The 55155-nt window shown below is 62.1% G+C and carries 55 protein-coding genes and 2 pseudogenes (1 of these 57 only partly in view); 30 read left to right on the forward strand and 27 right to left on the reverse strand.

The features are described 5' to 3' along the window. Positions 1 to 137: 137 nt before the first annotated feature. The 6 genes from Q8O29_RS12880 (at position 138) to Q8O29_RS12905 (ending at position 4476) form a co-directional block, all read left to right on the forward strand. Entirely contained in the window at positions 138 to 1172 is a 1035-nt protein-coding gene (locus Q8O29_RS12880) for a methionine synthase (RefSeq protein ID WP_305563395.1), read from the forward strand. Between the two features lies 1 nt (position 1173). Continuing rightward, the gene (locus Q8O29_RS12885) at positions 1174 to 2364 is read left to right on the forward strand and encodes a serine hydrolase (RefSeq protein WP_305563397.1); all 1191 of its coding nucleotides are present in this window, start codon (positions 1174 to 1176) and stop codon (positions 2362 to 2364) included. Between the two features lie 175 nt (positions 2365 to 2539). Next, entirely contained in the window at positions 2540 to 2746 is a 207-nt protein-coding gene (locus Q8O29_RS12890; protein WP_371134234.1) for a hypothetical protein, read from the forward strand. Between the two features lie 145 nt (positions 2747 to 2891). Then, positions 2892 to 3548, forward strand: a complete 657-nt coding sequence (locus tag Q8O29_RS12895; protein WP_305563399.1) for a glycine zipper 2TM domain-containing protein — start codon at positions 2892 to 2894, stop codon at positions 3546 to 3548. 186 nt (positions 3549 to 3734) lie between these two features. Further along, positions 3735 to 4016, forward strand: a complete 282-nt coding sequence (locus tag Q8O29_RS12900; protein WP_305563401.1) for a DUF427 domain-containing protein — start codon at positions 3735 to 3737, stop codon at positions 4014 to 4016. A 22-nt stretch (positions 4017 to 4038) separates the two neighbouring features. Further along, positions 4039 to 4476, forward strand: a complete 438-nt coding sequence (locus Q8O29_RS12905; protein WP_305563403.1) for a universal stress protein — start codon at positions 4039 to 4041, stop codon at positions 4474 to 4476. A 269-nt stretch (positions 4477 to 4745) separates the two neighbouring features. Here Q8O29_RS12905 and Q8O29_RS12910 read toward each other — a convergent pair whose 3' ends face one another. The 3 genes from Q8O29_RS12910 to Q8O29_RS12920 all read right to left on the reverse strand — a co-directional run bounded on the left by Q8O29_RS12910 (position 4746) and on the right by Q8O29_RS12920 (position 6914). Beyond that, positions 4746 to 5501 (reverse strand): SDR family NAD(P)-dependent oxidoreductase, encoded by a 756-nt coding sequence (locus Q8O29_RS12910; RefSeq protein WP_305563405.1) that lies wholly within the window; start codon positions 5499 to 5501, stop codon positions 4746 to 4748. A 50-nt stretch (positions 5502 to 5551) separates the two neighbouring features. After that, positions 5552 to 6196, reverse strand: coding sequence for a protocatechuate 3,4-dioxygenase (locus Q8O29_RS12915; RefSeq protein ID WP_305563406.1), 645 nt, complete (start codon positions 6194 to 6196; stop codon positions 5552 to 5554). Between the two features lie 67 nt (positions 6197 to 6263). Further along, positions 6264 to 6914: an RluA family pseudouridine synthase gene (locus tag Q8O29_RS12920; protein ID WP_305563408.1), complete on the reverse strand. Its 651-nt coding sequence runs from the start codon at positions 6912 to 6914 to the stop codon at positions 6264 to 6266. A gap of 135 nt (positions 6915 to 7049) precedes the next feature. Here Q8O29_RS12920 and atpE point away from each other — a divergent pair. Beyond that, positions 7050 to 7243, forward strand: a pseudogene (gene atpE / locus Q8O29_RS12925) (F0F1 ATP synthase subunit C); the annotation flags it as partial. On the opposite strand, the gene Q8O29_RS12930 reads toward atpE, so the two are convergent. From Q8O29_RS12930 to Q8O29_RS12945, 4 genes are all read right to left on the reverse strand, one after another. Further along, on the reverse strand, positions 7240 to 7494 hold the full coding sequence (locus tag Q8O29_RS12930) for a VF530 family protein (protein WP_305563410.1): 255 nt from the start codon (positions 7492 to 7494) through the stop codon (positions 7240 to 7242). The pseudogene atpE and the gene Q8O29_RS12930 overlap by 4 nt on opposite strands. 191 nt (positions 7495 to 7685) lie before the next feature. After that, entirely contained in the window at positions 7686 to 7829 is a 144-nt protein-coding gene (locus Q8O29_RS12935; RefSeq protein WP_300561999.1) for a hypothetical protein, read from the reverse strand. Positions 7830 to 7867: 38 nt separating this feature from the next. Continuing rightward, complete coding sequence (locus tag Q8O29_RS12940; protein WP_305563413.1) at positions 7868 to 9175, reverse strand: NAD(P)/FAD-dependent oxidoreductase; 1308 nt, start codon at positions 9173 to 9175, stop codon at positions 7868 to 7870. A gap of 157 nt (positions 9176 to 9332) precedes the next feature. Continuing rightward, positions 9333 to 10442, reverse strand: a complete 1110-nt coding sequence (locus Q8O29_RS12945) for a substrate-binding domain-containing protein (RefSeq protein WP_305563414.1) — start codon at positions 10440 to 10442, stop codon at positions 9333 to 9335. Positions 10443 to 10577: 135 nt separating this feature from the next. Between Q8O29_RS12945 and Q8O29_RS12950 the strand changes: the two genes are divergently transcribed. The 3 genes from Q8O29_RS12950 to Q8O29_RS12960 are packed head-to-tail and all read left to right on the forward strand — an operon-like array spanning position 10578 to position 12861. Next, complete coding sequence (locus tag Q8O29_RS12950; protein ID WP_305563416.1) at positions 10578 to 11339, forward strand: ABC transporter permease; 762 nt, start codon at positions 10578 to 10580, stop codon at positions 11337 to 11339. After that, positions 11336 to 12025, forward strand: coding sequence for a phosphate ABC transporter ATP-binding protein (locus Q8O29_RS12955; RefSeq protein WP_305563418.1), 690 nt, complete (start codon positions 11336 to 11338; stop codon positions 12023 to 12025). Before Q8O29_RS12950 ends, Q8O29_RS12955 begins: the two co-directional genes overlap by 4 nt. Further along, positions 12022 to 12861 (forward strand): extracellular solute-binding protein, encoded by an 840-nt coding sequence (locus Q8O29_RS12960; RefSeq protein ID WP_305563420.1) that lies wholly within the window; start codon positions 12022 to 12024, stop codon positions 12859 to 12861. The genes Q8O29_RS12955 and Q8O29_RS12960 overlap by 4 nt, the downstream gene beginning before the upstream one ends. 126 nt (positions 12862 to 12987) lie before the next feature. Here the strand turns inward: Q8O29_RS12960 and Q8O29_RS12965 are convergent, their stop codons facing one another. Then, the gene (locus tag Q8O29_RS12965) at positions 12988 to 13893 is read right to left on the reverse strand and encodes an AEC family transporter (RefSeq protein WP_305563531.1); all 906 of its coding nucleotides are present in this window, start codon (positions 13891 to 13893) and stop codon (positions 12988 to 12990) included. 333 nt (positions 13894 to 14226) lie between these two features. Between Q8O29_RS12965 and Q8O29_RS12970 the strand changes: the two genes are divergently transcribed. Both Q8O29_RS12970 and xerD read left to right on the forward strand, forming a co-directional pair. Beyond that, on the forward strand, positions 14227 to 15201 hold the full coding sequence (locus Q8O29_RS12970; protein WP_305563422.1) for a tripartite tricarboxylate transporter substrate binding protein BugE: 975 nt from the start codon (positions 14227 to 14229) through the stop codon (positions 15199 to 15201). A 119-nt stretch (positions 15202 to 15320) separates the two neighbouring features. Next, positions 15321 to 16223: a site-specific tyrosine recombinase XerD gene (xerD, locus tag Q8O29_RS12975; protein ID WP_305563424.1), complete on the forward strand. Its 903-nt coding sequence runs from the start codon at positions 15321 to 15323 to the stop codon at positions 16221 to 16223. Between the two features lie 132 nt (positions 16224 to 16355). Here the strand turns inward: xerD and Q8O29_RS12980 are convergent, their stop codons facing one another. After that, positions 16356 to 17636: a class I SAM-dependent methyltransferase gene (locus tag Q8O29_RS12980; protein ID WP_305563426.1), complete on the reverse strand. Its 1281-nt coding sequence runs from the start codon at positions 17634 to 17636 to the stop codon at positions 16356 to 16358. Positions 17637 to 17770: 134 nt separating this feature from the next. Next, on the reverse strand, positions 17771 to 18586 hold the full coding sequence (locus tag Q8O29_RS12985) for a ferritin-like domain-containing protein (protein WP_305563428.1): 816 nt from the start codon (positions 18584 to 18586) through the stop codon (positions 17771 to 17773). A 77-nt stretch (positions 18587 to 18663) separates the two neighbouring features. Here Q8O29_RS12985 and Q8O29_RS12990 point away from each other — a divergent pair, with 77 nt between their 5' ends. Further along, a complete protein-coding gene (locus tag Q8O29_RS12990; protein ID WP_305563430.1) occupies positions 18664 to 19188 on the forward strand; it encodes a gamma carbonic anhydrase family protein in 525 nt (174 codons plus the stop codon). Positions 19189 to 19417: 229 nt separating this feature from the next. Further along, positions 19418 to 20389, forward strand: a complete 972-nt coding sequence (locus tag Q8O29_RS12995) for an Hsp33 family molecular chaperone HslO (RefSeq protein ID WP_305563432.1) — start codon at positions 19418 to 19420, stop codon at positions 20387 to 20389. On the opposite strand, the gene Q8O29_RS13000 is transcribed toward Q8O29_RS12995, so the two are convergent. The 6 genes from Q8O29_RS13000 to Q8O29_RS13025 all read right to left on the reverse strand — a co-directional run bounded on the left by Q8O29_RS13000 (position 20390) and on the right by Q8O29_RS13025 (position 25595). Next, positions 20390 to 20881, reverse strand: coding sequence for a hypothetical protein (locus tag Q8O29_RS13000; RefSeq protein WP_305563434.1), 492 nt, complete (start codon positions 20879 to 20881; stop codon positions 20390 to 20392). Between the two features lie 94 nt (positions 20882 to 20975). Then, on the reverse strand, positions 20976 to 21251 hold the full coding sequence (locus tag Q8O29_RS13005) for a septum formation initiator family protein (protein WP_305563436.1): 276 nt from the start codon (positions 21249 to 21251) through the stop codon (positions 20976 to 20978). 102 nt (positions 21252 to 21353) lie between these two features. Continuing rightward, positions 21354 to 22640: a phosphopyruvate hydratase gene (gene eno / locus Q8O29_RS13010; protein WP_305563437.1), complete on the reverse strand. Its 1287-nt coding sequence runs from the start codon at positions 22638 to 22640 to the stop codon at positions 21354 to 21356. 97 nt (positions 22641 to 22737) lie between these two features. After that, a complete protein-coding gene (locus Q8O29_RS13015) occupies positions 22738 to 23034 on the reverse strand; it encodes a DUF1330 domain-containing protein (protein ID WP_305563439.1) in 297 nt (98 codons plus the stop codon). 36 nt (positions 23035 to 23070) lie between these two features. Next, the gene (gene kdsA / locus Q8O29_RS13020; RefSeq protein WP_305563441.1) at positions 23071 to 23928 is read right to left on the reverse strand and encodes a 3-deoxy-8-phosphooctulonate synthase; all 858 of its coding nucleotides are present in this window, start codon (positions 23926 to 23928) and stop codon (positions 23071 to 23073) included. Beyond that, complete coding sequence (locus Q8O29_RS13025; protein ID WP_305563443.1) at positions 23928 to 25595, reverse strand: CTP synthase; 1668 nt, start codon at positions 25593 to 25595, stop codon at positions 23928 to 23930. Before Q8O29_RS13025 ends, kdsA begins: the two co-directional genes overlap by 1 nt. A gap of 116 nt (positions 25596 to 25711) precedes the next feature. Between Q8O29_RS13025 and coaBC the strand changes: the two genes are divergently transcribed. From coaBC to Q8O29_RS13045, 4 genes are all read left to right on the forward strand, one after another. After that, entirely contained in the window at positions 25712 to 26971 is a 1260-nt protein-coding gene (gene coaBC / locus Q8O29_RS13030) for a bifunctional phosphopantothenoylcysteine decarboxylase/phosphopantothenate--cysteine ligase CoaBC (RefSeq protein ID WP_305563445.1), read from the forward strand. 137 nt (positions 26972 to 27108) lie between these two features. Continuing rightward, positions 27109 to 27393 carry a hypothetical protein gene (locus tag Q8O29_RS13035; RefSeq protein ID WP_305563447.1) on the forward strand — a complete coding sequence of 95 codons (285 nt, stop codon included), beginning with the start codon at positions 27109 to 27111 and terminating at the stop codon, positions 27391 to 27393. Position 27394: 1 nt separating this feature from the next. Further along, positions 27395 to 27841 carry a dUTP diphosphatase gene (dut, locus tag Q8O29_RS13040; protein WP_305563449.1) on the forward strand — a complete coding sequence of 149 codons (447 nt, stop codon included), beginning with the start codon at positions 27395 to 27397 and terminating at the stop codon, positions 27839 to 27841. Positions 27842 to 28031: 190 nt separating this feature from the next. After that, positions 28032 to 28535 (forward strand): glycine zipper 2TM domain-containing protein, encoded by a 504-nt coding sequence (locus Q8O29_RS13045; protein ID WP_305563450.1) that lies wholly within the window; start codon positions 28032 to 28034, stop codon positions 28533 to 28535. A gap of 66 nt (positions 28536 to 28601) precedes the next feature. Here the strand turns inward: Q8O29_RS13045 and Q8O29_RS13050 are convergent, their stop codons facing one another. Then, positions 28602 to 29135, reverse strand: coding sequence for a peptidylprolyl isomerase (locus Q8O29_RS13050; RefSeq protein ID WP_305563452.1), 534 nt, complete (start codon positions 29133 to 29135; stop codon positions 28602 to 28604). Between the two features lie 14 nt (positions 29136 to 29149). Here Q8O29_RS13050 and Q8O29_RS13055 point away from each other — a divergent pair, with 14 nt between their 5' ends. Together Q8O29_RS13055 and Q8O29_RS13060 are read left to right on the forward strand one after the other, a co-directional pair. Next, positions 29150 to 30334 carry a cupin domain-containing protein gene (locus Q8O29_RS13055; protein ID WP_305563454.1) on the forward strand — a complete coding sequence of 395 codons (1185 nt, stop codon included), beginning with the start codon at positions 29150 to 29152 and terminating at the stop codon, positions 30332 to 30334. A 29-nt stretch (positions 30335 to 30363) separates the two neighbouring features. Then, positions 30364 to 30867: a hypothetical protein gene (locus Q8O29_RS13060; protein WP_305563456.1), complete on the forward strand. Its 504-nt coding sequence runs from the start codon at positions 30364 to 30366 to the stop codon at positions 30865 to 30867. A 35-nt stretch (positions 30868 to 30902) separates the two neighbouring features. On the opposite strand, the pseudogene Q8O29_RS13065 reads toward Q8O29_RS13060, so the two are convergent. Beyond that, positions 30903 to 32313: pseudogene (locus Q8O29_RS13065) on the reverse strand (IS701 family transposase). A 397-nt stretch (positions 32314 to 32710) separates the two neighbouring features. Here Q8O29_RS13065 and Q8O29_RS13070 point away from each other — a divergent pair. Beyond that, positions 32711 to 34786 (forward strand): NADPH-dependent 2,4-dienoyl-CoA reductase, encoded by a 2076-nt coding sequence (locus tag Q8O29_RS13070; RefSeq protein ID WP_305563458.1) that lies wholly within the window; start codon positions 32711 to 32713, stop codon positions 34784 to 34786. A gap of 101 nt (positions 34787 to 34887) precedes the next feature. On the opposite strand, the gene cas1 is transcribed toward Q8O29_RS13070, so the two are convergent. Further along, positions 34888 to 38394, reverse strand: coding sequence for a CRISPR-associated endonuclease Cas1 (gene cas1 / locus Q8O29_RS13075; RefSeq protein ID WP_305563460.1), 3507 nt, complete (start codon positions 38392 to 38394; stop codon positions 34888 to 34890). Next, positions 38372 to 38794, reverse strand: a complete 423-nt coding sequence (locus Q8O29_RS13080) for a hypothetical protein (RefSeq protein ID WP_305563462.1) — start codon at positions 38792 to 38794, stop codon at positions 38372 to 38374. Before Q8O29_RS13080 ends, cas1 begins: the two co-directional genes overlap by 23 nt. 112 nt (positions 38795 to 38906) lie before the next feature. Here Q8O29_RS13080 and Q8O29_RS13085 point away from each other — a divergent pair, with 112 nt between their 5' ends. From Q8O29_RS13085 to Q8O29_RS13105, 5 genes are all read left to right on the forward strand, one after another. Next, positions 38907 to 41120 (forward strand): hypothetical protein, encoded by a 2214-nt coding sequence (locus Q8O29_RS13085; RefSeq protein ID WP_305563464.1) that lies wholly within the window; start codon positions 38907 to 38909, stop codon positions 41118 to 41120. A gap of 186 nt (positions 41121 to 41306) precedes the next feature. After that, positions 41307 to 41663 (forward strand): H-NS histone family protein, encoded by a 357-nt coding sequence (locus Q8O29_RS13090; RefSeq protein ID WP_305563466.1) that lies wholly within the window; start codon positions 41307 to 41309, stop codon positions 41661 to 41663. An 83-nt stretch (positions 41664 to 41746) separates the two neighbouring features. Beyond that, complete coding sequence (locus Q8O29_RS13095; protein ID WP_305563468.1) at positions 41747 to 42208, forward strand: hypothetical protein; 462 nt, start codon at positions 41747 to 41749, stop codon at positions 42206 to 42208. Between the two features lie 516 nt (positions 42209 to 42724). Beyond that, positions 42725 to 43198: a hypothetical protein gene (locus Q8O29_RS13100; RefSeq protein WP_305563470.1), complete on the forward strand. Its 474-nt coding sequence runs from the start codon at positions 42725 to 42727 to the stop codon at positions 43196 to 43198. Between the two features lie 5 nt (positions 43199 to 43203). Then, complete coding sequence (locus Q8O29_RS13105) at positions 43204 to 43470, forward strand: type II toxin-antitoxin system RelE/ParE family toxin (RefSeq protein ID WP_371134238.1); 267 nt, start codon at positions 43204 to 43206, stop codon at positions 43468 to 43470. A gap of 90 nt (positions 43471 to 43560) precedes the next feature. On the opposite strand, the gene Q8O29_RS13110 is transcribed toward Q8O29_RS13105, so the two are convergent. Together Q8O29_RS13110 and Q8O29_RS13115 are read right to left on the reverse strand one after the other, a co-directional pair. Beyond that, positions 43561 to 44682 carry an NAD(P)/FAD-dependent oxidoreductase gene (locus Q8O29_RS13110; RefSeq protein ID WP_305563474.1) on the reverse strand — a complete coding sequence of 374 codons (1122 nt, stop codon included), beginning with the start codon at positions 44680 to 44682 and terminating at the stop codon, positions 43561 to 43563. Positions 44683 to 44685: 3 nt separating this feature from the next. Next, on the reverse strand, positions 44686 to 45540 hold the full coding sequence (locus Q8O29_RS13115; RefSeq protein ID WP_305563476.1) for an N-formylglutamate amidohydrolase: 855 nt from the start codon (positions 45538 to 45540) through the stop codon (positions 44686 to 44688). A 158-nt stretch (positions 45541 to 45698) separates the two neighbouring features. On the opposite strand from Q8O29_RS13115, the gene Q8O29_RS13120 reads away from it, so the two are divergent. Continuing rightward, on the forward strand, positions 45699 to 46151 hold the full coding sequence (locus Q8O29_RS13120) for a multidrug/biocide efflux PACE transporter (RefSeq protein ID WP_305563478.1): 453 nt from the start codon (positions 45699 to 45701) through the stop codon (positions 46149 to 46151). Between the two features lie 7 nt (positions 46152 to 46158). Here Q8O29_RS13120 and Q8O29_RS13125 read toward each other — a convergent pair whose 3' ends face one another. The 3 genes from Q8O29_RS13125 to Q8O29_RS13135 form a co-directional block, all read right to left on the reverse strand. Next, positions 46159 to 46974, reverse strand: coding sequence for a metallophosphoesterase (locus tag Q8O29_RS13125; protein ID WP_305563480.1), 816 nt, complete (start codon positions 46972 to 46974; stop codon positions 46159 to 46161). Between the two features lie 55 nt (positions 46975 to 47029). Then, positions 47030 to 48001: a diacylglycerol kinase family protein gene (locus Q8O29_RS13130; protein ID WP_305563533.1), complete on the reverse strand. Its 972-nt coding sequence runs from the start codon at positions 47999 to 48001 to the stop codon at positions 47030 to 47032. Positions 48002 to 48095: 94 nt separating this feature from the next. Further along, positions 48096 to 48776, reverse strand: coding sequence for an SIMPL domain-containing protein (locus Q8O29_RS13135; protein WP_371134235.1), 681 nt, complete (start codon positions 48774 to 48776; stop codon positions 48096 to 48098). 289 nt (positions 48777 to 49065) lie between these two features. Here Q8O29_RS13135 and ompR point away from each other — a divergent pair, with 289 nt between their 5' ends. Beyond that, positions 49066 to 49803 (forward strand): two-component system response regulator OmpR, encoded by a 738-nt coding sequence (gene ompR / locus Q8O29_RS13140; protein WP_305563481.1) that lies wholly within the window; start codon positions 49066 to 49068, stop codon positions 49801 to 49803. A gap of 83 nt (positions 49804 to 49886) precedes the next feature. Continuing rightward, complete coding sequence (locus Q8O29_RS13145) at positions 49887 to 51263, forward strand: sensor histidine kinase (RefSeq protein ID WP_305563483.1); 1377 nt, start codon at positions 49887 to 49889, stop codon at positions 51261 to 51263. Positions 51264 to 51554: 291 nt separating this feature from the next. Here Q8O29_RS13145 and ispF read toward each other — a convergent pair whose 3' ends face one another. Together ispF and ispD are read right to left on the reverse strand one after the other, a co-directional pair. Next, positions 51555 to 52034: a 2-C-methyl-D-erythritol 2,4-cyclodiphosphate synthase gene (gene ispF, locus Q8O29_RS13150; RefSeq protein ID WP_305563485.1), complete on the reverse strand. Its 480-nt coding sequence runs from the start codon at positions 52032 to 52034 to the stop codon at positions 51555 to 51557. 133 nt (positions 52035 to 52167) lie between these two features. Beyond that, on the reverse strand, positions 52168 to 52980 hold the full coding sequence (gene ispD / locus Q8O29_RS13155; protein WP_305563487.1) for a 2-C-methyl-D-erythritol 4-phosphate cytidylyltransferase: 813 nt from the start codon (positions 52978 to 52980) through the stop codon (positions 52168 to 52170). Positions 52981 to 53106: 126 nt separating this feature from the next. Here ispD and mfd point away from each other — a divergent pair, with 126 nt between their 5' ends. After that, positions 53107 to 55155, forward strand: the 5' portion of a protein-coding gene (mfd, locus tag Q8O29_RS13160) for a transcription-repair coupling factor (RefSeq protein WP_305563489.1). 1557 nt of this gene lie beyond the right edge of the window; 2049 of the gene's 3606 nt are visible here — the first part of the coding sequence; the start codon lies at positions 53107 to 53109; the stop codon falls past the right edge of the window.

The raw sequence follows: 55155 nt of genomic DNA on the forward strand, positions 1-55155 counted from the left end.
ATGCATCGGGGCCAGCGGGCGAGTCTGGGAAACCAGGCGGACCACGCAATCAAGGCCGGATATAAGTAAGCAGCCGACTTCTTCGCAACACGACACAAATTCTTCTTGCTACCCGGGAGGCATCCATATAAGACACCATGACAAGAACACTTTTCAGCAGTACCATCGCCGGCAGCCTGCCCAAGCCGGCCTGGCTGTCAGAGACCCAGAAACTCTGGCCGCAATGGAAGGCCGAGGGCGCTGAACTCGCGCAGGCCAAGGCCGACGCGACCCTGCTGTGGATCAAGGCCCAGGAGGACGCCGGGCTTGACGTGATCGGCGACGGCGAGCAGTCGCGCCAGCATTTTGTGCATGGCTTTCTTGAACAGGTCGAAGGCATCGACTTCGAGCACAAGGTCAAGATGGGCATACGCGACAACCGTTATGACGCCATGGTGCCGCAGGTGGTGGCCACGCTCAAACTCAAGGGCCGGGTGCATGCCGCAGAGGCCCAGCTACTGCGCGCGCACACCGGCAAAAAGATCAAGTTCACCTTGCCCGGCCCGATGACGATTGTCGACACCGTGGCCGACCGGTTTTACGGCGACCGAGTCAAGCTCGCCATGGCCTTTGCCGAGCTGCTCAACCAGGAGGCGCTGGCGCTGCAGGCCGATGGTGTGGACATCATCCAGTTCGACGAACCGGCTTTCAATGTTTACATGAAGGACGCCGCCGACTGGGGCGTGAAGGCGCTGGAGCGCGCCGCGCAGGGTCTGACCTGCACCACGGCCGTGCACATCTGCTATGGCTACGGCATCAAGGCCAACGACGACTGGAAGCAGACCCTGGGCGAGGAGTGGCGCCAGTACGAGCAGGTGCTGCCGGCGCTGGCGAAAAGCAGCATCCAGCAGGTCAGCCTGGAGTGTTACCACTCGCATGTGCCGCCGCACCTGATGGCGCTGCTCGAAGGCAAGGACGTGATGGTCGGCGTGATCGACGTGGCCAGCGACGAGATTGAAACGCCCGAACAGATTGCCGACACCATCGGAAAAGCCTTGCAGTACGTGCCGAAGAACCGACTGTTGCCCTGCACCAACTGCGGTTTGGCACCCATGAACCGTGAGATCGCGTTAAGGAAACTCCAGGCATTAGCACAGGGCGCGGCGCTGGCGCGTGAACGCTATGGCGCCTGAGATGACAGAGGCGAGCGCGCTCGAATTCGCCGCGCCTTCTGAACTGGGCCTGTGCCCTGATCGGCTGCAGCGCGTGCTGGACGTCCTGCAGTCGGAAGTGGACTGCGGCCGCCTGCCCGGTGCGGTGGCGCTGGTCGCGCGACGCGGCAAGCTCGCGCTGTTCGAAAGCGTGGGCCAGCTTGACCCGACAGCCGGCACCGTTATGCAGCGCGACGCGATTTTTCGCATCTACTCGATGACCAAACCGCTGGTTTCGGTCGCCGTGATGATGCTGATGGAGCAGGGCAAGCTGCTGCTCAGTGACCCGGTGGCCAAACACCTGCCGGAGTTTGCCAACCAGAAGGTGGCTGTGGAGCGTGATGGCCAGGTGACGCTGGAGGACGTGATCCGGCCCGCCACGGTGCAGGACCTGCTGCGCCACACGGCCGGGCTGACGTATGAGTTTCTTGGTTCAGCGGCGGTGCAGCGGCAATATGCCGAGCTGCAAATGGGGTCGCGCGAACGCAGCAATTCGGAATTTTCGCGCACGCTGGCAGCGCTGCCGCTGATGCACCAGCCCGGCAGCGTCTGGGAATACAGCCGCGCCACCGACGTGCTGGGCCGGCTGGTTGAGGTCGTCAGTGGGCAAACCCTCGGCGGCTACCTGCGCGAGGAAATTTTTGCCCCGTTGGGCATGCACGAGACCGGTTTTGTCGTGGCCGTAGCCGATCAGCATCGGATCGCCGAGCCTTTTGCGCACGACCCCGATGGTGGCGTGCCCATGCGTATGCTGGACCCGCGCCGCGCCATGGCCATGGAGAGCGGGGGCGGCGGCCTGTTGTCCACCGCCATGGATTACGCGCGTTTTCTGCAGTTCATGCGCAATCGCGGGGAACTGCTGGGCACGCGGCTGCTGGGTCCGCACACCGTCGACTTCATGACGGCCGATCACCTGGAAGGTCTTCCGTCTACCGGCGACCTGCTGCCGCCAGGCCACGGCTTCGGGCTCGGGTTTGCAGTGCGCATGGCGACGGGCGTGTCACCGGTTCCCGGATCGGTGGGCCTGTACTACTGGGGCGGCATCGCGGGCACCACCTTTTTTGTCGATCCGGCGCAGGATCTGTACGCGCTGCTGATGATCCAGGCACCGATGCAGCGCGACTATTACCGGCCGCTGTTCCGCAGCCTGGTGTACGCTGCCTTGCTGGACTAGGAGCCTGGGCGGCAGAAGGCGTCGAAGCGAGAAGTGGCCCCGGCGAGGACAGTTTTTGCCGGGTTTGCAGCGCCATAGCCGCAGCTATGGGGCAAAAAGCCGGTGAAAAATGGACCGTCGCGGCCGCTTTGCAGCCGACGTTCCTTCTGCCGCCCAGGCTCCTAGGAGACAAAACATGGGCCACGACCCCGGACACGGTCATTCCCACGGAGACAGCAACGCACCTGAGCCGACCGACTGGAAACACGACGGCGTGCGTGTGATCCCGGGCGGCCAACTCGACAGCAACGTGCCATCGACCCCCGGCATGGACCGCAAGGCCGCCATCAATTTCGCACCCACCCCCACGGCGGCATGTAAAGCGCCGGCAAAGCGGATGTGAGGCAGCGGTGAAGCCTGGCGCAACTGCGCAAAATTGCACACTTTTAGCCGGGCTGCGCATACTTTTACTTACGAATGTCACCGCGTCCTACATCGGCGTTTACATGAACTGGGTACAACAGAGGCTCTAACAAGGAGTACCCATCATGGATACAAACAATCAAGTTCCTGCCACACCAGGCAATCAGCCTGGTTTTTCTCAGCGCATGCAGCACAGCAAGGCGCTGGTTGCCATTGCAGCCGTGCTGGGCGTCACGGTGATGGCGCTTGCCGCCGCGCTGGTGGTCAATCGCTCCGACGCTCAGCCCGGTGGAACCGCCGCCGTGGCGCCAACGACGCAGTCGAGCACGACCACCAAGCAGGCCAGCAACACGCCGGCGCCCGCGAAACCCGTGGTTCAACAGCGGCCTGTTGTTGTGGCCCAGGCCCCTGCGCCCAAGCCGGTGGTTTGCGCCGACTGCGGCACGGTCGAAGCGGTGACCCCCGTCCAGCGCCAGGGTCAGGTCAATGGTGTGGCCGTCGGCAACACCACGGTGGGTCTGGGCACTGTCGCCGGTGGCGTGATCGGTGGCCTGCTGGGCAACCAGGTCGGCGGCGGCAACGGCAAGACGGCCATGACGGTGCTCGGTGCCGCTGGTGGCGCCTTTGCCGGCAACAAGATCGAGGAAAACATGAAAAAAGTCACCGTCTACCAGGTGCGCGTGCGCATGAATGATGGTTCGACCCGCAACGTCGAGGTATCCAGCGCGGTGGCGGTTGGCTCCAAGGTAATTGTTGAAGGCAACAACCTGCGCATGGCCTGAGCCCTGCCTGCCGCAAAGGCAGACATCAATGCATGAATGAAAGAGGCGTGATGGCAAGCCATCCCGCCTCTTTTTGCATTTGACATGTCGGCGCCGCCACACCACAGTCGGCGCAGACTGTGCGAAGATTGTCCGCAACCCGATCCCTGCCCCGGCGGCGGACCCCGCAACCATGAAAGAAGTGTTATGAAGGCCATCTGGAACGGCGCAGTCATTGCGCAAAGCGACGACATCGTGACCATCGAAGGTAACCATTATTTTCCCGAAAGCACGCTGAACCGCGATTACGTGACCTTCAGTAACCACCACACCATGTGTGCCTGGAAAGGCCAGGCGAGCTATTACTCGCTGCTGGTCAATGGCGAGATGAATACCGATGCCGCCTGGTACTACCCCGATCCCAAGTCTGAAGCCGAAGAGATCAAAGGCCGTGTGGCTTTCTGGAAAGGCGTGAAGATCGAAGCCTGATTTTTTGAGGAGACAAGCGATCATGTTTAAGCACATCTTGCTGCCAGTAGACGGTTCTTCCACCTCGCTGACGGCGGTCGAGAAGGCCAGGGGCCTGGCCCAGGCTTTCGGCAGCGCTGTAACGCTGATTTACGTGATCGACCCTTACGCCTTCAGCGGTGTCGGTGCCGACTTCGCTTATGGCCAGGCGCAGTATCTGGGCGCAGCGACGACGGAAGGCAAGCTGGCGCTGGCCGGAGCGACTGAGCGGCTTGAAAGCGCGGGTATCACGGTGGCCTCGTCCATCGTCGAAAGCCATGCCATCTATCGCGGCATCCTCGAAACCGCCAACTCGGTGGGGGCCGACCTGATCGTCATGGGGTCGCACGGCCGCCGAGGTCTCGAAAAACTCGTGCTCGGCAGCGTGGCGGCGCAGGTGCTGGCGCATGCGCACTTGCCGATTTTGATTGTTCGCGACTAAGCCATTTCGCGGTTTGCTGCCTGATACGGGCGGTTTGGGCATCAAATCGGTCGCTGGCCCATAGCACGCGGGCATAAGCAGCTATTGATTTCGTAGCAAAGACATCATACTGCGTCATCCGGGACCCGACCGGGATCCACGCTCGATGACCACCGCCGTTCGGTCGAAGCAAAAGAAAGTTACTTGTCGCCAGGCACTCACCCGATCAGCGGTCGCAGGCAAACCAAAAGGCCAGTAACCATGAAAAGATATGGGCAAAGGGCGGCTGTTCAATCCCTAACATCCGCCACCGGTTGGCTGCCGAAGTCCGGTTTCGCCAGGTAAGCCAGAATGCGCGCTGCGGCATCGTCGGGGGAAGTCAACTGCCCCCTGTCCTTGAGGGCGATGAAGTTGGCCTGGTCCGGAAATGCGGTGGCGTCGGCACCGCGCAACTGGGTTTGCATATCGGTGTCGATCACGCCGGGCGCCAGCGAGCACACGGCGGCGCCGTTCGGCTTGAGCGCTTCTTCCAGCGCCACGCAACGCGTGAAGTGGTCCATGCCGGCCTTGGCGGCGCAATAAATGGATTGCGAGGCCATGGCCTTGCGGCCCAGGCCGGAAGAAATATTGAGCACCTTGCGTTGACCGGTCCAGCTTTTGGTGGCGCGCAGGAAGGCGGCGGTGAGTTGCATGGGGGCTTCCAGCCCGACCGCCAGGCCTGTGTGCAGGTCGTCGGCGTCTGCGTCGCTCAGCGGGCCAATGCGCGGGATCATGCCGGCGTTGTTGATCAATACGGCGCTGGCAAAACCTTCGCCAGCCTGCTCGCGCAGCCATTGCTCCAACCGCGCGCTGAGGTCGACGCTCTGCGCCAGGTCTTGGGTCCATTGCAGCAGCGTGGCGCCCGCCAGTTTGGCCTGTGCGGCCAGAGTGTCGTTGGCCTTGCGCGAGATGCAAAGCAGGGTGTGGCCGGGTTTGAGCAGTTGGCGGGCCATGGCCAAACCCATGCCGCGGGAGGCGCCGGTCAGGATAAAAAGTTGGAGAGTCATAGCCACCGATGTTACTGACAAACGGCGACCAGCATGCCGGGCTGTGGCCTTCAGGTCGCCACAACGATGGGAAAGTTTGCGCGCAGGCCGTCACTGCCCGCCGCAAACGGCACGGTCAGTGCCGCCCGGTCGGTCTCATCGAGCCGACGCCACAAAAAGTCGCGCGTGTTGCTGGCATCACCGGCCACATAAAGCTGGGTGGTCAGCAGTTCGCGCTGGCCAAGCTTGACCTTCACATGAATGTGCGGTGTGCGCCCGGCATAGGCGACCGGTTTGAGCGTGCGAAAGCGGTAGCGCCCGTCGGCGCCCACTGTGATGCTGCCGAAGCCCTGAAAGCGCCGGTCTGCCCGGTCGCCGTCGCCGGGGTGGTGGTAGTGGCCGGCGTGGTCGCACTGCCAGATCTCGACCCGCGCGCCGGCCACCGGTTTGCCGGACAGATCGCTGACCCAGCCCTCAACCCAGGCAGGTTGCCCTTCAGAATAAACCAGCGCGCCGTTGCGCAGCAGGTCGGGGTCGCTGTCTTTGGGCAGGGCCACCGGGTAAAACGGACCTTCGGTTTGCGACGGGGTAGCGCGCCGGCTGGCAGCCGGCTGAGCGCGCGGGCCCAGCCACAGGGCAGGCGCTGCCACCAGGGCAGCGGCGACGGTGCGTCGGCGCAGCAGCGTGTGGGGGGAAGGGGCAGGTATTGGGCGCATCGAGGCTCTCCGGTGATCAGCGTGGGATGCTTCAGAAGCGCTGAAGTTCCGGTCTGACGCTGCTTTGTCAGAAGGGCGCGGGGTTATCGAACTGCAGGGGCTGGCCGCTGACCGGGTGCACAAAACCCAGCGCACTCGCATGCAGCAGCAGCCGAGGCGCGCGGGCCTGCACGGAATCGCTGCCGTACAGCCGGTCGCCCAAAATGGCGTGGCCAAAGCCCTGCAGATGCACGCGCAACTGGTGCGAGCGGCCCGTCAGCGGCGCCAGTTCCAGGCGCGTGTTGTGGGCCACCGCATCGCGCCCCAGGACGCGCCAGCGGGTCTGGCTGGCTTTACCATGCGCCGCATCGATGATGCGCAGTGGGCGGCGCGGCCAGTCCACGGCGATCGGCAGGTCGATCAGGCCCCAGCCACCGGCGCCGGGCGCGTCAGCTAGCTCGCCATCGACCACCGCGACGTAGCGCTTGTCCACGCTGCGGCGCTCGAACAGCGCGCCCAGCGCCCGCTGGACAGCGATGCTGCGCGCCATCAGCAGCAGTCCCGAGGTTGCCATGTCCAGCCGGTGCACTACCAGTGCGTCGGGGTAGTGCTGCTGCACGCGCGCGCTCAGGCAGTCTTGCTTGTCCTCTCCCTTGCCGGGCACGGACAGCAGACCGGCCGGTTTGTTGAGCACCAGCAGGCTGGCGTCGGCATGGACCAGTTCAAAGTCGCGCGTCATGGCGCCATTACCTGTGAAGTCATTGTTTTGCAATGGAGAGGCCAGCATCATTGAGTCATCGAAAAGTTGACAGCCAAAGGAGAAAATCATGACAGACGCAGGTGCCATTTCCCTTGCATGTGGTTTGTGGATCGGGTTGGCGCTATCGGCGCCTGCCTGGGCATAGCGTGATGGGTGGGCGGTTTCTGGAGGGCGCGGTGCGCCTGCCCGAGCTGATGGCACCGCTGCAGGTCAAGAGGTTTCTGCTGGCCGACCTGATCGACGCCAACTTCCTCATCGGTGTGGGTGTGGCCATGATGCTGCTGTTTGCCAACCCGCTGGGCCCTTAAGCCTTGGGCGGCGGGAAGTTGTGCACGGTGGGCGCAGCGCGCCGCTGCTCGCGCAGCATGAACAGGTAAAGGCTTTCCACCTTGTCCCGAGCCCAGGGCGTTTTGCGCAAAAACTTGAGGCTGGACGGCACGCTCGGTTCGAAGGTGAAGCAGCGGATCGCGATCCGCTGGCCGAGTTCTTCCCAGCCATAGTGGTCTGACAGCGCGGTGACCATGGCTTCCAGCGTGACGCCGTGCAACGGGTCTGTCATGGAGCCCCCACGCTCGTCACTTCGCGTGCCTTCGGCGGTTCGCTGCCCCTTGCACGAAGAAGAGGGGCGCTGCGCCTGCGGCCCGGCCCTTCGACAGGCTCAGGACTGGCCAAGGTCGGTTTCGCGGCCCTGGCTGGGTTTGTCTGGGCAGACCTGCGGAAAATCCTGGCGCTGCAGAAGCAGTCACTGGTTTATTTGTTCTTGAGCTTGCCGCGCAGGGGAACTTGCGTGACGATGGTCGGGCGCACCGCATCGGGCGAGACGGCTTTCGGGGGTGCCGTGTCCTTCTTCGGCTTCTTGACCATCTTGTCCTTGTTTTGCTGACCTTTTGCCATGGTGTTCTCCGGTGGGTTGATGGGGATGCCGCTGATTATCAGTGCAACTTGATGCGCGGGCGGTAGGTGCGGTCAATCATTTCCGACAAGGTGATCAAGGCAGTTTTCTTCCAGCCGCCCAGCGCCAGCTGGTGCTGCTTGTGCAGGGCCCAGTACATGAGCTTGGCCAGTTGCCCTTCGACAAAAAAACTGCCCTTGGTCAGGCTGCCCATCAGGCTGCCGACCGAGGAGTATTCGGACAGCGAAACCAGCGAGCCCTGGTCCCGGAACACAAAGGGCGCTACCTTCTCACCACGCTGCAGGCGCGGCAGCGCCTTTACCAGGTACATCGCCTGCTGGTAGGCGGCCTGGGCACGCGGTGGCACCCAGGTGCCATCGGGCTGCTGGCAGGCGGCGCAGTCGCCGAAGGCGTAAATGCTGGCATCTGCAGTTTGCAGGTTGCCGTTGACGATCAGCTGGTTCAGGCGATTGGTCTCCAGCGGCTGCGCGCCGCCCAGTGTTTTCAGGAAATCCCCGGCCTTGACGCCGGCGGCCCAGACCGTGAGGCTGGACGAGATCACCTTGCCGCTGGCCATCTTGAGGCTGCTTTCGGTGACCTCGACGACTTTTTCATTGGTGTGCACCTCGATGGCGAGCTTGCGCAACTCGCGCAGCGCCGATTCGCTCAGGCGCTCGGGCAGTTGCGCCAGCAGCCGCGGCGCGGCCTCCACCAGCACGATCTGCAAATCCTTTTCCGGGTGGATGTGGTCAAAGCCGTAGTTGGCCAGCATGCGCGCCGATGCATGCAGCTCGGCGGCCAACTCCACACCGGTGGCGCCGCCGCCGACGATGGCCACCGTCAGGCGGCCGCTGCCGGCGCTGCGCGGCACGGTCTGCGCACGTATGCAAGCGTTGATCAGGCGGTCGTTGAAGCGTTTGGCGGCCTGCGGGCTGTCCAGCTTGATCGTGTGTTCGGCCGCGCCCAAGGTACCGAAGTCGTTGGTCTGGCTGCCAACGGCAATCACCAGCGTGTCGTAGCCCAGTTCCTGCGCCGGTGTGATCTCGCGGCCGGCCTCGTCATGGCTGGCGGCGAGTTGCAGGGTTTTGCTGGCGCGGTCCAGGCCTTCAAGCCGGCCGAGGCGGAACTTGAAATGGTTCCAGCGCGCCTGCGCCAGGTACTCGATTTCCTCGGCATGGGTGTCAAAGCTGCCGGCCGCCAGCTGGTGCAGCAGCGGCTTCCAGACGTGGGTGCGTGCCGCATCGACCAGCGTGATCTCGGCCAGACCTTGTTTGCCCAAATGTTTGCCAAGCTGGGTGGCCAGCGCCAGCCCGCCGGCGCCCCCTCCGACGATGACGATGCGTTGCATGAGTTTTTCCTCTCCGGCCTCAAGTGGCCGGCAATGTTGTTGTGGCTCCATGGTAACTGGCGGGGAGGGCTCGGGATGACAGATCAAGCGATGAATTTGCTATGAATTCAGTAGCTGACCGCCCACGTCCACCAAGGGCTGGAGCCCGAAAACACTCTCAAGAACGAGAGGTTTTGGTTTTCCGGTAATTCCACCACGGCAACATCGCCCGCAGCGACAACACCTGTCCGCTTTGCGCGCGCTCGCCGCTGTAGCCGGGCAGACCGGTCAGCGTGTTCTGCCAGGCGGCGCTTTGCAGCTCAGCCAGCAGGGCCTGGACCGGCGCCTGCGGCAGCGCGGACTTCAGGCAAACCAGGTGATAACGCTCCTGCACCAGCGGCACGAAGTCCAGGCCTTTGTCACGCGCGGCCGCTTCGATGCCGAGCCCGGCATCGGCCGCGCCACTGGCCACCGCCTGGGCCACGGCGGTGTGCGATGGCTCCTGCGTGTCGTAGCCGCGCAGGCTGCCGGCGTCCAGCCCGTCTTGCGCCAGCAGTTCATCGAGCAGCACGCGGGTACCGGTGCCTTCAGCCCGGTTGATGTAGCGCAGGCCGGGTTGCTGCATGTCGGCCAGTTGCCGGATGCGGCGCGGGTTGCCTTTGGCCACGATCAGGCCCTGGCTGCGGTGCGCAAAACCGATCAGTTTGTGTTGACCCGGCTTGAGCAGGTTGCGGTAAGTGCGCGCGGCCAGCGTGCTTGTGCCCGGCCGGTCCAGCGTGTGAAAGCCCGCCATCATGCAGCGCCCGCTGTTGAGTGCGGCAATCGCGTCCACGCTGCCCATGAAACGGATGTCCAGGTGCAGGCGGCGCGTGGCGGCCTCGTCCCGCAGTGCGCTCAGCGCGGCGTCATGGCTGGCGTACAGGGTCAACACATGGGCGTCATCGTCGAAGGCGGTGGAAAACGCGCGTTCAATGTCGCCGCGCAAGGCCTCGATCTGCGGCGCCAGCCGGGCCTGCGCCTGGCGCTCGGCCCACAGCAGTTTTTCGCCGAATTCGGTCAGTTGTGCGCGCTGGCCCTTGTCCCAGACGATCAGCGTGCGGCCCAGCGTCTGCTCCCATTTTTTGAGCGCGCCCCAGACGTGGCGGTAGGACAGGTCGAGCGCACGCGCGGCCTTCGAGATGGAGCCCTGCTCACGCACCGCGTGCAGCAGGTCCATCAGCGGGTTGCGGATCAGCGCGTCTTTGCCGCGTTCGGGCGACAGCAGGTAGGAGAGTTCGACTTTGTGCATGGCAGGGGTGGGTACTGATTATCGGTGCAGCGCCGTACGACCCTGCCGCACCTATGCACCAGGCTTCTTAGCTCGTGATTCCCGATGGCTCCCAGGGATGTGCCCGTCTACGATAGGCCCACCTTTCCGCTTTGCATGAATACCTTCTCAGACAGCGTCAGCACGGCTTTTTCGCTCATTGCCTCCTTCGATCCCCTGCTCGGCAGCATTGTGTTGCGGTCGCTGGCCGTCAGTGCCAGCGCCTGTCTGATTGCCTGTAGCGTCGGCCTGGTGCTGGGCGCCTGGCTGGGCGTGGTGCGTTTTCGCGGGCGTGGCGCGGTGCTGACGCTGCTCAACACCCTGCTGGCCTTGCCTTCGGTGGTGGTCGGGCTGGTGGTTTACCTGTTGCTGTCGCGCTCCGGCCCCCTGGGGTTTCTCGGCTGGCTGTTTTCCTTCCAGGCCATGGTGCTGGCGCAGACCGTGCTCGTGCTGCCGGTGGTCACGGCGCTGGTGCGCCAGACCATAGAGGACGCCGACCGCCTGCACGGCGAGCAGTTTCAGTCGCTGGGCGCAGGCAAGGGCATGCGCAGCCTGCTGCTGCTCTGGGACGAGCGTTACACCCTGCTCACGGTGCTGATTGCCGCCTTTGGCCGCGCCATCTCCGAGGTCGGCGCGGTGATGGTGGTGGGCGGCAACATCGACGGCTTCACGCGCGTGATGACGACGGCGATTGCGCTGGAGACCAGCAAGGGCGACCTGCCGCTGGCGCTGGCGCTGGGCCTGCTGCTGCTGGCTGTGGTGCTGCTGCTCAATGTGCTGATTGCGCTGGTGCGTCGCTGGCGCGAACGTCTCGATGACGACTCGCCGCCCGACGGCGTGAAGCTGCTCGCAGCGCAGCCCCAGCGAGGCGGCGAATGAGCCTGCTGTTTGAACTGAAGGCAGTGGGTGTGCATTACGGCAAGGTGCAGGCACTGAAAGCCTGCGGGCTGCGCATCCAGGCGGGCGAGCGCGTCGCGCTGGTCGGCTCCAATGGCAGCGGTAAAAGCACCTTGCTGCGCACCCTGCACGGACTGGTGCGGCCCAGCACCGGCAGCCTGCAGGTCGATGCGGCGGCGCGCCAGGCGATGTTGTTCCAGCACCCCTACATGCTGCGCGCCAGTGCCCAGACCAATGTGGCGCTGGGTCTGTGGCTCAAGGGTGCGGCCTGGAAAGAGGCCAGGGTGCAGGCCTTGCGCGCGCTCGAACGTGTTGGCCTGCTGGCACTGGCGCAGCGCAACGCCAAGGCCTTGTCGGGCGGGCAGCAGCAGCGCCTGGCCCTGGCGCGCGCCTGGGCGCTGCGGCCGGATGTGCTGCTGCTCGACGAACCGACGGCCAGCCTGGACCCGGCCGCCAAACGCGAGGTCGAAGCCCTGATGGCTGAATTTGCGCAGGCCGGCATGACGCTGATCTTCAGCAGCCACAACCTCGGCCAGGTCAAACGCCTGGCCAGCCGCGTGATGTACCTGGAGCAGGGCCGCCTGCTGGCCGACCTGCCCACCCATGATTTCTTCAACGGCCCGCTGCCGCCTGAAGCCGAATTTTTTGTCAAAGGAGAACTTGTATGAACCTCAGTCCTGTGTCCTCGCGTTTTTTCAATACTTTCAGAGCTATAGCCCTTGTCCCGCTTGCGCTGGCAGCTACTGTTTCGATAGCGCAAACGCAGACCATCGTGATGGCTTCGACCACCTCGACCGAGCAGTCCGGCCTGTTCGGCACCTTGCTGCCGGCCTTCAAGCAGGCCAGTGGCATCGATATCAAGGTGGTGGCCCTGGGCACCGGCCAGGCCATCGACATGGGTCGCCGCGGCGATGCCGATGTGCTGTTTGTGCATGACCAGGTCGCCGAGGAAAAAGTCGTGGCCGAAGGGTTTGCCATCAAGCGTTTCCCGGTCATGTACAACGACTTCGTGCTGGTCGGCCCGGCCGCCGACCCGGCGAAAACCAGAGGCAAGGACATCGTCGAGGCGTTGAAAAAACTCAACGCGGCCAATGCCAATTTCATCTCGCGCGGCGACAAGAGCGGCACCCACGCCGCCGAGCTGCGCTACTGGAAACACGCCGGTGTGGACAACCCGCAGTTCGCCAACTACAAAGCCTGCGGCTGCGGCATGGGCCCGGCGCTCAACATCGGCTCCTCTGCCAACGCCTATGTGCTGACCGACAGGGGCACCTGGCTCAGCTTCAAGAACCGCGGTGAGCTGGTGGTGCTGGTCGAGGGCGACACCCGCTTGTTCAACCAGTACGGTGTGATGGTGGTCAACCCGGCCAAACACCCGAAAGTCAAGCTTGCCGAGGCACAGAAGTTTGTCGACTGGATTATTTCCCCGGCCGGCCAGGCATCGATTGCCAGCTACAAGATTGGCGGCGAGCAGCTATTCTTTCCGAACGCCCCGCGGCAGTAAGCAGCGCAGGGACGCCATGCAGGTGCTCCCATTCGAGCAGGGGCCGCAGGTCCGGCTCCGCCGGCCCGCAGGCGCAGCGGCCCCCTCGGGGGGCAGGGAGCGACACGTAGTGCGCGACCGTGGGGGCTATCGCAACAAGCCCAGCGCAAACGGCAGGCTGACGATGCCCAGCAGGGTCGAGAGCGTGACCAGGCCGGCGACAAACGCGCCGTTGTAACCCATGCGGGCGGCCAACACGTAGCAGCTCGAGGCCGTCGGCAGCGCCGAAAACGACAGCAGCACGGTGGTCTGCACCGGTGACAGTCCGAACACCCAGGACAGGCCCAGGGCGATCAGCGGAATGAAGAAGTGGCGAATGGCCAGCAGCGACACCGCCAGGGTTTTGGCCGAGGCCAGCGAAGCGAACTGCATGCCCGCGCCGGCGGCCATCAGGCCCAGCGCCAGTGAGGCCGCGCCTATGCGCGTGACGGTGGGCTCCAGCCAGACCGGCATCTGGAAACCCAGCAGGTTGGCGGCCAGCCCGGTGGCGGTCGCAATGATCAGCGGGTTGCGCACCAGCGCACCCCCAAAGCCGGTGTTCGCGCGCCGCGCCATGGGCCAGACCGCGCCCACGTTGAACAGCGGCACACAGACGCCGATCAGCACCGCGATCAGCAGCAGGCCTTCGGCGCCGGCCAGGCGCTCGGCCAGCGCCAGTGCGATGAAGGAGTTGAAGCGGAAAGCGACCTGCGCACTGGCGGCGTGTTCTCGCCTGTCGATGTGTGCGCCCAACCAGGGCAGATAGGGCAGTGAGTAGGCGAGGGCGATGCCCAGCACACCCATGGTCAGCCCGGCGGCGATCAGGCTGGAGGCGGCGCCCAGGTCCAGCGGGCTCCTGACGATGGAGTGAAACAGCAGGACCGGGAACAGGAAGTAATACACCAGGCTTTCCACCTGCTGCCAGACCGTGCGGTTCAGGGCGGTGTAACGACAGACCAGGTAACCACACAGAATCAGCGAGAAATCGGGAAAAAGAAGTTGCGCGTAGTTCACCCGGTGAGAATAACGCAAGCCATGGGACCCTCTGCCTGACTCGCGCCGCGCATGGCGGGAGTCAGGCAGAGGGTCCCCAGGAGCCTGGGCGGCAGAAGGTAGGTCGGCTGCAAAGCGGCCGCGTCGGTCCATTTTTCACCGACTTTTTGCCCCATAGCTGCGGCTATGGCGCTGCAAACCCGGCAAAAACTGTCCTCGCCGGGGCCACTTTTCGCTTCGACGCCTTCTGCCGCCCAGACTCCTAGGGGATTGCCCTTATGCGTTATCCACAAGAGGCAGGCACGTTGCTTGCGTTTAGGATATCCCCTGTTCTTTTTTTTAAGGAAGTTAGCCATGCAACGTCGTTATCTGCTCACCCTCTCCGCGCTGACGCTGGCCACCGCCGCGGCAGGTTCGGCCTTTGCCCAGCCCTATCCCAACAAGGTCATCAAGCTGCAGGTGCCTTTTGCACCGGGCGGCACCACCGACATCGTCGCCCGCGTGATTGCCGAGCCGCTGGGCAAGGCGCTCGGTCAGAACGTCATCGTTGAAAACAAGGCCGGTGGCGGCGGCGTGGTGGGTGCACTGGAAACCGCCCGCGCCACACCGGACGGCTACTCCCTGGGCATGGCCACCGTGTCCACCACGGCGGCCAATCCGGCCATCAATCCGAAAATCCCGTACAACACACTGACCGATTTCACGCCCATCATCAACATTGCAGCCACGCCCAACATCATCGCGGTCCACCCGAGCTTTCCGGCGCGCAATTACAAGGAGTTCCTTGCTGAACTCAAGAAGAACCCCGGCAAGTACTCTTACGCCTCCTCAGGCACGGGCGGCATTGGCCACCTGCAGACCGAGTTGTTCAAAAGCCTGAGCGGCACCTTCATCACGCACATTCCTTACCGCGGCGCCGGCCCGGCCCTGAACGACACCGTGGCCGGCCAGGTGCAGATCATTTTTGACAACATTCCGTCGGCACTGCCCTTCATTCAGCAAAAACGCCTGATCCCCATTGTGGTGGCCGCGCCGACCCGCCTGGCGGTGTTGCCTGACGTGCCGACCTTCAAGGAAGTGGGGCTGGAGCCTGTCAACCGCATGGCCTATTACGGCATCATGGGTCCCAAGGGCCTGCCGAAAGAGGTGGTCGACAAGGTCAGCGCAGCGGCCCTCAAGGCCTTGCAGGACCCGGCGGTGCGCAAGCGCATTGAAGACACTGGCTCCATCATCGTGGGCAACTCGCCCGAGCAGTTCGCGGCGCAGATGAAGGCTGAGTTCGAGGTCTATAAAAAGGTCGTGACCAGCGCTGGCCTCAAGCTCGACTGATCAGTGCGCGGGCCCGCAGCCCGCCGCGCACGCCCACCCCGCAGGTCTGGTGCCTGGCGGGGTGTTTTTTTTGTGCGGTGCCCGGCTTGTTGGCTGCGCATTTTTGTTATCGTCGCTGCATGCATCCCCAGAGCCAGTCCGGCATTGACACCTTCATCGACGCCTTGTGGCTGGAAGACGGCCTGTCAAAAAACACGCTGGCGGCCTATCGGCGCGACCTCTCGCTCTACGCAGTCTGGCTAGGCGCAAAAGAGCAGGGCGGGCGGGCGCTTGATGCGACGCAGGAGAGCGACATCCACAGCTACTTCTTGGCGCGTCACAGCGCCACCAAGGCGACCTCGGCGAACCGCCGGCTCACGGTGTTCAAGCGTTACTTTCACTGGGCGCTGCGCGAGCGCCGGATCACGGCCGACCCGACGCTCAAGCTGCAGTCGGCCAAACAGGCGCTGCGCGTGCCCAAGCGGCTGTCCGAGGCCCAGATTGAGACGCTGCTGGCCGCGCCCAGCGAAGACACGGCGCTGGGCCTGCGCGACCGCGCCATGCTGGAGCTGATGTACGCCAGCGGCCTGCGCGTGAGCGAGCTGGTCGGGCTCAAGACCTTTCACACCAGCATGAACGAGGGTGTGCTGCGCGTCACGGGAAAGGGGGAGAAGCAGCGGTTGGTTCCGTTCGGCCAGGTGGCCCGTTTGTCGATCGAGCGTTACCTTGCCGAAGCCCGACCCGAGATTTTGAAAGGCCAGCAGACAGACGATTTGTTTGTCACGGCACGCGGCAGCGGCATGAGCCGCGTGATGTTCTGGATGCTGGTCAAGAAGTACGCGCTGCACGCTGGCATCAGCTCGCCGCTGTCGCCGCACACCCTGCGCCATGCCTTTGCCACGCACCTGCTGAACCACGGTGCCGACCTGCGCGCTGTGCAAATGCTGCTGGGCCACGCCGATATTTCCACCACCACCATCTACACGCATGTAGCGCGCGAGCGCTTGAAGGCCCTGCATTCGCGGCACCATCCGCGCGGGTAACGTGGCCCCCACGTTCGCTCACTTCGTGTAGCTCTCTGCCCCCCAGGGGGGCCGCTGCGCCTGCGGCCCGGCAAAGCCGGTTCCGCGGCCCCTGCTTGAAAGGGAGAAGAAAGAGTGTTGCCGCCCAGGCTCCTAGCTGCGTGGGGCGTTCGGGTACATATAGTCGCGGCGGAAGGGGTAGTGGGCTCGGGCACCCCTGTTTTTTTCGTCCTGCACCGTGTTGCACGGTCGGCTTGCAAGAATCTGATGCAGCGACAGCCACCCCTGTTCAAAACTCATGGCACTACCGGCCAGGTACAGGCGGTAGGCGCGCAAGGTTTTTTCGGCCCGTTCGCTGTTGCCATCTGCGGCCAGCACCTGCCGTGCTTCGTCAAGCCGGGCCTCCAGCGCATCTGACCAGTCCCACAAAGTGCGGGCGTAGTGCGGACGCAGGTTTTCGGTATCGAGCATTTCCAGCCCGCTGCGTGCCATGTGGGTCAGTACCTCGCCCGCATGCAGCAATTGCCCGCCCGGAAAAATGTACTTTTCGATGAAATCACCCATGCCGGCGCCCAACTGATCAGTGTCTGGCCCGCCCGCCGTGATGCCGTGGTTCATGACCAGCCCGCCCGGCACCAGCAGCCGCATGATCTTGCTGAAATACGCCGGCATCTGGGCTCGGCCCACATGTTCAAACATGCCGACCGAGGAAATCTTGTCGAAGGGTTGGTCTTCATCCAGATGGCGGTAGTCACGCAACTCCACGCGCACCCGGCCCTGCAGGCCTTTGGCGGCAATCAGCGCCTGCACATGGGCATGCTGGTTTTTTGACAGCGTGATGCCGGTGGCGTCCACGCCGTAATGTTCGGCGGCCCACAGCAGCAGCCCGCCCCAGCCCGCGCCTATGTCAAGGAATCGCTCGCCCGGCTGCAGCATCAGCTTGCGGCAGATGTGGTCGAGCTTGGCTTGCTGCGCCAGCGCCAGCGTCATGGACTCATCGCGGTAATAGGCGCAGGAGTAGACGCGGTGCGGGTCCAACCACAGCGCATAAAAATCATCGGACACGTCGTAGTGGAACTGAATCTGCTCAGCATCTTTTTCGGGCGTGTGCATCCTGAGTGATCGCATCTGGCGCTGCAAACCGGTCCACCAGCCGACGTCGCTGTGTACCGGGTTGGCTGGCAGCAGGCTGGCCGCCACCGCCATCACGTCGCGCATGCGGCCTTCGATGTGCAGCTTGCCTTCGACAAATTCTTCGGCGAGTGCGCCGATTTGGCCGGCGCGCATGCGGGTCAGGCTGGACCAGTGTGAAAACGACATTTTCACCGGCGCATCTGGCGCGCCCAGCAACGGGCCTTCAGGCAACTGCAGGGACGCCAGCGCTGGCAGGTCTACAAGCAGGGACTCAAGCTGTGGAACGAGATGCCGGATCATGGGCTAACTCCTGTTCAATGTTTTGGTCGGTATCGCCTTGAAAGTCTAGTCCTTACGCGCTAATTTGTCAGGCCACCCGTCGGTTGCCAGGTGTCACCGGTCCAGCTTCCGGCGGCGCCGCGCCGGTCGGGTTTTCAAATGCCAAGCAGCGCCAGCTCGGCCTCGTCAAACCCTGCCGCCCGGCGCGCGTCCAGGTTAAACGGCCCCTTGAGCCGGGGTGCGCCGTAGGCTGCGGCCAGTTTGGAATACGTACGGATCGGGTCTAGCCCGCGTTCGCTGCACAGGTGGCGGTACCAATGGTTGCCGATGGCGACATGGCCGATTTCATCGCGCAGGATGATGTCGAGGATGCCGACTGCCGCCAGCGCATCGGGCGTTGCTACCTTGCGCAGCTTGGCCTGCATGGCCGGCGTGGCGTCCAGGCCGCGCGCCTCCAGCGTGCGCGGTACCAGCGCCATGCGCGCCAGCACGTCGCCAGCGGTTTTGTGGGTCATGTCCCAGAGGCCGGTGTGCGCAGGAAAGTCGCCGTAGTCATAACCCATGGCCTGCAATTGCGTGCGCAGCAGGCTGAAGTGTTGCGCCTCTTCGGTCGCCACGCGCAGCCAGTCCAGGTAGTAGTCCCGCGGCATGCCGTCAAAACGCCAGGCCGCGTCCAGCGCGAGGTTGATCGCGTTGAACTCGATGTGGGTCACCGCATGTATCAGGGCGGCCAGACCCGCCGGGGTGTACGCAGAGCGTTTGGGCACGTCCAGGTGGGAGCGCAGTTCCGGCCGCGCTGGGCAACCGGGCAGGCCAGCAGGCGCAGCGATATGAAGCTGATTTGCTATCGAAAGCGTAGCTGCGTGCGCATACAGGGTATGGGCTAGCAGCACTTTTTGCTGTGGATCCGGTTGCAGCAGTGCCGCCAGGGCCTGCTGGCGCAGTTCGGGTGATGGACTGGGCAGGGTCATGTCTGGATTGTCCGCCAAAGACGGGGGCCTCTTTACAATGGACCGATCCAAAGATAAGGCAACACAGAGGAAATACGATGGCGATTTACCAACTCGATGAACTGGCCCCGAAGATGCATGAGACGGCCTGGGTGGCCGACAGCGCGCAGGTGATTGGCGATGTGGAACTGGCCGAAGGTGTGAGCGTCTGGTTCGGAACCGTGATACGCGGCGACTCCGGGACCCTGCGCATTGGCCGTGGCTCCAATATTCAGGACGCTTGCGTGCTGCATGCCGACCTCGGTGTGCCTCTGACGATTGGCGAAAACGTCTCTGTCGGCCACCAGGTCATGCTGCACGGCTGCACCATCGGCGACGGCTCGCTGATCGGTATTGGTGCAGTGGTGCTCAACAACGCGAAGATCGGCAAAAACTGTTTGGTCGGTGCGGGCTCGCTGGTGACCGAGGGCAAGGAGTTCCCCGACGGCTCCATGATCCTGGGCAGCCCGGCCAAGGTGGTGCGCCAGTTGTCCCCGGAGCAGATCGAGGGTTTAAAAATGATCGCCCATCACTATCTGGAGAATGCCAGCCGCTACAAGGCGGGATTCAAGAAGATCGCCTGAGCACCCACATGACCACTCCCAACACCCGACCGTCGCAAACCACCTACAAGCCAGCCGGGGCCGCGGGTCCGGCTTTGCCGGCCCGCAGGCGCAGCGCCCCCGAGGAGCTGGAGCCTGCGGCTCCAAACCTGGCTGCCCAGGTTTGGACGGGCGACAGAAGCGAAGCCTCTGGCGAGCGGCGGCCTGCAAGGCCTCGCGCAGTACACGAAGTGACAAGCGTGGGGGCCTAATGTCCTCTGAATTGCATAAATTTATTTTCGACGGCCTGCCGGTGCGCGGCATGCTGGTGCGCCTGACCGACGCCTGGCAGGAAATCCTCAAGCGCCGCGAGGCCGGCGGCGGCTACCCGCCCGCAGTCCTGCAACTGCTGGGCGAAATGACAGCGGCCGGCGCGCTGATGCAGAGCAGTATCAGCTTCAATGGCGCGCTGGTGCTGCAGATCTTTGGCGACGGGCCGGTCAAGCTGGCCGTGGTCGAGGTGCAGCCCGACCTGAGCCTGCGCGCGACCGCAACGGTGACCGGCGAGGTACTGCCCGGCGACACCTTGAGCCGTCTCGTCAACGTCAACAACCAGGGGCGCTGTGCCATCACGCTGGACCCGAAAGACAAGCTGCCGGGCCGCCAGCCCTACCAGGGCGTGGTGCCGCTGTTCGGCGATCAGCACGAAAAGATCGAAAATCTGGCCGAGGTGCTGGAGCACTACATGCTGCAAAGCGAGCAGCTCGACACCAAACTGATCCTGGCCGCCGACGGCCAGGTGGCGGCGGGCCTGCTGATCCAGCGCCTGCCGGTCAAGGGCGAGGGCAACCTGGAAAGCCAGCGCGACCGCGACGCCGACGAGGACCAGATTGGCCGCAACGAGGACTACAAGCGCATTGCCATGCTGGCCGGCACACTCAAGCGCGAGGAGTTGCTGGCCCTGGACGCCGACACGCTGCTGCATCGCCTGTTCTGGGAAGAAAAAGTCACGCGCTTTGTGCCCAGCACGCCGGTCTTTGCCTGCAGTTGTTCGCAGGAGCGCGTCAGCAGCATGCTGCGCAGCCTGGGCACGGACGAGGTCGAGGGCATCATCGCCGAGCAGGGACGCATCGATGTGGGTTGCGAGTTCTGCGGCGCACAGTACGGCTTTGACCCGGTCGATGCCGCGCAGATCTTCACCAACCCGGCAGGGCAGTTGCCACCGGCGCCGACGGTGCAGTGATCAGGGCGTCACAGTCCGCGCGGCCAGCAGGTCACTGAGCAGGCGGCGCTCGCATTGCGGGTCGCTGCAGTTGTCGCAGGCCCAGATCCAGCGCGCACGGCTGGCATTTCCCTCCGCCGCCATGCCGGCGCCGGGCAGCCAGGCCGGCAGCGCAGACAAAGCGCTGCGCAGCCGCTCAGCGCCTTGGCCGTACACCACTTGGTAGTTGACACCGGATTCCGCCAATGTGTCGCGCAGCGCGCGGTCAACGGCTTGCTGCACGTCCGCTGAAGCGGGAGGCACCGGAAGATCCAGACCCATCAGCAGCGTCGTGCGCGCAGACGGGTGTTGACGGTGAAGGGGCAGCGCCGGGTTGTCGTCAATGGTGAACAAAGGGGAGGGGTGTTCGCCACCCGACAAAGCTTTTGCCAGCTCTACGGTCAGTTGTGTCTTGCCGGTGCCTGGCGCGCCCAGCAGGCGGATGCGTACCGGCGTGGCTGCCCCATTTTTCAATGAAATAGGCCTCCAGCCCATAGCAGGTGGACGTAAACAGCTATCAAAACCATAGTGAGGTCAACTGCATCCAAAGGGCGCAGCCGGCGCGGGATCAGGGGGTGATCTGCACAAAAATTTCATTGGGCTTGACCATGCCCAGCTCCTCGCGCGCTTTTTCCTCGACCATCTCCAGGCCTTCGCGCAGGTCCTTGACCTCGGCCGAGAGACGCGCATTGGCGGCTTCGGCCTTGGCGTTCAAGGCCGCCTGCTCGCTGAGCCGGCGCTGCATCTCGTTGACGCTGGGAAGGCTGCCCCGGCCTATCCAGAGTTGTGCATGCACGATGACGAGCAGCACAATCAGGAGGACGGGGACGACGCGCGAGCCCATTGCCTATGCTTGTGGATGTTTCGCCGCCGGGCCGTCCCAAGGCGAAACGCGGCCTCCTCGGGGGGCAGCGAACGACACGAAGTGCGCGAGCGTGGGGGTCATTTAACGAAGGTTATAGAAAGCAGCGCGGCCGGGGTAGCTCGCGATGTCGCCCAGGTCTTCTTCGATGCGCAGCAACTGGTTGTACTTGGCCATGCGGTCGGAGCGGCTCAGCGAGCCGGTCTTGATCTGGCCGGCGTTGGTGCCGACGGCGATGTCGGCAATCGTTGCGTCTTCGGTCTCGCCGGAGCGGTGCGAAATCACCGCAGTGTAGCCGGCACGTTTGGCCATTTCAATCGCGGCGAAGGTCTCGGTCAGTGTGCCGATCTGGTTGATCTTGATCAGGATAGAGTTGGCAATGTTCTTGTCAATGCCTTCCTTCAGGATTTTGGTGTTGGTGACAAACAGGTCGTCGCCGACCAACTGCACCTTCTTGCCCAGGCGTTCGGTCAGGATTTTCCAGCCGTCCCAGTCGCCTTCATGCATGCCGTCTTCGATGCTGATGATGGGGTACTTGTCGCACCAGGTCGCCAGCATGTCGGTCCATTGCTGAGCATTCAGGCGCAGGCCGCCTTCGCCTTCAAGCACGTACTCGCCGTCCTTGTAGAACTCGCTGGCCGCGCAGTCCAGCGCCAGGGCGATCTGCTCACCGGCGGTGTAGCCGGCCTTGTCGATGGCTTCCAGGATCAGCGCAATCGCTGCTTCATGGTTTTCCACGCTGGGCGCGAAGCCGCCTTCGTCGCCGACGGCGGTGCTGATGCCCCGGTCGTGCAGGATTTTCTTGAGCGCATGGAAGACCTCGGCGCCCCAGCGCAGGGCTTCGCGAAAGCTGGGCGCACCGACCGGCACGATCATGAACTCCTGCAGGTCCAGGCTGTTGTTGGCGTGTGCGCCGCCATTGATCACGTTCATCATGGGAACCGGCATCTGCATCGCGCCCATGCCGCCGAAGTAGCGGTACAGCGGCAGGCCGGCCTCTTCAGCCGCCGCGCGCGCCACGGCCATGCTGACGGCCAGCATCGCGTTGGCGCCCAGGCGCGCCTTGTTGTCGGTACCGTCCAGATCGATCAGCGTGCGGTCCAGGAAGGCCTGCTCGCTGGCATCCAGGCCCAGCACGGCTTCGGAGATTTCGGTGTTGATGTACTCGACCGCCTTGAGCACGCCCTTGCCGAGGTAACGCCCGGCGTCGCCGTCGCGCAGCTCGATGGCTTCGCGTGAGCCGGTGGAGGCGCCTGAGGGAACGGCAGCCCGGCCCATAACGCCGGATTCCAGCAGCACGTCGCATTCGACAGTGGGGTTGCCCCTGCTGTCCAGGATTTCGCGGCCGACGATATCAACAATTGCGCTCATTTATGTGATCTCTCTTTAATTTGAATCTTCTTTTCACTCCCTCCCCGAGCGGGGAGGGACGGGGAGGGGCGAATTTGGCCACCCCAAAGGGAGGGCGTCAGCCCATCCCTTCGACCAGCACCATATTGAAAAACTCGGTGGTGCCTGCACGTTTGGCGCGCGCGGCACGGTACATCTCGTCGTCGTAGAAGGTCTTGGCCTTGTCATAGCTGGGAAAGCGCAGCATCGCAACCCGCGCTGGCTGCCAGTTACCTTCCAGCGCCTCAAACTTGCCGCCACGCACAAGGTATTCACCGCCGGCGGCCGCCACTGCAGCGGGCGCAGCCGCCATGTACTGCTTGTACTGCTCGGGGTCGGTGATCTTCATGTCGACGATGATGTAGGCGGGTGTCATGGGTCGTCCCTGCATGTTGGTGGTTGCAGGCCGGGTTCAGGCCTGGAAGTTGTCTTCGAGGTAGCCGTTTTTCTTGGTCACGCGGTCGAGCTCGAGCAGCGTTTCCAGCAAGGCCTTCATGTGTTTGAGCGGCACGGCGTTGGGGCCGTCGCTCATGGCATTGGCCGGGTCCGGATGGGTCTCCATGAAGAGGCCGGCAATGCCGACCGCGACCGCCGCGCGGGCCAGCACCGGTACCATCTCGCGCATGCCGCCGCTGCTGGTACCGTTGCCGCCTGGCAACTGCACAGAATGCGTGGCGTCAAACACCACCGGTGCGCCGGTCTCGCGCATGATGGCCAGGCTGCGCATGTCGGAGACCAGGTTGTTGTAGCCAAAACTCGCGCCGCGTTCGCAGGCCATGAAGCTGTCTTCATCGAGGCCTTTTTCACGCGCGGCGGCACGCGCTTTGGCTATGACGTTTTTCATGTCGCCCGGCGCGAGGAACTGGCCCTTCTTGATGTTGACCGGCTTGCCCGATTGCGCCACCGCATGGATGAAGTCGGTCTGGCGGCACAAAAAGGCCGGTGTCTGCAACACGTCCACCACCGAGGCTACCGTGGTGATCTCGGCCTCGGAATGCACATCGGTCAGGATGGGCAGGCCCAGCTCGCGCTTGACCTTGGCCAGGATTTCCAGCCCCTTGTCCATGCCAGGGCCCCGAAAACTGGTGCCGCTCGAGCGATTGGCCTTGTCGTAGCTTGACTTGAAGATGAAAGGGATGCCCAGCGAGGCCGTGATTTCCTTGAGTGCGCCGGCGGTGTCCATCTGCAATTGCTCGGACTCGACGACGCAAGGGCCCGCAATCAGGAAGAAGGGCTGGTCTAGCCCGATTGTGAAATTGCAAAGTTTCATCAGGCCACAACCTTCAGCGACTTGCCGGCGATTTGGTGGTCCAGCGTGGCCTTGATGTAGGCGTTGAACAGCGGGTGGCCGTTCCATGGGGTGGACTTGAACTCGGGGTGAAACTGCACGCCGACGAACCAGGGGTGGACATCACGTGGCAACTCGACAATTTCAGTGAGCTGTTCGCGCTGGGTCAGCGCGGAAATGACCAGCCCGGAGGCGCGCAACTGGTCCAGGTAATTGGCATTGGCTTCGTAGCGATGGCGATGCCGCTCGGTGACCACGTCGCCGTAGATGCTGTGGGCCAGCGTGCCTTGGGTCACGTCGGAGCTCTGCGCGCCCAGGCGCATGGTGCCGCCGAGATCGGACTTCGCGTCGCGCGTTTTGATGGTGCCGTCGGCGTCCTTCCACTCGGTGATCAGGGCGATCACCGGGTGCGGTGTGTTCGGCTCGAACTCGGTGCTGTTGGCATCTTTCAGGCCGGCGACATGGCGTGCGAACTCGATGGTCGCGACCTGCATGCCCAGACAGATGCCGAGGTAGGGCAGCTTGTTCTCGCGGGCATAACGCGCCGCACAGATCTTGCCTTCCACCCCACGGATGCCGAAGCCTCCGGGCACCAGGATGCCGTCGAACTTGGCCAGGCGCGACACGTTGTCGGGCGTGATGCTTTCGGAGTCCACGTATTCGATCACCACCTTGGCGTGGTTCTTCATGCCGGCGTGGCGCAGCGCCTCGTTCAGTGACTTGTAGCTGTCTGACAGGTCTACATACTTGCCGACCATCGCGATGCTGACTTGCTTCTGCGGATGTTCGGTTTCGTACACCAGCTCGTCCCAGCGCTTGAGGCTGGCCGGCGGCGTGTTCAGGCGCAACTTGTCGCAGATCAGGCCGTCCAGGCCCTGCTCGTGCAGCATGCGCGGCACCTTGTAGATGGTGTCCACGTCCCACATGGAGATCACGCCCCACTCGGGCACGTTGGAAAACAGCGAGATCTTGGCGCGCTCCTCGGCGGGAATCGGGCGGTCTGCGCGGCACAGCAACACGTCGGCCTGAATGCCGATTTCGCGCAGTTGCTTGGCAGTGTGCTGGGTCGGTTTGGTCTTGAGCTCGCCGGCTGCGGCGATCCAGGGCACGTAGCTCAGGTGCACAAAAGCCGTGTTGTTGGCGCCCAGGCGCAAGCTCATCTGGCGCACCGCTTCAAGAAAGGGCAGGGATTCGATGTCGCCCACCGTGCCGCCGATTTCGACGATGGCCACGTCCACCGCATCGGGCGTCTCGTAACCGGCGCCGCGTTTGACAAACTCCTGGATCTCATTGGTGACGTGCGGGATCACCTGCACCGTCTTGCCGAGGTAGTCACCGCGGCGCTCTTTTTCGAGCACGCTTTTGTAGATCTGGCCGGTCGTGAAGTTGTTGGCCTTGCGCATGCGCGTTTCGATGAAACGCTCATAGTGGCCCAGATCCAGGTCGGTTTCAGCGCCGTCGTCGGTGACAAAAACTTCGCCGTGCTGAAACGGGGACATGGTGCCCGGATCCACGTTGAGGTAGGGATCAAGCTTGATTAAAGTGACTTTGAGGCCTCGCGATTCAAGGATCGCTGCAAGAGAGGCTGAGGCGATTCCCTTGCCCAGGGAAGACACCACACCGCCGGTGACAAAGACAAATTTGGTCATGCTAGGCCCGAACCGCAAGTTCGCGTAGGTGGTAAACGAAGATTATACGGGTGAGTCTGCGGCTGTCCCTGTCTTGCCGGCAAAGTCAGGGAAGAAACTGGGATACATTGCGGAGCATGACGAAGCAAGCAAACCATCAGGCCACAGTCGATGGCGGTGATCTGGCTGGCAAACACATTGTGCTGGGCCTGTCCGGAGGCATCGCCTGCTACAAGGCGGCCGAGTTGTGCCGCGCGTTGATCAAGGCCGAAGCCAGCGTGCAGGTGGTGATGACCCAAGCGGCCGAACAATTCATCACCGCTGTGACCCTGCAGGCGCTCAGCGGCCGGCCGGTGTTCACCAGCCAGTGGGACAGCCGCCCGGCCGCTGGCATCGACAACAGCATGGCGCACATCAACCTGAGCCGCGAAGCCGATGCCATCCTGATCGCACCCTGCAGCGCCGACTTCATGGCCAAGCTGCTGCATGGCCGCGCCGACGATCTGCTGAGCCTGATGTGCCTGGCGCGACCGCTGGCCACGGTGCCGCTGCTGATTGCCCCGGCCATGAACCGCGAGATGTGGGCGCACCCGGCGACGCAGCGCAACATGGCGCAACTGTCGGCTGATGGTGCAACCATCCTGGGTGTGGGCTCGGGCTTTCAGGCCTGCGGTGAAACCGGCGACGGCCGCATGCTGGAGCCGCCCGAGCTGCTGGATGACATCATCGCTTTCTTCCAGCCCAAGCTGCTGGTTGGCCAGAAGCTGCTGGTGACGGCCGGGCCGACCTACGAAGCGCTGGACCCGGTACGCGGTATCACCAACCTGTCGAGCGGAAAGATGGGCTTTGCCATCGCCCGCGCTGCCCACGAGGCGGGTGCAGAGGTCACGCTGGTCGCTGGGCCGGTGAGCCTGCCAACACCGCGCGGTGTCACGCGCATCGACGTGCGTTCAGCACAAAACATGCTTGAAGCCGTTATGCAGCAGGCGCCAGCAGCTACTGTTTTCATAGCAACGGCGGCTGTGGCCGACTGGCGCCCGGCCAGCAGCTCCGAGCGCAAGATCAAGAAAGACGGCTCGGGCCAGCCGCCGCAGCTGGCGTTTACCGAGAACACCGACATTCTGGCGACGGTGGCGCAATCGCCGCGTGCCCGGTCGGGCGAGTTGTTCTGCGTCGGTTTTGCCGCCGAAAGCCACGACCTGGAAGACAACGCGCAGGCCAAGCGCAAGCGCAAGGGCGTGCCGCTGCTGGTGGGCAATATCGGCCCAGCCACGTTTGGCCGTGACGACAATGCCCTGCTGCTGGTCGATGCCCAGGGCAGCCGCGAGCTGGCGCATGCTTCCAAGCTGTCGCTGGCCCGTCAATTGGTGGCGGATATTGCCGCCCGTTTGCCCTGAAGCCCCATCCTCAATGAACCGGATACCTGACACCCCGCCGGACGGCGACTTCGCACGCTACGTCGAGCAACGGGGTTCCAAATCTGCTGCTGCGGCCCTGGCGCGCGAGTCCGGTGCGGTGGTCCCGTCTGGCAAGCTTGAGGGCAACGCGGCTGCGAGCGCCCCGCTTTCCCCCGGAGTCTGCGGAGATACCCAAGGGTCTGTCGGTCTGGTCCGTGGTGCGATGGGCGCTGCTGGCCTGGATCGCCCTTCACATCCTCGAAGTATTTTTCCTGCGCGCCGGCATGTTGAGCTTGCCCCTGTTCCTGCTGGTGGCTGGCTGGGTGCTGTACCGGTTCAAACAGCCCTCGCGCGGTGCGGCGGGCGATACCCTGCGCCGCCTGGCCGAGCGCGTCGTCAAAGAATTTAATCAACGGAAGTGACATGAAAATCGACGTCAGGATTCTCGACGACAGGCTGCGGGACAACTTGCCCGCCTATGCAACACCGGGAAGTGCCGGGCTCGACCTGCGCGCGTGCCTGGACGCACCCCTGACCCTGCAGCCCAACGCCTGGCAACTGGTCCCGACAGGCATTGCCATCTATCTTCAGGACCCCGGCTATGCCGCCCTGATCCTGCCGCGCTCTGGCCTGGGGCACAAACACGGCATCGTGCTGGGCAACCTGGTCGGGCTGATTGACAGCGATTACCAGGGGCAGCTGATGGTGAGCGCCTGGAACCGCAGCGATGTTGCCTTCACCATCGAACCGATGGAACGTATCGCGCAACTGGTGATTGTTCCGGTGATGCAAGCCGAGTTTAATGTGGTGGAAGCTTTTGCTGCCAGTGAGCGCGGCGAAGGCGGCTACGGCTCCACCGGCAAGGCCTGAGCGGCAGCCAGCGTCGGCGTTTTCCTACATCGTTGAAGAGCGGCTTCCCACGCCCGGACAGCTTGGGTCCCCACCGCTACGCTTGGGCAACGGGCCTGTAATAAGACATGTCCTGAGCAAAGGGGGTGCTGTCCGTAGACAGACTTCCTTCAGCGGCTCTGGCAGTTTTTAATTTACAGGAGATTTTCTCATGAACACATCCCGTTTCTTCACGATCACTTCCGCTGTGGTGCTGGTCGCCGGTTTGGCCGCTTGCGCTGCGCCTATGAGCCAGCAGCCCGTCGCGACTTATCCCCAGCAGACGCAGACTTACCCGACCCAGGCGCCGCAGGGCAACTATGTCGAGTATGGCCGTGTCAACAACGTTGAGGTCCTCCGTACCCAAGAACAGGCCAGGACCGGCGGTTTGGGCGCAGTGATCGGTGGCGTGGCCGGTGCGGTCGTGGGCCGCCAGATCGGCGGCGGCAGCGGACGGGATATTGCCACGGTGGCCGGTGCCGTCGGTGGTGCGGTTGCCGGTAATGCTATCGAGAAAAACCGCAACGCTGCCAACGCCCCGGTCAATCAAACTTACCGCGTTTCGGTGCAGATGGACAATGGCACCATGCGTGCCTATGACGTTCCTTCATACGGCGAATTGCGGATCGGCGATCGCGTGAAGGTCGAGAACAACCAGCTTTTTCGCATCATGTAATGTCGGGGCGTACATGAAAAAACCGGCAGCCGCGAGGCCTGCCGGTTTTTTTAGGCCTGACGTTTTTCAGTGCAAGGTGTTGCCGCCCGGACCAGCGGACGCCATCGACTCCAACTTGAAGAAGCCGGTCCCCATCGAGCCCTGTCCGATTTCCTCCTCGGTGGCTTCACGCACGGATTCGACCTTCAGACTCAGGCGGATCGCAATGCCGGCCAGTGGGTGGTTGCCGTCGAGCACCACATGTTCGGGATAAATCTCGGTGACCGTGTAGATCAGCTCGGGTTTGATGTCGGGGCTGCAGCCGACAGGCAGGGCGGCACCGTCAAATGTCATGCCTTCTTCCAGTTCTGCGGGAAACAGCTTGCGCGGCTCCAGGAAAACGCGGTTTTCGTCGTAGTCGCCAAAAGCGTCCTCGGGCTCCAGGTGCAGATCCAGCGCGTCTCCTGCGTCATGGCCCTGCAGGCGCTCTTCAACTTTTACCAGCAGGTCGTCGCCACCCAGCAGAAACTCCACCGGCTCATCGAGTTCGTCAAGTACTTCGCCCAATGTATCTTTCAGCGTCCAGGTCAGGGCAACAACGCATTGCGGGGTGATTTTCATCCGACAATTGTCCCATGGATGTCACTTTAGCCCTTCCCCTGCTCGGCGGTCTCACGCCGCAGCAATTCATGCGCCGCCACTGGCAAAAAAAGCCGTTACTGGTGCGTCAGGCCATCCCCGGATTCAGGCCGTTGCTCGACCGCGCATCGCTTTTCCGACTGGCCGGACAGGCGCAGGTAGAGTCGCGTTTGGTGCAGCAGCAGACCAAAGGCTGGCGCATGAAACAGGGACCGTTCGGGCCGCGCGGCCTGCCAGCCCTGTCGGCACCCGCCTGGACGCTGTTGGTTCAGGGTGTGGACCTGCATGATGCGCGCGCACATGCATTGCTGCAAAACTTCCGTTTTATCCCCGATGCCCGGCTCGATGACTTGATGATCTCCTTTGCCACGCCAGGCGGGGGCGTGGGTCCGCACTTCGATAGCTACGACGTTTTTTTGCTGCAGGCCAGTGGTCGGCGCCGCTGGAAGATCGGCAAGCAGAAAGACCTGAGCCTGCAGGAAGGGGCGCCTCTGAAAATCCTGCAGAACTTCGAACCGGAACAGGAGTTCGTGCTGGAGGCCGGTGACATGCTGTACCTGCCGCCGCGCTACGCGCACGATGGTCTGGCCGAACCCTGTGTCGGCGCAGATGGCAAGGCGCAGGACTGCATGACCTACTCCATTGGGTTTCGCGCGCCAGGCCGCAGCGAACTGGCGGGCGAACTTCTGCAACGGCTGGCTGATTTTGACGGCGATGCTCATACCGGCGCTGCCCCGCATCTGTACACGGACCGCGCCCAGGCGGCAACCGCCACACCGGCGGCCTTGCCGTCCGGCCTGCTTGAATTTGCGCAGCAGGCTTTGCACCATGCACTGAAAGATCCGCTGGCGCTGGCCTGTGTGTTGGGCGAGTACCTGACCGAGCCCAAGGCTTCGGTGTGGTTTGACGAGCCGGTCGGCCCTTGGGACACGGGTCATCCAGGCGGGCTCAGCCTGGATCCGCGCAGCCGCATGATGTACGACACCCACCATGTGTTCCTCAACGGTGAGAGTTATCAGGCAGGGGGCGCAGATGCCGCGCTGATGCGCCGCCTCGCGGACCAGCGCAGTCTGTCGGCCGCCGACTTGCGCAAAGCCAGCGAGTCTGCGCTGGCCTTGCTGGCGGACTGGTATGAGGCTGGCTGGCTCAGGCGCCGGCCTGAGAGCGACCGTTGCATGTAAAAATGTCAACAACAAACGGGGGCCAAGCCATGGGCAGCGATCAATTTCCTGTGCCGCCTTCGCCGCTTTTACAAGGGCGCTTCGAAGGCCGTTCCGAGTTCGCTGAATTGGTTCGTCATGCCTTTGTGGTCGCGGCCGAGCAGGGTTGGCGTGAAATCATTGTGTGCGACGCTAATTTCGAAGACTGGCCACTCGGCGAGCGTGTTGTGGCGAAGGCGCTCAACGACTGGTCGGCATCGGGCCGCAAGTTGACCATGCTGGCCCAGAACTACGATGAGGTCATCCGGCGGCATGCGCGTTTTGTCACCTGGCGGCGCACCTGGTCGCACATCGTTGACTGCCGTGGCCATGCGTCAGGCGAACTGCCCAGCGTTTTCTGGAGCCCCGGCTGGGCGTTTGAGCGGCTGGACCTGGCCCACAGCACCGGTGTTGCCGGCTCCGAAGCGGGCCGGCGGATTGCATTGAAGGAGCGCCTGGCCGAGAAACTTCTACGGAGTAGCCCAACTTTTGCGGCGACCACGCTGGGCATTTAAACGGCTTTTTTTTTGCATCCGGCTTGTTGCTAGTATTACTGCGTCATAAATTTAATTTTCAACTTACCCACTTGCAATGAGGGCAGTGCCCCAGAGCGCTTGCGAGTGCGGCGCTCAAGTGCAGGCGCAGCGTCGTGATCGAGTCCGCTACGTGACGCTGCGTGCGCTGGACTTCCCCGAGGGATGTAATCTTCGGGAACGGCAGGCACTTGGCGTTGGGCGAAGTTTTTTTTACTGCTGACAGCTGTGCCAGCTCTGAGTCGCTCGGCCATCAGGAACCCGTAGGCCGCGATGCTCAGCGTGGCGTGATGGTGAAACCCGCGCCAGCCCCTTCCCTCATAGTGGCCCAGCCCGAACTCTTGCTTCAAGTCTTGGTAGTCGCGCTCGATGCGCCAGCGCATCTTGGCAACGAACACCATTTGCTCCAGGGTGGCCCCACTTGGCGCGGTGGTCAGGAAGTACTTTGTTGGCTCGGCCTCGCCATCGGGCCACTCGATCAGCAGCCACTCTTCGCCTCGCATCTGCGTGCCTTGATAGTCCCGATGCGCAGGACGAACCCGCACCCCGGCGAAACGCGAAGACAGCTCGCTATTGCTGCCCTCGCGCCAAGTGACGGTGCGCCAGGCTTGCGCTGGCAAGGCCATGGCCAGTGCCTTCACTGCCACCGGCTTATTGCCGGGCTCCCGGCGCAGCCGTGTAGGTTTTGCGCCGCGCCCAACCCAGGCTTTGGGCGGCAGCGGCGCAGTCCCCGGCGCCCACACCGTGGTGGCCGGGGCGGATGCCGACCGCGTAGAGTAGCCCCAACTCCGTGATGCCATCGCGAAAGGCGGTTTCATCGCCATAACCCGCGTCTGCCAGCACCACGCCCATGGGGACGCCCGCAGCGACTGCCTGGCGCATCTGGGCCTGGGCGATCTCGGGCTTGGTGGCGAACGCTTGTGTCTCGGGAATCCCGCCTGCCTTGCGCCGCACCGGATCAGCGGCCCAGTCTTTGGGAAGGTAGAGCTGGTAGGCTATTGGGATGCTGCCTTGCGCGCTTGCCAATGACAGGCTGACGGCCACCTGGCAATTGTCTTGCTTGCCCAGTTGACCGCAATACTGGCGGGCCACGCCCACAGAGTGTTTACCCTTCTTGGGAAAGCCCGTGTCGTCGATGATCCAGTAGCAGCCGCTATCGAGCCCCAGCGTCGGCATGACCCAATCGCGCACGCCGGCCAGCACGGCCCGGTCCGACCAGTCGGACTTGGCAACAAAATGATGCAGCGCTTGGTGCCGTGCGCTGGCGTGCAGGGGATCAATGCGCGCGGCCATGGGCTCTACGCTTTTGCGTGACAAGGGCAGCATCAGGCCAGTGCAATACCCACTGAGTCCCGCGTGTCGGTCAGCATGACCGAGTCCTTGGGACAAATGAGCAATGTACTGACTGAACTCTTTGGAGATGTCCATCATGCCTCCAGCTAGGATTTCTGATGGCAATAGTATACTGATTCTATGACACAGTAAGACTAGAAGCCTGGGCGGCAGAAGGAACGTCGGCTGCAAAGCGGCCGCAGCGGTCCATTTTTCACCGGCTTTTTGCCCCATAGCTACGGCTATGAGGCTGCAAACCCGGCAAAAACTGTCCTCGCCGGGGCCGATTTTCGCTCTCGACGCCCCAAGCCCGACAGGCTCCTAGCGCTGCGCCAGGAAGCCGGGGGTTGCCCGGCAGCAACTCACTTTTCTTTTGCGTCGCAAAGAAAAGTGCCTCGCCCGCCGGGGCGAGACCCGGCTTGCAGGCAAACCTCTACAACACGAGCGCGCTTGCGACTACCATGCTGTCGGATTTGCCTTCGAGAAGAACAACATGCCCCACAACACATCGCCTTTCCCCCACCTCCTCGCCCCCCTGAACCTCGGCTTCACCACGCTGAAAAACCGCGTACTGATGGGCAGCATGCACACCGGGCTGGAAGACGGGCGCAAACATTTTCCGGCGATGGCCGCCTACTTTGCCGAGCGCGCACGCGGCGGTGCCGGCCTGATGGTGACCGGCGGTTTCGCGCCCAACATCGCCGGCTGGACCAAACCGTTTGCCGGCATGCTGGCCAGTTCGGGCGCGGCGCGCCGCCACAAACAAGTCACCGAGGCCGTGCATGCCGAAGGCGGCAAGATTGCGCTGCAGATCCTGCATACCGGGCGTTACGGCTACCACCCGCTGTGTGTGGCGCCCTCGCGCATTCAGAGCCCGATCTCACCCTTCACGCCGCGCGAACTCAGCGCCGGCGGGATTGAGCGGCAGATTCGCGCCTTCGTCCGCTGCGCGCTGCTGGCGCGTGAGGCCGGTTACGACGGCGTCGAGATCATGGGCAGCGAAGGTTATTTGATCAACCAGTTCCTGGTCACGCACACCAACCAGCGCAGCGACGACTGGGGCGGCAGTTATGCCAACCGCATGCGGCTGGCGGTCGAGCTTGTGCGCCGCACGCGCGAGGCCGTCGGCCCCGACTTCATCATCATCTACCGCCTGTCCGTGATTGACCTGATCCCTGGCGGCAGCAGTTGGGACGAAGTGGTGTTGCTGGCCAAGGCGGTGCAAGCTGCCGGCGCGACGATCATCAACAGCGGCATCGGCTGGCACGAGGCGCGCGTGCCGACGATTGCCACCTCGGTGCCACGCGGCGCCTTCACCTGGGTTACAAAAAAACTGCGTGACGAATTGCGCGCGGCTGGCCTCACGATTCCGCTGGTCACCAGCAACCGGATCAACACGCCCGAAGTCGCCGAACAGGTGCTGGCCGATGGCAGCGCCGACATGGTCAGCATGGCGCGGCCTTTTCTGGCCGACCCCGAGTTCGTCAACAAAGCGGCACAGGGCCGCAGCAAAGAGATCAACACCTGCATCGCCTGCAACCAGGCCTGTCTGGACCACGCCTTCCAGGCGAAGATTGCCAGTTGCCTGGTGAACCCGCGCGCAGGACACGAACTGGAACTGGTCATCCGCATGACGCCGGCTAAAAAACGCATTGCCGTCATAGGCGCAGGACCGGCCGGCCTGGCGGCGGCCACCACGCTGGCCCAACGCGGCCACAGCGTGGACCTGTACGACGCTGCAGACAAGATAGGCGGGCAGTTCAACCTGGCCAAACGCGTGCCCGGCAAGGAGGAGTTTGAGGAAACCCTGCGTTACTTCGGCCAGCGCATCACATCCACCGGCGTGCGCCTGCACCTGGGTACACGCATGGATGCTGCAGCGCTGATTGCGCAGAAGTTCGACGAGATTTTCCTCGCCACCGGCGTCACGCCGCGCAACCCGCGCATCCCCGGCCAGGAACATCCCAAGGTGCTCAGCTACATCGACGTGTTGCTGGGCCGCGCGCCGGTGGGCCAGCGAGTGGCGCTGATTGGCGCGGGCGGCATCGGTTTCGACATCGCTGAATTCCTCGTCACACCGGCGAACCATTCCACCACTCTGGACTTGCCCGCCTGGCTGGCCGAATGGGGCGTGGCCGACCCCGGCGAAGTGCGAGGTGGCGTGGTGCGGCCCGCGCCCACCGCTCCCGCGCGGCAGGTCACGTTGCTACAGCGCAAACCCGGCAAGCTGGGCAAGGGCCTGGGTAAAACCACCGGCTGGATACACCGCGCGGCCCTCAAGATGAAAAACGTGGAAATGTTCTCGGGCGTCAATTACGAACGCATAGGTGACAACGGCGCAGGCGGTCTCGGCCTGTTCATCACCTTCGGCGAGAAGCGCCTGGGCGGCACCGTGCTCAGCGTGGACAACATCGTGCTCTGCGCCGGCCAGGAACCTTTGCGCGAACTGCTGGCGCCACTGCGCGCGGCCGGCGTCAAAACCACATTGATAGGCGGCGCCGACGAAGCGTCCGAGCTGGACGCCAAACGCGCGATCGACCAGGGGACGCGGCTGGCGGCGACGCTTTGAAGATGCTACCCATTTAGCAGTTGCTCAAGCACGCACAAGCTCGGCAGTGTGCCCTCGCCGTGACAGCGGGCGACATCAGGTTCGCGAAGTACCCGAACCGGCTACCACCGAAATCTGAACGGACGGTATTCATCGTTTCCAAGATAAGCATTCTTCAGACTCGTTACCTGCAATTCAAGGATGTCGAACGGTGCGCGCATCTTGTCACGCCAACGCACCGCACGATGCCATTGCTTGTGAAAAACCTGAACCAGCTTATGGCGCGAAGCGGCGCGTAAACGCCCCTCCTTATCAAGCTCGATGGCGAAGCCTCTGCCCAGCATGCCCAGTACCACCCGATCACCGAATGGCGCTCGATACTCTTCGATCAGGTCGAAAACAAGGCTCCCCTGATCCCGCTCTGTACCGTGAATGATTCCGAAGTAAGGGTCCAGGCCGGCACGTATGACAGCTCGCCAGACTTCACCGTACAGCATGCCGTAGATATAGTTGACCGAGCTGTTAACGGCATCTGTCGCATGGCGTGTGTGGCGCCCGGGAAACGACAACGCAGCAGGAATGAGGGCAGCAAACGAAGACCAATACTTTGCCGCAGCACGGCCTTCGTGCCCCATGCCAGAGGCGCGTGCGGCCAGGGTAGCTGGATCAAGGCCATCAAGCGTATCGGCGATGCCGCGAATATCGTCGGCGCATCCTGTCAGTTTTTTATACATCGCGTCATCGGTGCGTTTGCGATAGCGGGCGAAATACTTCAATACGGAAGCCTGGTTAGCAACTTTGGCGGCAAGCATGCTCAGCCCCACTTTAAGAATGTCCGGGTCGTTCCTGCGCAAGACCTGCAACCTCCTCAGATTCGAGCGAGTGCCCTGGACCGGTTGGGCAATCGCCGCAGGTATACCCACCAAGGGGTTAAAGACCAGCGGAATACCGTTGTCGCACAGACGCATCGTCAGGTCGGCAGAAAGGCCAATCCCCTTACCCTCAAGGTAGGCCATCGTCAGCTCGGAAATCGCCAGGCGAAAGATCTCGTTCTTGCGCCGTCGCACCACCAGGTCATCGCCATTGACCGTGACGAAACAACCGCTCGTCATCACGTGCAATCTCCCGTCGATGACCAGGACATCCGGGTCACTTGCCTGATCGGCGTTCTCGCCGTTTGAACCGGGCAATGATGCAAGGGCCAAGGGCGCGGCGTCTGGCTGGCCCGAAGTCTGCCCCGTCTGAGCTGAAGTGAACTCGACGACAACACGCGACGTACGCTCTATCGGGTAAGCACCCGTCAAGACAGCGACTTCTGCAGCGGTTCGGAATTGACGCGCAGCAGCATCAGCCATATCAGGCAGAAATTTTTCGCGCGACGCCCACGCTGTGGCAATGCTGGAATCAACTGCAAACCGCTCGCCAACCAGGACATCGACAGCGGCATCCAGCTCCTGTAGCTGGGTCAGAATGCCTGGCGCGTTGTCGATCAGAAAATAATTTCGAAAACCTCGAACCCGCGAATTCATGCCCATGATGGCCTGGTATTGCCCCATCGACGTTGACTTGAGAGAGGCAATTTCTTCAACAATCTTGCTGACAGCCTGGATGGTCCCCGCCATCTTTTGTGGCGGTATGCAAACGTCCGTCAATCCAATCTCAAAGCCAAGAAACACAATGCCCTCTTCAACAGGGCAGTAGTGAGTCTTGGCCGGTTTGAGGGCCAGCCGCAGGACATCCTGGAGGAATTCAGTCATCATGCGCAGCGCAGCCTGCGCCTCTGCCTCGGAGTTGCAGAGCACGACATAGTCGTCGGCATACCGTACAAACGTTATCGCTGCTTGCTCAAACTCCTTGTCCAATTGGTCGAGATAAATATTGGCCAAGAGCGGCGAAATCGAATCGCCTTGAGAGATACCCAACTCGGAAGGAAGAATGTCCATGAAGTCAATGACATCTGCCAACAGCCATTGCCGGATCAATTGAATCAGGTCGCGATCACCAACCACGTCACCCACCAATCTCAGAAGGATGTCATGGTCAATGCTGTCGAAGCATTTACGGATGTCCGCCGTCACCGCCCACCGCTTTCCCGCACTGATTGCAGAGCGCGCCATTGCAACGGCGTGATGGGCACCACGACCGGGCCGGTAAGCAAAGCTGAACGGGCTGAATCGCGCCTCAAACAGCGGCTCGATGAGCTGCAGGCAAGCGGCCTGCACCACGCGGTCACGAACGCAAGCGATTTTTATGACCCGAAAGTCGCCGTCAGGCTTGGGCAGGCGTGCGGTTCGCAAGGGGCGGCTGCGGTAGCGTCCTTGATCCAGCTCCAGCGCCAGTTGCTGGAGTTCGACATCCAGCGTAACCCCGAACTGCTCAATGGTGATCTGGTCACAACCCTGAGAGTGACGTTTGTGTGCCTTGACTCGAAACCAGCCGGCGTAGAGCGTTTCCTTCATGCATAGCTTGCGGTACAGGTCGGTATTTTTCGGAGCCTGTGACTCGTTAGCCGCGAGGGCAGACGAGAACTGTTTTACCGGCGTCAAACGCAGTTGCTTTAGCGCCTGCCGACGAAAGCCCTGAGCCAAAGAGTCATTGGTTTCACGGGGCCGCACAAGCGCTGTGACGGCTTTATGACTGGCGCCGGAGCGCACCCAGACTTGCCCGGGTTTCAAGTCCCGAATGCGCTTGCGCTCAGTTTCGTCAAGCCACGCCGTCTTGGTATCGTCCGGCAAGTCACCGATGGGGCCGGCTACCCAGCAATCGGCGTCGGCTGCAAGCCAGCTTCGCGCAGCGGCAGGCAGCGGCTGCGCGGCGGAAAATGCGAACAGCCCGACCTGTTTCGCATCCACCTCACCAGTCGCCAGCGACAGGGGGCAGGCCGTCGGGAAACCATACAGAAGAATGGGCGAATGCCGCATCGCTTCGCCCTGTGGTTTGTCACTGTTAGCGGAAAGCAGCGCATCTATAAGCATCGCATCAACCATCCACGAGACGATTTGATGCTCCAGCCGCTCAAAATGAGAACCAGGCAACTCAATCCAGACGGTTGCACCGTGCGTCAGCGCGTGGCTCAAGTCGCTGCAATTGTTGCCTTCTGACAGCGCCCAGACGGCCGGGAAACGCAAGGCCCACTCCAGTAATTCGACAAGGCGATCAATTTCTTCGGCCATGGTTTGATTGCGGCGTAGCAGGTGCGATGTCTCTGGGCGTCTAAGGCTGCGAACCAAAGCTGCCAGTCCAACACTGCCCTGGTCCGCCAGGCGATACGCCATCTCGACAACGGTGTCGATGGTCGCCCCCGAAACAGGTGCCACCACCAGGTTGACGGAACTTTCAAGAAAACCGCGCAAGGCGGGTTTCATACCCGTCGAACGCTTGAAGCGAAACAATGCCGTGGGCCGTCGCCGGTTGGCAAGGTCGCACCAAAGCATCGACCCCTTGTGCAGATTACCCTTGTTTTTTTCCATCAATAACGATGCGAGATTGCCTTGATAGTCCACTATGACCAGCGCCTGATCACGCTGCCTGGCGTGCAGAATGCGGCGCAATGCGAGGTCGGCCGCGTTCTGCACGCGGCCGAGTATCAGAAGAGGCCGTGGGCGCTCACGGTTGGAATTTTTTCTCATGATTCTCGCCAACATCTGGCATCGTAGGCGTGGCATCCAGACCAGCAGGGCTTGCTACCACAGCGTTTGGCCTGCCGCGCATCGCCTCAAGGCGCTGGCGACTATACAAATAGTAATCCGGCCAACTGAGAAACAACTCGATTTCCTGGAAGCCAAGCATGAGCCCGTCAGCCATTGCCTTGCACACAAGACGATGTTTTTTGGGGGCGAAATCAGGCACCCGCCAGTGGGTAGCCCCCCTTTTTTCTTCAAAATCCAGCGGTGAAAGCTGATCAATGATGTGCTGTAGGCTGGCGACTCGATTTTTGAGCGTATTGAGCAAGTCATGCGCCGCCCGTCGGTTAAGGACGAAGCCTTCTTCCAATTGAAATTGGACACCGGTCATAAAACAATGTGCCATGGTGTTTGCTCCTTAAAAATTGCTAGCAATTAACTACTTGGAACTAAAAGAATTGCACCATCAAACCCTAGCGCTCCACAACGGCTGCGTTTCACAGATTTGGTGCTCTCACATGGCCAAAAGGGTGCTGTCATGGTGCCGCCCACCACTGCAAAAACAGGTGGCAGCAATCACCGAATATCTGCACAATCAGAGCCGGGGGACAACCATGGGTATAGAGAATCCATTCAACGTTGATGCGGCCTTGGTATCTGAGCATGAGCTTGCACAATTGACTCCGCACGGGGGCGCCGCCATACGGGCGTTCTGCGGGCTTGACGGTTCGGCAACGGATTGGGAGGAGCGCGGCGTTTGCGTGCTCAAAGCCCGAAAGGGCTTTGGCAAAACTCATCTGCTCGCGGCCCGCAGCCGGAACCACAGAAGCAGCAGCACTGCAACCCACACCATTTTTTATCCCCAAGGCGGACGCCAACGCATTTTGTTTGATGCTCTGAGCAGCCTGCACGTCGTCGTTCCACGGTGGCTGCAAGGACGGGAAGCTGCATCGGCCTGGATTTATATTTGGCAGTTATCTGTCTTGGGTCTTTTGGTCTGGATAACCGAATCACGTTCGGCCACGCTACGCGGGTACGCAGACTGGTTCGGCAGTCTTGAGTCGTTGGACCAAATTCAAAAGCTAAATAACTCCGGTACCGCAGCAGGTGGGCAACCCAGCGTCATGCTGACATGGTTCATGGGTCGCATACTTGAACGCATGCCGGTCGATGACTACACGCTTGGGATGGACCAGTTAAAGCAAGGCCTCTACCACGGCAACAGCGATTGGGCGATTGCGATCACCGCAAGCATTGCGAGCCGCGACAAGACCCGGATTGTGATGTATCTGGACGCACCTGATGAACTCGTTGAGCTCAACCCACCCAACCTGTGGAGAAACGTCCAGCAAGGCCTTCTTTTGGCGGTGTGGAAATTTTCCAAGAGTAGTATCTGGAGCCATGTGCTCAATATCTATGCGTCGGTACGCAGCGAGGCCTTCGGCTCCGGCCAGGACCACCCTGACATAGCGCTTGCGATGGGACTTGTGATGCCGCTCGCCTACAGCCGTGACGACCTGGAGGCCATGCTTAACGACAGGATTAAACAAGCCGACGCTTCACAATTGACGCTTCCGCTGCAAGAAGGGCAAAAGCCCGTATACGCGCTGTGTGGCTTCAGTGATGTGACACATGACAACCGGGACGCGCACGATGGTGGGCGCTACACCGAAGACGTGTTTGACTCCATCTTGCGGCACACCCGGTTCGTACCACGGGAGGTGATCGGCATAGGCGGAGCCATTTACGCAATCCTTGGCGTGCGAAGTTTCGAAACCGTAAGAGACGCCGTCAACACCAAAGCCAGCAGCGACATCGCCTACGCAATCACCCATTCATTTTTAGGGTGGATCGATGCACAGCACGGACGCTTCGCCGCGTCGCTGCCCAAAGAAGTCATAGACCGGAAAACAATGGGCGAACTGGCCGCAAAGTTCGGCCAGGACGGCCCCAGGATGATCAAATTTTTTGTCCAGCATGGTCTTGTCGGTATTGCAGAGCCTTTACCGCACAGACATCGCCATTACTATCTACAGCGCTTTGCATTTGACGAAGTGCATGGAAATGAAGACGCCAGCTCGGTTAACAAAGATTACTTCTTTCTGCACCCGGCCTTCAAACAGTGGATTTTGTCCTTGCCAGAACAGTTGACGCAATCGTTTGAGCGCCTTCAGATTGGCGTCATTGGCAACCTAAAACCTTATGAGGCCAAACCTCCGCATGTGCGGCTTGGCGTGGTGCGAGAGCAAATCACGCTCAAGCTACGAACAAGCCGAAGAATGTCGACCACCGAAAAAGGTGCCGATTCAGATCCGCTCAAGTTTCTTTATGTTGTGCTGTGGGCCTGCCGCGAGCTGAAGCAAACGCGCATCAACCTCAGCGAACTGCGGGAAGTATGGGCCAAACTTCGTGGGATTGAACGAATCAAAGCGGCGCTGGATGTCTCCTTGCCGAGTCGAGTCGATTCGCTAGCCTTGAAGGTTCGTGATTGGGCAAAGAAAATCAACCAGGACAAAGATATTCGCAAGCTACAGCAGATATTACGTGGTACTCGCAGCACACCCACTGGCAATAAAAAACAAAGGCCCGGCACACCGATACATCCGTTTATTTCAGTCACCGCACGCAGCAACATGGGCGCACAAGTTGAAGTGTGGCTTCCTCATCTTCCGCTCAATGAACTGGATTGGGATGAAGCCATGTACTCACTGGCTGGCTTCGGAAACAAATGATAAAAAAGAATGTGGATTGAACATAAAGTGTTTGCCCTCCAACCTCTAGAAAATAGAAGAATTTAATATTCAAGAAAAATTTTTAGCACTTATTTCGCACTTATCTACTTGCATACAAATTAGATTAGCAATACACTTTCGTACATCTTATTTTCTGAAAAATATTACATCGGAAATTATTAATTTATGCCTACCACCATTGAGCTGCAACAACAAATCAATCAAGCTGAAGCCAAGGTCAATGAGTTACGCGAAAAACTAACTCAGCAGCAAAATGTCGAACGTGTACAAGCTATTGCATCAGCGAAAGAGCTTATTAAAACGTACCAACTTTCTGCAACCGATTTGGGATTTGCTGCAAAAAAACCCACGCCCAGCGTGAAACGCGCAAGGATTGACAAGGGCGTGGCCATAGCGCCGAAATATGCAGACCCTTCTACGGGAAAAACCTGGTCCGGTCGCGGCAAAGCCCCAGCATGGCTAATAACCTATTTATCTGCTGGTCACAGCAAACAAGATTATTTAATTTCAAATAAGCAATAACGCCTACTTACTGCTGGCATTACATTGAGTGATGTGTATTATATAATCTACATATATACATAAACAGCCTGAAAGAAAAAATCATGGCTCGCTGCCTTATTGTTTTTGACCTTGACACTGAATTGCTGAAAGTCAACTACCACAACAATAGTTGGAATAATGGTTACGGTGATATCCGGAAAGTTCTCAACAAACACCGCTTCAACAATATTCAGGGAACCGTGTACTTGAGCGAACGTGGTGTTCGCCAAGCTCACGGAACGATTGCACTTCAAGAAATTGCCATCAGGTTTTCTTGGTTCGATAAGTGCGTGTCGAATGTCCAGTTCTATGATTTAGCTGATGACTTCAATGCGCAGTTCATCATTGATGGAATCACACAGGCAAGATTGGCTTTTGATCGCCGGATTACTGAATTGCGGCAGCAATTGATCAGTGTGGGTTTGCCATTGGACAAGGTGGATGAGATCATCGGCAAACAAACCTTCTCCTTGGAAAATTCCACCCAAGGCAATCCGCATCCCGCCATTGGTGGGCAGTCGTAAGTTTACATTGCATTTACGATCAAGATTATGTAAACCGTTGATTTTATTGGTGATTTTGTTTTGTCAAAATTCAACTATTGCCTGAAACTCTTTATATTTCAAGGCACTGCTGAATGATTGGAATGGTGTCGAAAACCCCGGATTCGACAGCCTTCTGCCTCCCGCATTCGACACGCTTGCAAGTCGTTGAAAACAAAGCGGTTTTATACCCGGCAAAACCGTCATTCAGGCCAGTTGTCGAAAATCGACGTACGCATTGCCCGCCAGCCAACGCCGGTGACCTGAGTTCAGGGTGATCTCATGCCACTTTGTCGATTGCGCACAGGGTTTTGAGCCTGGAAATGGTGTTTTGACGGGCTGTGGCCGCAATCCGTCCGCCAAAAGCGTGACCCGACTGAGAACAAAGGCCCTTCAAGGGCCTTTGTTCTTGCATCACCAAGAATATTTCACTAGAAAGCATTGCGTTTCTTATAAAGAATATTCACAATCTATTAAAACTTTGACTAATCAAACGCTATGAACACCCCCACCATAGACACTTCGATGGCCAGACGCTTGGTCGAGGCCTCTGCGATCCGCAGCGCATCCATCATTGGCCAGCCTGGCGGCTGGTCCGTGGTCTTGAAGATGGGCTCGCAAGAGCGGCCTCTTGGGGCGCAGCGCAGTGACAAACCGCGCACCTGGCGCAGCCTGGACCGCGCCGTGGCCTACCTCAAGGACGAGCTGCACATTGCCCGCTTTGACCTTCTGGATGCCACCAACCACTCCAAGGCGACGCTTTTAGTGGGCAAGTCTCGCGTAGATGCCTCCGAGCGGCTGCGTCAGGCACATGAGGCGGCCGGACACGACAAGTGGTTTCGTGGGCAAGTGGAACTAGCGATCAAGGACGCAGACGCACCGGATGTGCAGTGGGTGTCGGCGGCTGACGCCAAAGCCAGCTGGAAACAAAAACGGGCTGAGTTGGTCAGGCGCGCAGGGAGCGCCGCTTGACGCTGGTGTGGTTGAAGCGAGCCATCAACGACCGCGACGCCCAGCTCGACTACATCGCGCAGGACAATCCGCTAGCCGCTATCACCCAGGGTGACCGGATTGCTGAACAGGTTGACACCCTTCTGCAACACCCCCAAATGGGACGCCCAGGGCGCAAGCAAGGCACCCGTGAGCTGGTCATCAGCCGCACGCCGTTCATTGTGGTGTACCGCCTCAAAAGTAAACGCATTGAGCTTCTGCGTCTGCTGCATGGCGCACAACAGTGGCCGTGAGCGACTATGCATGAGGGCGTTTTCAGCGCTTTCTTAACTCGCAGCTTAATATTTTGCCCGCAAGCCAGTGCTTAGGGCCCGAACGGGCCCTTATTTTTGCAGCATCTCACTGACGCATTGCGCCACCGCCAGTGAACTGGTCAGGCCTGGCGATTCGATGCCGAACAGGTTGACCAGCCCGCGGATGCCATGCGTTTGCTGTCCCTGGATCACAAAGTCGCTGGCCGGCGCACCGGGTGGCTGGATCTTGGGCCGTATGCCGGCATAACCTGGCGCCAATGCGCCGTCGGCCAGGCCCGGCCAGTACTTGCGAACTTCGGCATAAAATGCGTCGCCGCGCGCTGCATCGACCCGCAGGTCGTCGGGGGAATCGACCCACTGCACGTCGGGGCCAAATTTGGCCTGACCACCGAGGTCAAGGGTCAGGTGCACACCCAGGCCGGCCAGGTGCGAAGCTGGTTCGGGCACTGGGTAAATCAAGCGGCTGAAGGGCGAGCGGCCGGACAGGGTGAAGTAGTTGCCCTTGGCGTAAAAAGCCGGCGGCACAAAAGACGCATTCAGCCCGGCGAAACGCGCGGCGAGTGCCGGTGCCAGCAGCCCGGCCGCATTGACGACAGTCTTGGCTTGCAGCTCGGTGCCATCTTTTGCTATCAAAGTAATAGCTGCCCGCGCACAACTGGCATGGGCCAGGGTCGAATTCAATACCACAACACCGCCTGCGTTCTCAAGGTCGCCCTGCAGCGACAATATCAGCGCGTGGCTGTCGACGATGCCGGTGCTGGGCGAGTAAACGGCGGCCACGCAGGCCAGTTGCGGTTCCATCGCCTGCGCCTGTGCTTGTGTGAGTAGCACCAGGTCGTTGACGCCATTGGCGGCAGCCTTGGCGATGATGCCGGGCAACTCAGCGGCCTGCGCATCGCTGGTAGCGACGATCAGCTTGCCGCAGCGCTGGTGGCCGATGCCGCGTTCGGCGCAGTAGTCGTAGAGCATTTGTTTGCCCTGTACACAAAGCCGCGCCTTCAGCGAACCCTGCGCGTAATAGATACCGGCGTGAATGACCTCGCTGTTGCGCGAGCTGGTGCCGGTGCCGATGGCGTTGGCAGCCTCCAGCACCATCACCTCCCGGCCCTGCAGCGCCAACGCGCGCGCCACCGCCAGGCCGACCACTCCGGCGCCAATAACGACGCAATCGACGCAATCGACCTGGTCCACGGCTCAGGTGCGCAGGCTGCGCGGATCGGTCGCCAACAGCAGTTGCACCAGCGACTGCAGACTGCTTTTCAAAGGCGCAAAACCGTCGTTTATTTCCAGCGTCTCCTCGCTCATATAAAGCTTGCGGTTGATCTCAAGCTGGATGCTGTGGCGCTGCTGCTGCGGCGCGCCGTAGCGGCGCACCAGTTCCACACCCTTGTACGGGTGGTTGTAGGCGACGCTGTAGCCCAGGCCGCGCAGGTGCTCACAGACCAGGCGCGACAGCGGCGCGGCGGCGGTGGAACCATCGCGGTCGCCGACCACGAAGTCGGCATGCGCCTCACCCGGAAAATCCGTGGCGTTGCTGGAGGCGATGGCCGGCATCGAGTGGCAGTTGATGTGAATGCTGTAGCCGTGCCGCGCATGCGCGTCGGCAATGGCTTGCGCCACCGCCGCGTGGTAGGGCTGCCAGCAGTTGGCGATACGCGCCTGCACCTCGGCCACGCCGAGCTTGCGCTGGTAGATCGAAAGGCCGTCATCCGTGGTGCGCCAGATCAAGCCCTTGCCCAGGCGCACCTTGCCAAGCACCTTCTCGTCGCTGGAGACGGGGCCGGGCCAGTCTTCATCAAGCAAGCTGACATCGACTTCAGTGGTGTCGCGGTTGGCGTCCAGGTAGCTGCGCGGAAAAAACGCCTCGACCCAGCCCACGCCCAGCGCCGGCGCAAAGTCGTAGAGCTTGTCGACATGGGTGTCTTCGGCGCGCCGCAGAACCGGCAGATCACAGGCGTAGGCAAAGTCCTTGGGATAGGCCGTGCCACTGTGCGGGGAGTCAAGCACCAGCGCCGTAGCGCCGGGCAGGTAACGAACAGATGAAGTCATAACTTTGATTGTGCCCCCGCAGCCTCGGCAAAGGCAGTCAGGGCTTCGGGAGAGTGGCGCATGGTATCTATCTATTTTTAAGATGATTATCAAATTTAATGTATTGGAAATTACGATAAAAATACAACCATCGACATTTCCAACACCCCCATTCAGTCATGAGCCTCCAGAAGTCCGTCAAAGAACGCTTTTTTCACGCCCTCGGTTTCGAGGTGCTCGCCATTGCCATTTGCGCGCCCCTGGGCGCCTGGCTACTCGGTTATTCGCTGGCCCACATGGGCCTGCTGACCCTGATGATTTCGTTGATCGCCATGCTCTGGAACATGGTGTTCAACGCCGTGTTTGACGGCGCCCAGCGCCGCATGGGTTTCCGGCGCACCCTGGCGGCGCGCGCCGTTCATTCGGTGATTTTCGAGCTTGGCCTGCTCCTGGTCGTGGTGCCGCTAGCCGCCTGGTGGCTGGACATCGGACTGTGGGAAGCCTTTGTGCTGGACATTGGCATCGTGCTGTTTTTCCTGCCCTACACCTTTGCCTTCAATTGGAGCTACGACCACCTGCGCGCCATCGTTGTGGCCAGGTCTGTGCGCAAGAAAGCGCTGGCCGCCGCCTGAAGCGGGTTCAGCCGGCCGGGCTGCGGTCCAGCATCAGCTCGCTGGAGTGCGCGAGTTCAAAACGCCCGCTGACGGCCGCATGGTCCCAGCGCTCGACCCAGCATGAGGGCTGGCCCGGTTCATGGCGCAACAGGTTGACCGAGTTGGGCGCCTCTTGCCGCACCCGCGATGACAGCGCCGTGCCGGCCTGCACACACCAGATGCGCCGGTCCAGACCCGCAAGCCGGGACGACATCTCGCAAACATAGGGCAGGTGGATGTGGCCGCCCATCACGATGTCGGCCCCGGCAGCGGCCCACGCGCGCACTGCCGGCTCCCAGCCGCGCAGGCGGTCATGTTCGTCTTCGGCGCGCAGCACCATCACCGGCTGGTGCACCACCACCACGCGCAACTGGGCGGGCCCGGCTTGCTGCAACTCGGCCGCCACGCGCTCCACCTGGGCGGCGGACACCTCGCCGTTTTTATGCCGCCAGCGCCGCGTGGTCTTGACACCGATCACGCGCATGGCTGACGTCTGCAGGCCGGTCTCGATCAACGGGCCGAAGGCGCGCAGGTAGGCCGCATACGGGCTGACGGCGCGCTGCCAGAGATTGAACAAGGGGATGTCATGGTTACCCGGCAGCGACAGCATGGCCGGTATGGCTAACCGGTCGCAAAACGCCCGCGCAGCATCAAACTGTTCGGGCCGCGCGCGCTGCGTGATGTCGCCCGACAACACCAGCAGGTCGGGCTGCGCGGCATGCGCGAGTTGCACCAGGGCCTCGGCCACGGTCGGCTGTACTGTCCCGAAATGCGGGTCGGAAATCTGCAGCAAAACGCTCATCAGAAAACCTCCGCGCTGCGCGCTGCGGTATTCGCCTTGGGAACGGCCTGGCGGCTCATGCCACCTCCACCCGGTCTGCCGGCGCGGGCACCAGCAGTAGCAAAGGCTGGGCTGCGATCTCGAACACCAGGGGCGGGCGCATCCAGGCGATCTCGCCATCGGTCGCCACCTTGATGCGCTTGAGGCCGCGTGGCGTGACGGTCAGGCGGCGGAAAGAAAAGCTGTCGATGTTCTCGGCCTCCCCGAGCTGCCCCAGCAAACCGCGCATCAGCAAGCCGAACAAGGCCAGCGTGCCAATGGGCCGCACCACGATGGCGGCCAGTTGGCCTTGCTCCACCGCCTGGGTTTGCTCCGCGTCAATACCGACCCGCGAAAGTTGCAAATGGTTGTTACCGACAAACAGCGTGGGCGTGCGCAGGGCCACGGCCTTTCCGCCGGATTCGATCTGCAGGTGCAATTGCTTGCGGCTTTGCAGCACGGTGGCGATGCCGGATAGGAAAGCTACCAGACGGCTGCGTCCGAGTTGAGCCTTCCAGGCCTCCCTGTCCTCCAGCAACTGCGGGTACAGGCCCAGGCTGGCGTTGACCAGGAACAGCCGGCCATTGACCTGGCCAGCCTGCACAGCTTCCATGCTGGCGCCCAGCAGGGCACGCGTGGCGGCGGCCGTGTCCTGCGGAATCCCGTGCACCCGGCCGAAATAGTTGAAGGTTCCCTGGGGCAAGACGCCAAAGGGGCAGCCGCTGGGCAGCACCACACTGGCCACCGCATTGATGGTGCCGTCGCCGCCGGCCGCCACCACCACGCCCTGGCGTGACTGCGCAAGCTCGACGGCGCGGCGTGCCACCGCGTTGATGCGCGCCGGATCGTCGATCAGCAAAAATTCGAACTCGCGCCCGCCCTCCGCAAACACCCTGGCGATCAGCGCCTGCTGCTCGTCGCTGTTGTGCCGGCCGGAGCCCGCATTAAGAACAACAAAAAAAGGGCCGCAGCGTGCGGCGTTGTCGGGGGAGGCATCAGGCAGGGACATGCCCAAAGCATAGCGCCGCAGGCCGCCGGGTCTGTCAGCCAACAGCCCTTTCCGTCCTGCGGTGCCGCGCGTCGCAATGCTTGGACGCAGGCGCCTATTTCATCTGCACCGAGCCGGAGACATTGACCAGCACCATGCTTTTGCCGGCTTCAACCGGGATTGGCGACGAGTCGGCGGCCTTGGCTTCCATCGCCATCATGCGCGGACGGATCGGCCCCTGGTCGTTGGCATTGATCGCGACTTCACGCAGGGTGAAGCTGCTGAAACCAAAACTGCGCGAAACCTCGGTGGCTTTGGCCTTGAAGCTTTCAATCGCCTGCGCCTGGGCCTGGCCTTCCACCTGCGCGCGCTGCTCACGGCTCAGCGCAAAGCCGACATTGCCCAGTGTCAGGGTCTGGATTTTTCCGGCCGTGGACGTGATGCGCTGGAAGTCCTTGCCTTCGAGCACCAGCTCGGTCCGGCCCTGCCAGCCGCTGATCTTGCCGTCCTTGTTGTAACGCGGGTAGAGGCTGAAGTTGCCGGTGCGCACGTCCATCAGCCCGGGTTGGGCTGACTTTTTGGCTTCAAGCAGCGCGGCATCGAGTGCTGCCTTCAATTGGTTCTGGACGGTGGCGGCGTCGCTGCCGTCGCGCGAAGTGCTCATCATGATAGACAGCAGGTCCTGCTGCACCTCGACGGAACCGCTGGCCGAGAGCTGAGCCACGTTCTGCAGCGGCGGCTGGATGGCCTGGGCCCAGAGGCCCGTGTTGCCCATCGCCAGAAGACAGGCGGCCATGATTTGCTTGTTATTTTTCAATGTATTCTTTCAAAGTTGAATAGACGCCCTGCAGGCAGGAGCCCGGAGCGGAAGCGGGACGATAACCGGCATTTTCCGACGCCTTTGTCAGCATCGGCCTCTATCTGCAGTCATCCTGCAGTGCATTCATGCTCTGGCGTCCCTATCTGCCTGTTGTCGGGCATGATTGCAGTCGAAAGTTCTGTAACAGTGTGTCAAAGTGGCGGGAATTTGAAGATTCGACGTTTTTAACCGACAAAATGGCTCTGTTACAAATTACGATGACACCATGACACAAGCAAGCAACACTCCCCGCGCTGACAAGATCCTGATTCTTGACGACGATGTCCGCATCCGCGACCTGCTGCGCCGCTACTTGACGCAAGAAGGCTTTGAAGTGATTTTGGCGGAAGACAGCAAGGCCCTGAACCGCATCATGATGCGGGACGCCGTGGACCTGATCGTGCTGGACCTGATGATGCCCGGCGAAGACGGCCTGTCAATCTGCCGGCGCCTGCGCGCTGCCAATGACCGCACCCCCATCATCATGCTGACCGCCAAGGGGGAAGACGTGGACCGCATCGTTGGCCTGGAAGTCGGTGCCGACGATTACCTGTCCAAGCCCTTCAATCCGCGCGAACTGCTGGCGCGCATCCACGCCGTGCTGCGCCGCCGTCCGGCCATCGAGGTGCCTGGCGCGCCGTCGAGCGAGCAGGAGGTCGTCAGCTTCGGGGCCTTTGTTTTCGACATGGGCTTGCGCACGCTGCAGAAAAATGGCGAAGAACTGCCGCTGACCACCGGTGAATTCGCCATGCTGAAAACCCTGGTGCGCCATCCGCGCCAGCCCCTGTCTCGCGAAAAGCTGGCCCAGCTGGCGCGCGGCCGCGAGTTCGAACCTTTCGACCGCAGCCTGGACGTGCAGGTCTCGCGCCTGCGCAAGCTGATCGAAACCGATGCCGCCGTGCCGCGTTATATCCAGACGGTCTGGGGCATTGGTTATGTGTTTGTGCCGGACGGCACCAACTGACAGGCCCGCGCCCTGACCACCCGTCCACGGCTCCTTCAGCTTCGCTGACGCCGCGTCTCCTGCCAGACTTCCCCTCCATTCCCATGCAAGGCACCAGTCCCGCGATTCTGGAAACTGCCCCGGCCCCCCTGGAGATGCGCCCACGCGTCGGCCTGAGCTTGTTCTGGCGCACTTTTTTCTTTCTGGCGCTGCTGCTGATCGGCTGCATCGTGGCCTGGCTGCAGACTTTCCGGGCGCTGGAGTTCGAGCCACGCGCCGTACAAAGTGCACAGCAACTCGCCTCGCTGGTCAACCTGAGCCGCGCGGCGCTTAAATACTCGGACTCCATCACGCGTGTCTGGCTGATCAAAACCCTGGCGGACGAAGAAGGCGTGCGTATCTCGCCGCGCGAGCCCCGCGACAAATACGAGCTGTTTGTCAACGACCCTTTCGGCGAGCGTATCGGCGATGAACTCACCACCCGCATGGGCCCTGGCACGGTGGTGGCCAAATCCGTTAATGGCGTGGCAGGCCTTTGGGTCGGCTTTACCATCGACGGCGACTCCTACTGGCTGCTGACCGACCCTTCTCGCCTGGGCCCCATGCAGGGTGGCACCTGGCTGATCTGGCTTGTCACAGCGGCCATTTTGTCGCTGGTCGGCGCGGCGCTGATCGCACGGCTGATCAACCGGCCACTCAAGCAACTGTCGTTTGCGGCAAGCCGCATGCGTGATGGCGACTTTGATGCCAGCCTGCTCGACGAGCAAGTGGCGACCAGCGAGATCCGCGAGGTCAACATTGGCTTCAACCGCATGGCCGAGCAGCTCTCCAAGATCGAGGAAGACCGGGTCATCATGCTGGCCGGTATTTCACACGACTTGCGCACGCCGCTGGCACGCCTGCGCCTGGAAACAGAAATGAGCGTGGCAGACCCCGAGGCGCGCGCCCACATGGCGGCCGACATCTCCCAGCTCGACGCCATCATCGACAAGTTTCTGGACTACGCCCGGCCCGATCCGCCGCAACTGACGCCGCTCTCGCTCAACGCCATCATTGATGCGGCGGTGTATGCGGTGGCCGAATACACCGACATGCGCGTCAGCGTCACCTTGTCCGGTCCCATCACGGTGCTGGCCGACGAGGTGGAGTTGTCGCGCGTGATCGCCAACCTGCTGGAAAACGCCAGGCGCTACGGCAAAACACCGGAAACCGGCATCGCGATGGTGGACATCGCCGCCAAAGAACGCGACCAGTGGGTGCTGATCAAGGTGCGCGACCACGGCACCGGGGTGGCGCCGCATGCGCTGAACAACCTGACCAAACCGTTTTTTCGCGGGGACGCCGCCCGTACCGCCGCCACCGGCGCCGGCCTGGGTCTGGCAATTGTCGAGAAAACCCTGCACCGCATGGGCGGCGTGTTTGCGCTGGCGAACACCGGCTCGGGCGGGCTGGCGGCGCATATCAAACTCCGGCGAGGTTGACCCCCACGGTCGCTCACTGCGTGTAGCTGCGTGCACCTTGCACGCCGCCGCTCGCCAGAGGCTTCGCTTCTGTTGCCTGTCCAAACCTGCTCAAGCAGGTTCGGAGCCGCAGGCACCAGCCCCGAGGGGGCCGCTGCGCCTGCGGCCCCGGCTGGTGAGGAGGCACAGCCCACTCTATCTTGCCCCCTCTCCCTCTGGGAGAGGGTTGGGGTGAGGGCCGGCAGTCCGGCGCAGCGCCTGATTCATGATGAAATCGGCCTCCAGCCCATACCCAGAAAGGGCGAGAAGCTATTAAAATAATAGCGCCACAGCCCGCGCCTCCATGCTCAGGCCCTGCCCCACCGGGCCGAGTTTCTCGGCGGTTTTGGCTTTCACGTTGACACGCGACAGGTCCAGGCCCAGCGCGTCGGCCAGGCACTGGCGCATCGCCGGGATGTAGGCGGCCAGTTTGGGCGCCTGCGCAATCACGGTGCTGTCGATGTTGCCTATGCGCAGCCCGCGTTCGGTCAGCAGGCGGCTGGTTTCGCGCAGCAGGGCTACCGAATCTGCGCCCTTGAAGCGCGCATCGGTGTCCGGGAAATGGCTGCCGATGTCACCCAGGCCGGCCGCGCCCAGCAGTGCGTCGATGACGGCGTGGATCAGCAGGTCAGCATCCGAGTGGCCGAGCAAGCCGGTGCTGTGCGGCACCGTCACGCCGCCGATGATCAGCTTGCGGCCGGGCACCAGCGCATGGGTGTCCCAGCCTTCGCCGATCCGAAATGGTGCCCCCACGCTCCCCACTTCGTGTGCCTCCGGCGTTTCGCTGCCCCCTGCACGAGGAAGAGAGGCGCTGCGCCTGCGGCCCGGCCCTTCGACCGGCTCAGGATAGACCAAGGCTGGCTCTGCGGCCCCGGTTGGTGAAGAGTCAGAGGGATTCGCGGCTGTCATCAGATAAAACTTTCTGCGGAGTTTTGGTCGCAACAGGTTTGCGGGCCCGTGTTTTCGGCGCAGTCCGGCTTTTGATCAGCGCTTCAGCGAGCACAAAGTCTTCCGGGTAGGTCACCTTGAAGTTGTGCGCACTGCCGCGCACCAGTTTTGGCGCCAGACCAGCGGCTTCCATCGCGCTGGCTTCGTCGGTGACGGCTTCGCCCAGGGTGACGGCCATCTTCAGTGCCTGCGTCAGCGCGCCCAGGCGGAACATCTGCGGCGTTTGCGCCAGCCATTTCTCCTCACGCGAAACTGTCGCCACCACTCTGCCGTCCCGGCCAAGCTTGAGCGTGTCGGGAACCGGCTGCGCCAGCAGGCCGCCGACCGGATCGCTGTGGCAGGCATCCATGAGCTGGTCAATCTGTGCGGCGGTGACCAGGCAACGCGCGGCATCGTGCACCAGCACCCAGTCATCGGCTGCAGCCCCGCGTATCGCCAGTTGTGCGAGTCCACCCAGCACGCTGGCGGCGCGGTTGTCACCGCCACAGGGCGCGACCTCCACGCCGGCAGGCGCCTGCCCTTCCAGAAACGAATCACCGGGCGCCACCACCACCAGGCAGGACGCGATGCGCGGCACGTCGGCAAAGGCCTTCAGCGTATGCATCACCATGGGCATCCCGGCAAGCGGCTGGTACTGTTTCGGCAACGACGCGTTCTGCGCGCCATCCCCGACAGCCCGCGTGCCCTGCCCCGCACACGGGATCAGCGCAAAAAAACGCGGAATCAGGGATTTCGGAGCTTGAAGCGTCATGGGCTGATCATAGATTCTAAAATCAGGCCATCAAAGCGCGTCACACCCCATTCCAGCCGGTTTGGGGTGTTTCGCTTTTGTCCGGCCTTTTTGCACGGTCTTTTTGTCACCTTTTGCGACTGTTTCATGGATTTACCCAAACTGCTTCCCGGCAAACGCTACACGCTGCCCCAGCCCACCGGCTCGGCGGACGCCCTGCTGCTGGCACAGCTAGGACTGAAGGAAAAAACTGCCGGCCGGCTGACCGCCATCGTCACTTCGGACGCGATCACGGCTCAGCGTTTGATCGATGAGATGGCATTTTTTGCGCCTGAGCTGCGCTGCGCCTTGTTCCCCGACTGGGAAACCCTGCCCTACGACACCTTCTCGCCGCACCAGGACCTGATCAGCGAGCGGCTGGCCACGCTGTGGCGCCTGCATGCCTCTGGTGGCCAGCGCGACAGGGACAGCGGCGTCGATCTGGTGATCGTGCCGGCCACCACCGCGCTGTACCGGCTGGCGCCGCCGGCTTTCCTGGCCGGGTACACCTTTCATTTCAAGGTCAAGCAAAAGCTCGACGAGGCAAAACTCAAAAGCCAACTGACCCTGGCCGGCTACAGCCACGTGACCCAGGTGGTGAGCCCCGGCGAATACGCGGTGCGGGGCGGGCTGATCGATCTGTTCCCCATGGGCTCGCCCGTGCCCTACCGGGTGGACCTGTTCGACGACGAGATCGACTCGATACGCACCTTTGACCCGGACAGCCAGCGCAGCCTCTACCCGGTGCCCGAGGTGCGGCTGCTGCCAGGGCGCGAGTTTCCGATGGATGACGCTGCCCGCGCCCGGTTCAGAAACCGCTGGCGCGAACTGCTGGAAGGCGACCCGACCAAGAGCCGCATCTACAAGGACATCGGCAACGGCGTGGCCACCGCCGGCATCGAGTACTACCTGCCGCTGTTTTTCGAGGACACCGCGACGGTGTTCGACTACCTGGGCACTGAAGCCACGGTGGTGCTGCACGGCGACCTGGAGCCGGCCTTCCAGCGTTTCTGGCAGGATACCAAAGACCGTTACCGGCTGGTGAAAGACGCGCCGGATCGCCCGGCGCTGCCGCCGGAGGCGCTGTTCCTGAGTACCGAGCAGTTTTATGCGCGCGCTAACGACTATGCGCAACTGGCGTTGAAAGCGGGTCGCCCTCACCCTAGCCCTCTCCCAAAGGGAGAGGGGATTAACGGGGAGCTACCCCCTCCGCAAGCGGAAGTGGGGATCAAAGCGGAGTTACTCCCTCTCCCGCTGGGAGAGGGCGGGGGTGAGGGCTCCCCCTACGCCGAGTTCAACTCACTACCTCCCCTATCCGTGGTGCGCGGCGCCGAAGACCCGCTGGCCCGACTCAAGGCGCACATCCGTAACACGCCGCAGCGTGTGCTGCTGCTGGCCGAGAGCGATGGCCGGCGCGAAAGCCTTCTCGATTTCCTGCGCGCCAGCAGCCTGAGCCCGCCGGCCTTCGATTCACTGGAGGACTTCCAGACCAGCCCGGAAAAACTCGGCATCGCGACAGCGGCGCTGAACATCGGCTTTAGCTGGCTGGCCGGCGACATCAACTTCGTCACCGAGACCGAGCTGTTTGCGGCCGGCACGGTGACCAGGCGGCGCAACAGGATGCAGGAGCAGGTCAGCGATGTCGAAGCGCTGATCAAGGACCTGTCAGAGCTCAATGTCGGCGACCCGGTGGTGCACAGCGCGCACGGTATTGGCCGCTACAAAGGCCTGGTCAACATGAACCTGGGCCAGGGCATCACCGAGTTTTTGCACCTGCAGTACGCCGACGACGCCACCCTTTATGTGCCGGTCAGCCAGTTGCAGCAGATCAGCCGCTACACCGGCGTCAGCGCGGATGAAGCGCCGCTGCACCGACTGGGCAGCGGCCAGTGGGAGAAAGCCAAACGCAAGGCCGCCGAACAGGTGCGCGACTCGGCCGCCGAGCTGCTGAACATTTACGCACGCCGCGCCGCGCGTGAAGGCCACGCCTTTCGTTATTCGCCCGACGACTACGAAAGTTTTGCCAACGATTTCGGCTTTGAAGAAACCGCCGACCAGCGCGCTGCCATCCACGCCGTGATCCAAGACATGATCAGCCCGCGCCCGATGGACCGGCTGGTCTGCGGCGATGTCGGCTTCGGCAAGACCGAAGTCGCG

This window comes from Polaromonas sp. (assembly GCF_030689685.1).
Lineage (GTDB): Bacteria > Pseudomonadota > Gammaproteobacteria > Burkholderiales > Burkholderiaceae_C > Polaromonas.

Coding starts and splice junctions, on each gene's coding strand:
- Q8O29_RS12880 (WP_305563395.1), top strand. CDS start 138: ATGACAAGAACACTTTTCAGCAGTACCATCGCCGGCAGCCTGCCCAAG.
- Q8O29_RS12885 (WP_305563397.1), top strand. CDS start 1,174: ATGACAGAGGCGAGCGCGCTCGAATTCGCCGCGCCTTCTGAACTGGGC.
- Q8O29_RS12890 (WP_371134234.1), top strand. CDS start 2,540: ATGGGCCACGACCCCGGACACGGTCATTCCCACGGAGACAGCAACGCA.
- Q8O29_RS12895 (WP_305563399.1), top strand. CDS start 2,892: ATGGATACAAACAATCAAGTTCCTGCCACACCAGGCAATCAGCCTGGT.
- Q8O29_RS12900 (WP_305563401.1), top strand. CDS start 3,735: ATGAAGGCCATCTGGAACGGCGCAGTCATTGCGCAAAGCGACGACATC.
- Q8O29_RS12905 (WP_305563403.1), top strand. CDS start 4,039: ATGTTTAAGCACATCTTGCTGCCAGTAGACGGTTCTTCCACCTCGCTG.
- Q8O29_RS12910 (WP_305563405.1), bottom strand. CDS start 5,501: ATGACTCTCCAACTTTTTATCCTGACCGGCGCCTCCCGCGGCATGGGT.
- Q8O29_RS12915 (WP_305563406.1), bottom strand. CDS start 6,196: ATGCGCCCAATACCTGCCCCTTCCCCCCACACGCTGCTGCGCCGACGC.
- Q8O29_RS12920 (WP_305563408.1), bottom strand. CDS start 6,914: ATGACGCGCGACTTTGAACTGGTCCATGCCGACGCCAGCCTGCTGGTG.
- Q8O29_RS12930 (WP_305563410.1), bottom strand. CDS start 7,494: ATGACAGACCCGTTGCACGGCGTCACGCTGGAAGCCATGGTCACCGCG.
- Q8O29_RS12935 (WP_300561999.1), bottom strand. CDS start 7,829: ATGGCAAAAGGTCAGCAAAACAAGGACAAGATGGTCAAGAAGCCGAAG.
- Q8O29_RS12940 (WP_305563413.1), bottom strand. CDS start 9,175: ATGCAACGCATCGTCATCGTCGGAGGGGGCGCCGGCGGGCTGGCGCTG.
- Q8O29_RS12945 (WP_305563414.1), bottom strand. CDS start 10,442: ATGCACAAAGTCGAACTCTCCTACCTGCTGTCGCCCGAACGCGGCAAA.
- Q8O29_RS12950 (WP_305563416.1), top strand. CDS start 10,578: ATGAATACCTTCTCAGACAGCGTCAGCACGGCTTTTTCGCTCATTGCC.
- Q8O29_RS12955 (WP_305563418.1), top strand. CDS start 11,336: ATGAGCCTGCTGTTTGAACTGAAGGCAGTGGGTGTGCATTACGGCAAG.
- Q8O29_RS12960 (WP_305563420.1), top strand. CDS start 12,022: ATGAACCTCAGTCCTGTGTCCTCGCGTTTTTTCAATACTTTCAGAGCT.
- Q8O29_RS12970 (WP_305563422.1), top strand. CDS start 14,227: ATGCAACGTCGTTATCTGCTCACCCTCTCCGCGCTGACGCTGGCCACC.
- xerD (WP_305563424.1), top strand. CDS start 15,321: ATGCATCCCCAGAGCCAGTCCGGCATTGACACCTTCATCGACGCCTTG.
- Q8O29_RS12980 (WP_305563426.1), bottom strand. CDS start 17,636: ATGATCCGGCATCTCGTTCCACAGCTTGAGTCCCTGCTTGTAGACCTG.
- Q8O29_RS12985 (WP_305563428.1), bottom strand. CDS start 18,586: ATGACCCTGCCCAGTCCATCACCCGAACTGCGCCAGCAGGCCCTGGCG.
- Q8O29_RS12990 (WP_305563430.1), top strand. CDS start 18,664: ATGGCGATTTACCAACTCGATGAACTGGCCCCGAAGATGCATGAGACG.
- Q8O29_RS12995 (WP_305563432.1), top strand. CDS start 19,418: ATGTCCTCTGAATTGCATAAATTTATTTTCGACGGCCTGCCGGTGCGC.
- Q8O29_RS13005 (WP_305563436.1), bottom strand. CDS start 21,251: ATGGGCTCGCGCGTCGTCCCCGTCCTCCTGATTGTGCTGCTCGTCATC.
- eno (WP_305563437.1), bottom strand. CDS start 22,640: ATGAGCGCAATTGTTGATATCGTCGGCCGCGAAATCCTGGACAGCAGG.
- Q8O29_RS13015 (WP_305563439.1), bottom strand. CDS start 23,034: ATGACACCCGCCTACATCATCGTCGACATGAAGATCACCGACCCCGAG.
- kdsA (WP_305563441.1), bottom strand. CDS start 23,928: ATGAAACTTTGCAATTTCACAATCGGGCTAGACCAGCCCTTCTTCCTG.
- Q8O29_RS13025 (WP_305563443.1), bottom strand. CDS start 25,595: ATGACCAAATTTGTCTTTGTCACCGGCGGTGTGGTGTCTTCCCTGGGC.
- coaBC (WP_305563445.1), top strand. CDS start 25,712: ATGACGAAGCAAGCAAACCATCAGGCCACAGTCGATGGCGGTGATCTG.
- dut (WP_305563449.1), top strand. CDS start 27,395: ATGAAAATCGACGTCAGGATTCTCGACGACAGGCTGCGGGACAACTTG.
- Q8O29_RS13045 (WP_305563450.1), top strand. CDS start 28,032: ATGAACACATCCCGTTTCTTCACGATCACTTCCGCTGTGGTGCTGGTC.
- Q8O29_RS13050 (WP_305563452.1), bottom strand. CDS start 29,135: ATGAAAATCACCCCGCAATGCGTTGTTGCCCTGACCTGGACGCTGAAA.
- Q8O29_RS13055 (WP_305563454.1), top strand. CDS start 29,150: ATGGATGTCACTTTAGCCCTTCCCCTGCTCGGCGGTCTCACGCCGCAG.
- Q8O29_RS13060 (WP_305563456.1), top strand. CDS start 30,364: ATGGGCAGCGATCAATTTCCTGTGCCGCCTTCGCCGCTTTTACAAGGG.
- Q8O29_RS13070 (WP_305563458.1), top strand. CDS start 32,711: ATGCCCCACAACACATCGCCTTTCCCCCACCTCCTCGCCCCCCTGAAC.
- cas1 (WP_305563460.1), bottom strand. CDS start 38,394: ATGAGAAAAAATTCCAACCGTGAGCGCCCACGGCCTCTTCTGATACTC.
- Q8O29_RS13080 (WP_305563462.1), bottom strand. CDS start 38,794: ATGGCACATTGTTTTATGACCGGTGTCCAATTTCAATTGGAAGAAGGC.
- Q8O29_RS13085 (WP_305563464.1), top strand. CDS start 38,907: ATGGCCAAAAGGGTGCTGTCATGGTGCCGCCCACCACTGCAAAAACAG.
- Q8O29_RS13090 (WP_305563466.1), top strand. CDS start 41,307: ATGCCTACCACCATTGAGCTGCAACAACAAATCAATCAAGCTGAAGCC.
- Q8O29_RS13095 (WP_305563468.1), top strand. CDS start 41,747: ATGGCTCGCTGCCTTATTGTTTTTGACCTTGACACTGAATTGCTGAAA.
- Q8O29_RS13100 (WP_305563470.1), top strand. CDS start 42,725: ATGAACACCCCCACCATAGACACTTCGATGGCCAGACGCTTGGTCGAG.
- Q8O29_RS13115 (WP_305563476.1), bottom strand. CDS start 45,540: ATGACTTCATCTGTTCGTTACCTGCCCGGCGCTACGGCGCTGGTGCTT.
- Q8O29_RS13120 (WP_305563478.1), top strand. CDS start 45,699: ATGAGCCTCCAGAAGTCCGTCAAAGAACGCTTTTTTCACGCCCTCGGT.
- Q8O29_RS13125 (WP_305563480.1), bottom strand. CDS start 46,974: ATGAGCGTTTTGCTGCAGATTTCCGACCCGCATTTCGGGACAGTACAG.
- Q8O29_RS13130 (WP_305563533.1), bottom strand. CDS start 48,001: ATGTCCCTGCCTGATGCCTCCCCCGACAACGCCGCACGCTGCGGCCCT.
- Q8O29_RS13135 (WP_371134235.1), bottom strand. CDS start 48,776: ATGGCCGCCTGTCTTCTGGCGATGGGCAACACGGGCCTCTGGGCCCAG.
- ompR (WP_305563481.1), top strand. CDS start 49,066: ATGACACAAGCAAGCAACACTCCCCGCGCTGACAAGATCCTGATTCTT.
- Q8O29_RS13145 (WP_305563483.1), top strand. CDS start 49,887: ATGCAAGGCACCAGTCCCGCGATTCTGGAAACTGCCCCGGCCCCCCTG.
- ispD (WP_305563487.1), bottom strand. CDS start 52,980: ATGACGCTTCAAGCTCCGAAATCCCTGATTCCGCGTTTTTTTGCGCTG.